Annotated in this window: 52 protein-coding genes and 1 pseudogene (2 of these 53 running past the window's edge); 29 read left to right on the top strand and 24 right to left on the bottom strand. The window is 68.6% G+C overall.

Annotated features, from left to right (window positions below; genetic code table 11):
• Positions 1-740, bottom strand: partial view of a chromosomal replication initiator protein DnaA gene (gene dnaA / locus AC4BAR_RS12475; protein WP_490628188.1) — the 5' portion only. 655 nt of this gene lie to the left of the window's left edge; only the first 740 of its 1,395 coding nucleotides appear in the window; it begins with the start codon at positions 738-740; the stop codon falls past the left edge of the window.
• Positions 741-989: 249 nt separating this feature from the next.
• Between dnaA and rpmH the strand changes: the two genes are divergently transcribed.
• From rpmH to mnmE, 5 genes are all read left to right on the top strand, one after another.
• A complete protein-coding gene (gene rpmH, locus AC4BAR_RS12470) occupies positions 990-1,124 on the top strand; it encodes a 50S ribosomal protein L34 (protein WP_055837473.1) in 135 nt (44 codons plus the stop codon).
• 58 nt (positions 1,125-1,182) lie between these two features.
• Positions 1,183-1,539 carry a ribonuclease P protein component gene (locus tag AC4BAR_RS12465; RefSeq protein ID WP_490628187.1) on the top strand — a complete coding sequence of 119 codons (357 nt, stop codon included), beginning with the start codon at positions 1,183-1,185 and terminating at the stop codon, positions 1,537-1,539.
• Entirely contained in the window at positions 1,536-1,808 is a 273-nt protein-coding gene (gene yidD, locus AC4BAR_RS12460; RefSeq protein ID WP_490628186.1) for a membrane protein insertion efficiency factor YidD, read from the top strand. Before AC4BAR_RS12465 ends, yidD begins: the two co-directional genes overlap by 4 nt.
• Positions 1,805-3,520 (top strand): membrane protein insertase YidC, encoded by a 1,716-nt coding sequence (yidC, locus tag AC4BAR_RS12455; protein WP_490628185.1) that lies wholly within the window; start codon positions 1,805-1,807, stop codon positions 3,518-3,520. The genes yidD and yidC overlap by 4 nt, the downstream gene beginning before the upstream one ends.
• 91 nt (positions 3,521-3,611) lie before the next feature.
• Positions 3,612-5,021 carry a tRNA uridine-5-carboxymethylaminomethyl(34) synthesis GTPase MnmE gene (mnmE, locus tag AC4BAR_RS12450; protein ID WP_490628184.1) on the top strand — a complete coding sequence of 470 codons (1,410 nt, stop codon included), beginning with the start codon at positions 3,612-3,614 and terminating at the stop codon, positions 5,019-5,021.
• Positions 5,022-5,039: 18 nt separating this feature from the next.
• On the opposite strand, the gene AC4BAR_RS12445 is transcribed toward mnmE, so the two are convergent.
• Positions 5,040-5,591: an adenine phosphoribosyltransferase gene (locus AC4BAR_RS12445; protein ID WP_490628183.1), complete on the bottom strand. Its 552-nt coding sequence runs from the start codon at positions 5,589-5,591 to the stop codon at positions 5,040-5,042.
• 67 nt (positions 5,592-5,658) lie between these two features.
• A complete protein-coding gene (locus tag AC4BAR_RS12440; RefSeq protein WP_490628182.1) occupies positions 5,659-7,644 on the bottom strand; it encodes a monovalent cation:proton antiporter family protein in 1,986 nt (661 codons plus the stop codon).
• Between the two features lie 66 nt (positions 7,645-7,710).
• Here AC4BAR_RS12440 and AC4BAR_RS12435 point away from each other — a divergent pair, with 66 nt between their 5' ends.
• From AC4BAR_RS12435 to AC4BAR_RS12420, 4 genes are all read left to right on the top strand, one after another.
• Entirely contained in the window at positions 7,711-8,709 is a 999-nt protein-coding gene (locus AC4BAR_RS12435; protein WP_490628181.1) for a KpsF/GutQ family sugar-phosphate isomerase, read from the top strand.
• Positions 8,710-8,836: 127 nt separating this feature from the next.
• Positions 8,837-9,382, top strand: a complete 546-nt coding sequence (locus AC4BAR_RS12430; RefSeq protein ID WP_490628180.1) for a KdsC family phosphatase — start codon at positions 8,837-8,839, stop codon at positions 9,380-9,382.
• A 74-nt stretch (positions 9,383-9,456) separates the two neighbouring features.
• Entirely contained in the window at positions 9,457-10,035 is a 579-nt protein-coding gene (lptC, locus tag AC4BAR_RS12425) for an LPS export ABC transporter periplasmic protein LptC (protein WP_490628324.1), read from the top strand.
• The gene (locus AC4BAR_RS12420; protein ID WP_490628179.1) at positions 10,032-10,817 is read left to right on the top strand and encodes an SDR family oxidoreductase; all 786 of its coding nucleotides are present in this window, start codon (positions 10,032-10,034) and stop codon (positions 10,815-10,817) included. The genes lptC and AC4BAR_RS12420 overlap by 4 nt, the downstream gene beginning before the upstream one ends.
• A 100-nt stretch (positions 10,818-10,917) precedes the next feature.
• Here the strand turns inward: AC4BAR_RS12420 and rbp are convergent, their stop codons facing one another.
• The 3 genes from rbp to AC4BAR_RS12405 form a co-directional block, all read right to left on the bottom strand.
• The gene (gene rbp, locus AC4BAR_RS12415) at positions 10,918-11,439 is read right to left on the bottom strand and encodes an RNA-binding regulator (RefSeq protein WP_490628178.1); all 522 of its coding nucleotides are present in this window, start codon (positions 11,437-11,439) and stop codon (positions 10,918-10,920) included.
• Between the two features lie 211 nt (positions 11,440-11,650).
• Positions 11,651-11,872 (bottom strand): zf-HC2 domain-containing protein, encoded by a 222-nt coding sequence (locus AC4BAR_RS12410; RefSeq protein ID WP_490628177.1) that lies wholly within the window; start codon positions 11,870-11,872, stop codon positions 11,651-11,653.
• 1 nt (position 11,873) lies between these two features.
• Entirely contained in the window at positions 11,874-12,446 is a 573-nt protein-coding gene (locus AC4BAR_RS12405; RefSeq protein ID WP_490628176.1) for a sigma-70 family RNA polymerase sigma factor, read from the bottom strand.
• 45 nt (positions 12,447-12,491) lie between these two features.
• Between AC4BAR_RS12405 and AC4BAR_RS12400 the strand changes: the two genes are divergently transcribed.
• From AC4BAR_RS12400 to AC4BAR_RS12380, 5 genes are all read left to right on the top strand, one after another.
• Positions 12,492-12,980, top strand: a complete 489-nt coding sequence (locus AC4BAR_RS12400) for a TlpA family protein disulfide reductase (RefSeq protein WP_490628175.1) — start codon at positions 12,492-12,494, stop codon at positions 12,978-12,980.
• 108 nt (positions 12,981-13,088) lie between these two features.
• Positions 13,089-13,361: a BufA1 family periplasmic bufferin-type metallophore gene (locus AC4BAR_RS12395; protein ID WP_490628174.1), complete on the top strand. Its 273-nt coding sequence runs from the start codon at positions 13,089-13,091 to the stop codon at positions 13,359-13,361.
• A 43-nt stretch (positions 13,362-13,404) separates the two neighbouring features.
• Positions 13,405-14,298, top strand: a complete 894-nt coding sequence (locus tag AC4BAR_RS12390) for an MbnB/TglH/ChrH family RiPP precursor modification enzyme (RefSeq protein WP_490628173.1) — start codon at positions 13,405-13,407, stop codon at positions 14,296-14,298.
• On the top strand, positions 14,295-15,110 hold the full coding sequence (locus AC4BAR_RS12385) for an HvfC/BufC family peptide modification chaperone (protein ID WP_490628172.1): 816 nt from the start codon (positions 14,295-14,297) through the stop codon (positions 15,108-15,110). The genes AC4BAR_RS12390 and AC4BAR_RS12385 overlap by 4 nt, the downstream gene beginning before the upstream one ends.
• Positions 15,107-15,601: a DoxX family protein gene (locus AC4BAR_RS12380; protein WP_490628171.1), complete on the top strand. Its 495-nt coding sequence runs from the start codon at positions 15,107-15,109 to the stop codon at positions 15,599-15,601. Before AC4BAR_RS12385 ends, AC4BAR_RS12380 begins: the two co-directional genes overlap by 4 nt.
• Before the next feature lie 10 nt (positions 15,602-15,611).
• On the opposite strand, the gene recX is transcribed toward AC4BAR_RS12380, so the two are convergent.
• Together recX and recA are read right to left on the bottom strand one after the other, a co-directional pair.
• Positions 15,612-16,040, bottom strand: coding sequence for a recombination regulator RecX (gene recX, locus AC4BAR_RS12375; RefSeq protein ID WP_490628170.1), 429 nt, complete (start codon positions 16,038-16,040; stop codon positions 15,612-15,614).
• Positions 16,041-16,125: 85 nt separating this feature from the next.
• Positions 16,126-17,172 (bottom strand): recombinase RecA, encoded by a 1,047-nt coding sequence (gene recA, locus AC4BAR_RS12370; protein ID WP_490628169.1) that lies wholly within the window; start codon positions 17,170-17,172, stop codon positions 16,126-16,128.
• Positions 17,173-17,371: 199 nt separating this feature from the next.
• Between recA and AC4BAR_RS12365 the strand changes: the two genes are divergently transcribed.
• From AC4BAR_RS12365 to AC4BAR_RS12355, 3 genes are read left to right on the top strand one after another with little or no spacing between them, the layout of a single operon-like run.
• Positions 17,372-17,866, top strand: coding sequence for a MarR family winged helix-turn-helix transcriptional regulator (locus tag AC4BAR_RS12365; RefSeq protein WP_490628323.1), 495 nt, complete (start codon positions 17,372-17,374; stop codon positions 17,864-17,866).
• A 28-nt stretch (positions 17,867-17,894) separates the two neighbouring features.
• Entirely contained in the window at positions 17,895-18,569 is a 675-nt protein-coding gene (locus tag AC4BAR_RS12360) for a response regulator (protein WP_490628168.1), read from the top strand.
• Positions 18,566-20,008 carry a sensor histidine kinase gene (locus AC4BAR_RS12355; RefSeq protein WP_490628167.1) on the top strand — a complete coding sequence of 481 codons (1,443 nt, stop codon included), beginning with the start codon at positions 18,566-18,568 and terminating at the stop codon, positions 20,006-20,008. The genes AC4BAR_RS12360 and AC4BAR_RS12355 overlap by 4 nt, the downstream gene beginning before the upstream one ends.
• Before the next feature lie 13 nt (positions 20,009-20,021).
• Here AC4BAR_RS12355 and AC4BAR_RS12350 read toward each other — a convergent pair whose 3' ends face one another.
• Positions 20,022-20,681 (bottom strand): glutathione S-transferase family protein, encoded by a 660-nt coding sequence (locus tag AC4BAR_RS12350; protein WP_490628166.1) that lies wholly within the window; start codon positions 20,679-20,681, stop codon positions 20,022-20,024.
• 178 nt (positions 20,682-20,859) lie between these two features.
• Here AC4BAR_RS12350 and AC4BAR_RS12345 point away from each other — a divergent pair, with 178 nt between their 5' ends.
• On the top strand, positions 20,860-21,558 hold the full coding sequence (locus AC4BAR_RS12345; RefSeq protein ID WP_490628165.1) for a DUF7007 domain-containing protein: 699 nt from the start codon (positions 20,860-20,862) through the stop codon (positions 21,556-21,558).
• Here AC4BAR_RS12345 and AC4BAR_RS12340 read toward each other — a convergent pair whose 3' ends face one another.
• A complete protein-coding gene (locus AC4BAR_RS12340; RefSeq protein WP_490628164.1) occupies positions 21,559-24,486 on the bottom strand; it encodes a DNA topoisomerase III in 2,928 nt (975 codons plus the stop codon).
• A 92-nt stretch (positions 24,487-24,578) separates the two neighbouring features.
• Here AC4BAR_RS12340 and AC4BAR_RS12335 point away from each other — a divergent pair.
• The 3 genes and pseudogenes from AC4BAR_RS12335 to AC4BAR_RS12325 all read left to right on the top strand — a co-directional run.
• Positions 24,579-25,064, top strand: a pseudogene (locus AC4BAR_RS12335) (SET domain-containing protein); the annotation flags it as partial.
• 10 nt (positions 25,065-25,074) lie between these two features.
• Positions 25,075-25,851 (top strand): biotin--[acetyl-CoA-carboxylase] ligase, encoded by a 777-nt coding sequence (locus tag AC4BAR_RS12330; protein WP_490628163.1) that lies wholly within the window; start codon positions 25,075-25,077, stop codon positions 25,849-25,851.
• A gap of 1 nt (position 25,852) precedes the next feature.
• On the top strand, positions 25,853-26,515 hold the full coding sequence (locus tag AC4BAR_RS12325; RefSeq protein ID WP_490628162.1) for an SPOR domain-containing protein: 663 nt from the start codon (positions 25,853-25,855) through the stop codon (positions 26,513-26,515).
• 63 nt (positions 26,516-26,578) lie between these two features.
• Here AC4BAR_RS12325 and gap read toward each other — a convergent pair whose 3' ends face one another.
• On the bottom strand, positions 26,579-27,577 hold the full coding sequence (gene gap / locus AC4BAR_RS12320; protein ID WP_490628161.1) for a type I glyceraldehyde-3-phosphate dehydrogenase: 999 nt from the start codon (positions 27,575-27,577) through the stop codon (positions 26,579-26,581).
• Positions 27,578-27,621: 44 nt separating this feature from the next.
• The gene (gene tkt, locus AC4BAR_RS12315; RefSeq protein WP_490628160.1) at positions 27,622-29,706 is read right to left on the bottom strand and encodes a transketolase; all 2,085 of its coding nucleotides are present in this window, start codon (positions 29,704-29,706) and stop codon (positions 27,622-27,624) included.
• 187 nt (positions 29,707-29,893) lie between these two features.
• Here tkt and AC4BAR_RS12310 point away from each other — a divergent pair, with 187 nt between their 5' ends.
• From AC4BAR_RS12310 to AC4BAR_RS12300, 3 genes are read left to right on the top strand one after another with little or no spacing between them, the layout of a single operon-like run.
• Positions 29,894-30,271 carry an S-adenosylmethionine decarboxylase family protein gene (locus tag AC4BAR_RS12310; RefSeq protein ID WP_490628322.1) on the top strand — a complete coding sequence of 126 codons (378 nt, stop codon included), beginning with the start codon at positions 29,894-29,896 and terminating at the stop codon, positions 30,269-30,271.
• A gap of 53 nt (positions 30,272-30,324) precedes the next feature.
• Positions 30,325-30,990 carry a nucleotidyltransferase family protein gene (locus tag AC4BAR_RS12305; RefSeq protein WP_490628321.1) on the top strand — a complete coding sequence of 222 codons (666 nt, stop codon included), beginning with the start codon at positions 30,325-30,327 and terminating at the stop codon, positions 30,988-30,990.
• The gene (locus AC4BAR_RS12300; protein ID WP_490628159.1) at positions 30,987-32,381 is read left to right on the top strand and encodes an aminopeptidase P N-terminal domain-containing protein; all 1,395 of its coding nucleotides are present in this window, start codon (positions 30,987-30,989) and stop codon (positions 32,379-32,381) included. Before AC4BAR_RS12305 ends, AC4BAR_RS12300 begins: the two co-directional genes overlap by 4 nt.
• Positions 32,382-32,388: 7 nt before the next feature.
• On the opposite strand, the gene AC4BAR_RS12295 is transcribed toward AC4BAR_RS12300, so the two are convergent.
• The 9 genes from AC4BAR_RS12295 to AC4BAR_RS12255 all read right to left on the bottom strand — a co-directional run bounded on the left by AC4BAR_RS12295 (position 32,389) and on the right by AC4BAR_RS12255 (position 46,162).
• A complete protein-coding gene (locus AC4BAR_RS12295; RefSeq protein WP_490628158.1) occupies positions 32,389-36,615 on the bottom strand; it encodes a translocation/assembly module TamB domain-containing protein in 4,227 nt (1,408 codons plus the stop codon).
• Positions 36,616-36,623: 8 nt separating this feature from the next.
• On the bottom strand, positions 36,624-38,471 hold the full coding sequence (locus tag AC4BAR_RS12290) for an autotransporter assembly complex protein TamA (RefSeq protein ID WP_490628157.1): 1,848 nt from the start codon (positions 38,469-38,471) through the stop codon (positions 36,624-36,626).
• Between the two features lie 103 nt (positions 38,472-38,574).
• Positions 38,575-40,161: an FAD-dependent oxidoreductase gene (locus AC4BAR_RS12285; protein WP_490628156.1), complete on the bottom strand. Its 1,587-nt coding sequence runs from the start codon at positions 40,159-40,161 to the stop codon at positions 38,575-38,577.
• A gap of 4 nt (positions 40,162-40,165) precedes the next feature.
• On the bottom strand, positions 40,166-41,737 hold the full coding sequence (locus AC4BAR_RS12280; RefSeq protein ID WP_490628155.1) for a polyamine aminopropyltransferase: 1,572 nt from the start codon (positions 41,735-41,737) through the stop codon (positions 40,166-40,168).
• Between the two features lie 158 nt (positions 41,738-41,895).
• Positions 41,896-42,117: a DUF350 domain-containing protein gene (locus AC4BAR_RS12275; protein WP_490628154.1), complete on the bottom strand. Its 222-nt coding sequence runs from the start codon at positions 42,115-42,117 to the stop codon at positions 41,896-41,898.
• Between the two features lie 36 nt (positions 42,118-42,153).
• A complete protein-coding gene (locus AC4BAR_RS12270) occupies positions 42,154-43,674 on the bottom strand; it encodes a DUF4178 domain-containing protein (RefSeq protein WP_490628153.1) in 1,521 nt (506 codons plus the stop codon).
• A gap of 40 nt (positions 43,675-43,714) precedes the next feature.
• A complete protein-coding gene (locus AC4BAR_RS12265) occupies positions 43,715-44,749 on the bottom strand; it encodes an SPFH domain-containing protein (RefSeq protein ID WP_490628152.1) in 1,035 nt (344 codons plus the stop codon).
• Between the two features lie 86 nt (positions 44,750-44,835).
• The gene (locus AC4BAR_RS12260) at positions 44,836-45,468 is read right to left on the bottom strand and encodes a TIGR04282 family arsenosugar biosynthesis glycosyltransferase (RefSeq protein WP_490628151.1); all 633 of its coding nucleotides are present in this window, start codon (positions 45,466-45,468) and stop codon (positions 44,836-44,838) included.
• Positions 45,455-46,162 carry a TIGR04283 family arsenosugar biosynthesis glycosyltransferase gene (locus tag AC4BAR_RS12255; protein WP_490628150.1) on the bottom strand — a complete coding sequence of 236 codons (708 nt, stop codon included), beginning with the start codon at positions 46,160-46,162 and terminating at the stop codon, positions 45,455-45,457. Before AC4BAR_RS12255 ends, AC4BAR_RS12260 begins: the two co-directional genes overlap by 14 nt.
• Before the next feature lie 34 nt (positions 46,163-46,196).
• On the opposite strand from AC4BAR_RS12255, the gene mtnP reads away from it, so the two are divergent.
• From mtnP to AC4BAR_RS12230, 5 genes are all read left to right on the top strand, one after another.
• Positions 46,197-47,069 carry an S-methyl-5'-thioadenosine phosphorylase gene (gene mtnP, locus AC4BAR_RS12250; RefSeq protein ID WP_490628149.1) on the top strand — a complete coding sequence of 291 codons (873 nt, stop codon included), beginning with the start codon at positions 46,197-46,199 and terminating at the stop codon, positions 47,067-47,069.
• Positions 47,070-47,195: 126 nt separating this feature from the next.
• Positions 47,196-49,499 carry an NADP-dependent malic enzyme gene (locus AC4BAR_RS12245; RefSeq protein ID WP_490628148.1) on the top strand — a complete coding sequence of 768 codons (2,304 nt, stop codon included), beginning with the start codon at positions 47,196-47,198 and terminating at the stop codon, positions 49,497-49,499.
• Between the two features lie 155 nt (positions 49,500-49,654).
• Positions 49,655-50,056: a guanyl-specific ribonuclease gene (locus AC4BAR_RS12240; protein WP_490628147.1), complete on the top strand. Its 402-nt coding sequence runs from the start codon at positions 49,655-49,657 to the stop codon at positions 50,054-50,056.
• A 60-nt stretch (positions 50,057-50,116) separates the two neighbouring features.
• Positions 50,117-50,518: a barstar family protein gene (locus AC4BAR_RS12235; RefSeq protein WP_490628146.1), complete on the top strand. Its 402-nt coding sequence runs from the start codon at positions 50,117-50,119 to the stop codon at positions 50,516-50,518.
• The gene (locus AC4BAR_RS12230; RefSeq protein WP_490628145.1) at positions 50,497-50,706 is read left to right on the top strand and encodes a hypothetical protein; all 210 of its coding nucleotides are present in this window, start codon (positions 50,497-50,499) and stop codon (positions 50,704-50,706) included. Before AC4BAR_RS12235 ends, AC4BAR_RS12230 begins: the two co-directional genes overlap by 22 nt.
• A gap of 140 nt (positions 50,707-50,846) precedes the next feature.
• On the opposite strand, the gene rsmA is transcribed toward AC4BAR_RS12230, so the two are convergent.
• The 3 genes in view from rsmA to AC4BAR_RS12215 are tightly spaced (at most 53 nt apart) and all read right to left on the bottom strand, a layout consistent with a single transcriptional unit that may run on beyond the window.
• Entirely contained in the window at positions 50,847-51,698 is an 852-nt protein-coding gene (gene rsmA, locus AC4BAR_RS12225; RefSeq protein WP_490628144.1) for a 16S rRNA (adenine(1518)-N(6)/adenine(1519)-N(6))-dimethyltransferase RsmA, read from the bottom strand.
• 53 nt (positions 51,699-51,751) lie between these two features.
• Positions 51,752-53,116, bottom strand: a complete 1,365-nt coding sequence (locus AC4BAR_RS12220) for a peptidylprolyl isomerase (protein WP_490628143.1) — start codon at positions 53,114-53,116, stop codon at positions 51,752-51,754.
• A gap of 9 nt (positions 53,117-53,125) precedes the next feature.
• Positions 53,126-55,164: the 3' portion of an LPS-assembly protein LptD gene (locus AC4BAR_RS12215; RefSeq protein WP_490628142.1), read on the bottom strand. Its footprint extends 352 nt past the window's final position; the window shows 2,039 of its 2,391 coding nt (coding positions 353-2,391); its start codon lies off the right edge, out of view; its stop codon occupies positions 53,126-53,128.

Raw genomic sequence — 55,164 nt, 5'->3', positions numbered from 1 at the left:
AACTCTTCCTGGGTGCGTTCCTTGTTGGCGAAGAACTGCACGTCGTCGATCAGCAGCAAATCCAGCGAGTGGTAGCGGTGCTTGAACTCGTCGAAAGTCTTGCGCTGGTAGGCCTTAACCACATCCGACACGAACTGCTCGGCATGGATGTAGAGAACTTTGGCCTGGGGGCGGTCTGCCAGCAGCCGGTTGCCCACCGCGTGCATCAAATGGGTCTTGCCCAGGCCCACACCGCCGTAGATGAACAAAGGGTTGTACAAATGCCCGGGCATGCCCGACACATGCATGGCGGCGGCCCGCGCCATGCGGTTGGCCGTGCCTTCTACCAGGGTGTCAAAGGTCAGGGCGGTGTTGAGGCGGGTTTTGAAACCGGCGTTGGCTGCGTCTTCTGGCGTGGCCAGCCCGGCTGGTTCCACCAGCGCCTGTTCGTCCACCTCGGTGGGAACAATGCGATGCCTGGCCTTCTCTTCACGCGGAGCAAGCGCTAACTCCATGGTGATTTGCTGGCCCGAGAATTTTTCCAGCATGGCGGCGATGCGGCCGGCGTACTGGGCCCGCACCCAGTCGAGCTTGAAGCGGTTGGCCACCAGCACAGTGACTTTGGAAAGGTCTTCCGCCACCTCAGCCACCAGCGGTCGGATCCAGGTGTTGAACTGCTGCTCGGGCAACTCCTGCGCCAGTTGGTCGATGCAGGCCTGCCATAGGCCCTGGCCGGCGTTGTGAAGAATTCCCTCGCTCATAAATCCTGTCTGGCTTTGTGGATAGTTGTCGTTTTTGGCCTGCCGCATTGTAGGTGGCAAACAAGTTATCCACATTCGGGAAACGCCCAGTCCGGCGGCCTGCGGTGGCCACCCCAAAAGCCGATCGCTTGCCCAAGCGGCTGAAAATTTGCGATAATCCGCGGTTGCCCTGATTTGTCGCGCAGTGTGTCCCATGCTTGGGGCTGCGGCCAGACGCAGGTTTCAGGGCCGATCATTTCAGGAAATACCATGAAGCGCACCTACCAACCTTCCAAGATCCGCCGCGCCCGCACCCACGGCTTTTTGGTCCGCATGAAGACCCGTGGTGGCCGTGCCGTGATCAACGCACGCCGCGCCAAGGGCCGCAAGCGCCTGGCCGCCTGAGCATCGCGCTGTTTCAGCGGTGCAGCGGCTGACTACCCGCGCGCAATTCCAAGCCGTGATGGATGGCACGACCGTGGCGCGCACTGCGCACTTCGTCTTGCATCGCAAGGCGCTGACGCCAGACATGCTGGCGTCCCTCTTCGCCGATTTCCGTCCCAACCCGGCTGCGCCGGAGCCTTGGCTCGGAGCCATGCTGCCCAAACGCTGGGCCAAGCGGGCGGTCACGCGCAACACCCTGCGCCGGCAGATCTACACCGTGGCGGCAGAAGCTTCGGCCTCGCTGGGCGACAAGGCCCATGTGGTGCGGCTGCGTCAGGCCTTCAGCCGCGCCGATTTCCCCAGTGCCACCTCTGACGCGCTGAAAGCCGCCGTGCGCACCGAACTCCAGCAGCTGTTTGCCGGGCTCGTGCCATGATGCGCGGCCTGCTGATGGGCTTGGTCAAGGCCTACCGCTTGTGCATCAGCCCCAGCCTGGGGGCCAATTGCCGCTACTTTCCCTCCTGCTCCACTTATGCCTTGCAAGCCCTTGAGCTGCATGGTGCCGGTGCCGGCAGCTACCTGGCCGTGCGGCGCATCCTGCGTTGCCAGCCCTGGTGTGAGGGTGGCCATGACGAGGTGCCCGCTCAGGCGCCGCGTTTGTTTGGTCGCCTGTTTTCCCCTCTTTCTGCAAAGAAACCCTCATGAACGACATCCGCCGCACCATCCTGTGGGTGATTTTTGGCTTCTCCGTGATCCTGCTGTGGGACCAATGGCAGTTGCACAACGGGCACAAGGCCACTTTTTTCCCGACGCCTGAAAAACAGGCTGCTGTGCCCGCCAAGGCGCCTGCCAGTGCGGCCGTGCCGACGGCCACCGCCGCCCTGCCCGGCGCGACCGGCGGCGTGGCGGCTGTGCCGTCCACCGGCAACGACCTCGCTGCGGCCCGCCAGCGCGTCGAGGTGAGCACCGACGTGCTGAAGCTGGCCTTCGACAGCGAAGGCGGTTCGCTGGTGCATGCCGAGATGCTCAAGCATGTGGATTTCAACGATCGCAGCCGCAACGTGGTGCTGTTCGACGAAAGCAAAGAGCGTGTCTACCTGGCCCAGACCGGACTGGTGGCCGGTGCCGCCGGTGGCAGCTTCCCCACCCACAAGACGCCGATGACGGTGGTGCCCGGTGAGCGCACGCTGAAAGACGGCAGCAACGAGCTGGTGGTGCGTTTCGAGTCGGCCGAAGTGGCCGGCGTCAAGCTGGTCAAGACCTACACCTTGCGCCGCGGCACCTACGACATCGCCGTCAAGCACGACATCGTCAACAACGGCGCGGCCGCGGTGGCGCCGCAGCTCTACCTGCAGCTGGTGCGCGACGGCAACAAGCCGCCCGGCGAGTCATCGTTCTATTTCACCTTCACCGGACCGGCGGTCTACACCGATGCGAAGAAATTCCACAAGGTGGACTTTGCCGACATCGAAAAGGGCAAGGCCGAGGTCGACAAGAACAGCAGCAATGGCTACGTGGCCATGGTGCAGCACTACTTTGCCAGTGCCTGGCTGCTGGCCGATGGTGTGGCGCGCGAGATGTTTGTCCGCAAGGTCGACACCAACCTGTACGCCGTGGGCATGATCACGCCGCTGGAGGCCATCGCCCCCGGCACCACCAAGACGGTGGAATCGCGTTTGTTCGCCGGCCCGCAGGAAGAAAAGGTGCTGGAAAAGCTCTACCCAGGGCTGGAACTGGTCAAGGACTACGGCTGGCTGACCATCCTGGCCAAGCCGTTGTATTGGCTGCTGTTCACCCTCAATGGCTTCATCGCCAACTGGGGCTGGTCCATCGTGGCGCTGGTGGTGCTGTTGAAAGCGGCCTTCTACTGGCTCAATGCCAAGGCCTATGCCAGCATGGCCAAGATGAAGGCGGTCACGCCACGCATCACCGAGATGCGCGAGCGGCTGAAGAGCAAGCCGCAGGAAATGCAGCAGGAGATGATGAAGATCTACAAGGAGGAAAAGGTCAACCCCATGGGTGGCTGCTTCCCCATCCTGGTCCAGATCCCGGTTTTCATCGCCTTGTACTGGGTGCTGCTCAGCTCGGTGGACATGCGCAACGCCCCCTGGGTGGGCTGGATCCATGACCTGGCCACGCCCGACCCGTATTTCATCCTGCCGGTGGTGATGACCGCCACCTCGCTGCTGCAGACCTGGCTCAACCCCACGCCGCCGGACCCGATGCAGGCCAAGATGATGTGGATCATGCCGCTGGCCTTCAGCGTGATGTTCTTCTTTTTCCCGGCCGGCCTGGTGCTGTACTGGATCACCAACAACACCTTGTCGATCGCCCAGCAGTACTTCATCAACAAGCGCCTGGGTGTGTTGACCAAGCCGTCCAACCCCTTCGATTTGTTCCGCAACAAATCGTCCTGAACCCGGCGGTGACGCCCTTGCGTTGCCCTGCCAGGCCGCCCGCTTCACCGCGAGCGGCCTTTTTTCTGCAAACTGCCCGAAGATAGTGACCATGTTCGCCCGCCACGACGACCCGATCGCCGCCATCGCCACCGCCCCCGGGCGCGGTGCGGTGGGCATCGTGCGGGTGTCGGGCTGGCAGATCGCACCGCTGGTGCTGGCGCTGTGCGGCCGGCCGCTGAACCCCCGCGAAGCCACTTACTTGCCGTTCCGCGACGCCGCTGGCCAGCCCATCGACCATGGCCTGGCGCTGTTTTTCCCCGGCCCGCATTCCTACACCGGCGAGGACGTGCTGGAGCTGCAGGCCCATGGCGGCCCAGTGGTTCTGCAGCTGCTGCTGGCACGCTGCCTGGAGGCCGCTGCCACGCCGCAGGCCGCCACCGGCCTGCCTTGTTTGCCCCATTTGCGGCTGGCCGAACCGGGCGAATTCACCCGCCGCGCCTACCTGAACGACAAGCTGGACCTGGCCCAGGCCGAGGCGGTGGCCGACCTGATTGACGCCAGCACCGAGGCCGCGGCGCGCAGCGCCAGCCGCTCGCTCTCGGGCGAGTTCTCGGCCGAGGTGCACAGTCTGAAAGACGCGCTGGTGCATTTGCGCATGCTGGTCGAGGCCACGCTGGACTTTCCCGAGGAAGACATCGACTTCTTGCAACAGGCCGACGCCCGCGGCCAGTTGCAGGCGCTGCAAACCCAGCTGACCCGGGTCCAGCAACGCACCCGGCAGGGCGCGCTGCTGCGCGAAGGCATCACCGTGGTGATTGCCGGCCAGCCCAACGCCGGCAAGAGCTCGCTGCTGAACGCGCTGGCCGGGGCCGAGCTGGCCATCGTTACCCCGGTGGCCGGCACCACCCGCGACAAGGTGGCGCAGACCATCCAGATCGACGGCGTGCCGCTGCATGTGATCGACACCGCCGGCCTGCGCGACAGCCACGACGAGGTGGAGCGCATCGGCATTGCCCGTGCCTGGGGCGAAATCGAGCGGGCCGACGCGGTGCTGTTTCTGCACGACCTGACGCGCGCCCCAGACCCGCAGTACCAAGCCGCCGACCAGGCCATCGCCGAGGCGCTGGCCGACAAGCTGCCGGCCCAGGTGCCGGTGGTCGACCTGTGGAACAAATGCGATGCGGCCAGCACGGCCGCGCTGGCGGCGGACGCCCTCCGCCTGTCGGCCAAGACCGGCGACGGCCTGGACGCGCTGCGCCGCCGCCTGCTGGAGATCGCCGGCTGGCAGGCGGCGCCCGAGGGCGTTTACCTGGCCCGCGAACGCCATGTGCAGGCGCTGGCCGCGGTGGCGACCCACCTGGACGGCGCCTCCCAGCGCTTGAACGCGCGGGCCCCGGCATTGGACCTGCTGGCCGAGGAGCTGCGCCTGGCCCAGCAGGCCCTGGGCGCCATCACCGGCGAATTCAGCGCCGACGATTTGCTGGGCGAGATCTTCTCCAGCTTCTGCATCGGCAAGTGAGGCCCATGGTGGCCAGCCTCAGTGGCCGGCGAAATCCACCAGCGTGAACAGCGGCAGGCCGGCCGCCTGCAGCCGGGCCGAGCCGCCCAACTCGGGCAGGTCCACAATGGCCGCGCCCTCCACCACCTGGGCGCCCAGGCGCTCCAGCAAGGCCTTGCCGGCCATCATGGTGCCGCCGGTGGCAATCAGGTCGTCGATCAGCAGCACCCGCTGGCCGGGCTGTACCGCGTCGCTGTGCAATTCCACCGTGGCGCTGCCGTACTCCAGCTCATAGGTTTCCTGCACCGTGGTGAAGGGCAGCTTGCCTTTTTTGCGGATGGGCACAAAACCCAGGCCCAGCTGGTAGGCCACCACCGAGCCGATGATGAAGCCCCGCGCGTCCAGCCCGGCCACCACGTCGGGCCGGTGGCCCGGGGCGCGGTAGCGGTCCACAAAGGCGTCGATCAGCGCACGGAACACAGCCGGGTCTTGCAGCAGCGGTGTGATGTCGCGGAACTGCACGCCGGGGGCGGGCCAGTCGGGCACGGTGCGGATGTGGTGGCGCAGCAGCGCCGCGATGTCTGTGGCCATGGGGGTCAGCGTGGTGGCAAGCGGGACCCCATTGTGCGGCCTGTGGTGGCCTGTTGGTGCCGCCGCCTCAGCCGCGCAGCAGCTTGTCTTCGGCCAGCGCCAGTGCCTCGGCCCGGCCCGACAGCACCAAGGTGTCGCCCGATTGCAGCACCAGCGTGTCGTCGGGCTCCGACGCCTTGCCGCTGTGGCCGCGCAGGCTCACCACCCGCACGCCGGTGGCGTGCAGCGCCAGTTCTTCCAGCCGCTTGCCCACCGAGCGGGCGGTGATGGGCAGCGTGACGGTGGCCAGCCGCTCCTGGTCGCGCTCCAGCGTGGTGTTGTCGTCGGCGCCATGGAAATAGCCACGCAGCAGGTTGTAGCGGGCGTCGCGCTGGTCTTGCACCACCCGGATCACCCGGCGCATGGGCACACCCACCAGCGCCAGCGCGTGGCTGGCCAGCATCAGCGAGCCCTCGATGGCCTCGGGAACGACCTCGGTGGCGCCGGCCTCGCGCAGCTTTTCGAGATCACTGTCGTCCACCGTGCGCACCACCACCGGCACCTTGCCGGCGTGTTCCTGGATGTTGGCGATCACCCGCACCGCCGAGGGCGTGTCGAGGTAGGTCACCACCACCGCGCTGGCGCGGGCCAGGCCGGCCGCCATCAGCGACTGCAGCCGGGCGGCGTCGCCAAACACCACCGAGTCGCCGGCGGCGGCGGCCTGGCGCACCCGGTCGGGGTCGAGGTCCAGCGCCATGTAGGGAATGGCCTCACGCTCCAGCATGCGGGCCAGGTTCTGGCCGCAACGGCCGTAGCCACAGATGATGACGTGGCGGTTGGCGTTGATGGATTTGCGCGCGATGTGGGTCATCTGCAGCGACTCCAGCATCCAGTCGCTGGTGACCAGCTTCATCACGATGCGGTTGCTGTACATGATGATGAAAGGCGTGGCGAGCATGGACAACACCATGCTCGCCAGGATGGGGTTCAGCAAGGCCGGTGGCAGCAAGCCGTTCTGTTGCGACAGCGTCAGCAGCACAAAGCCGAACTCGCCGGCCTGGGCCAGGTACAAGCCGGTGCGCATGGCGGTGCCGGTGGGCGCGCCCAGGCCCTTGGCCAGCACCGCCACCACCACCAGCTTGGCCAGCACCGGCAGCACCAGCAGTGCCAGCACCAGCGGCCAGCGTTCCAGCACCAGGCGCCAGTCCAGCATCATGCCGATGGTGATGAAAAACAGCCCCAGCAGCACGTCGTGGAAGGGCCGGATGTCGGTTTCCACCTGGTGCTTGTATTCGGTCTCTGACACCAGCATGCCGGCGATGAAGGCGCCCAGGGCCAGGCTCAGGCCGGCCAGCTCGGTCAGCCAGGCCAGGCCCAGCGTCACCAGCAGCAGGTTGAGCACAAACAGCTCCTCGCTCTTGCGGCGCGCCACCAGCGTCAACCACCAGCGCATCACTTTCTGGCCCCCCGCCAGCAGCAGGGCAATCAACGCGGCGGCCTTCAGGCCGGCCAGCACCAGCGCCCCGAACAGGTTGTCGCCGTCGGCGCCCAGCGCCGGAATCAGCACCAGCAGCGGCACCACCGCCAAATCCTGGAACAGCAGCACACCCATCACCCGCTTGCCGTGTTCCGACTCCAGCTCGCCGCGTTCGGCCATCAGCTTGACGAGGATGGCGGTGCTGCTCATCGCCATCGCGCCGGAGAGCGCCAGCGCCGTCTGCCAGGGCATGCGCCACAGCGTGGGCGCCATGGCCGCCAGAAACAGCGAGCCGCAGGTGGCGATCACCAGCGTCATCAGCACCTGCATCAACCCCAGGCCGAACACATGGCGCCGCATCGCCCGCAGCTTGTTGAGGTTGAACTCCAGGCCGATGACGAACATCAGAAATACGACGCCAAACTCGGCCAGGTGCTTGATGCCGGCGGTGTTCTCGGCCAGTGCCATCGCGTTCGGGCCAATCACCACACCCACCGCCAGGTAGCCCAGCATGGGCGGCAACCGCATCAGCCGGCAACCCACCACCCCCAGCACCGCCGCGGCCAGGTACAAAAGGGTCAGTTCCAGCGAGGTCATGGGCCTATCCTATCAAGGCCCCTCGCCAGGGCGATGGCAAGAGCCCACCGATAGAATCAGGCCACCATGCCGACGCCCGCCCGCCACCCCCCGTTCGACGCCGCGCAGGCCCTGCGCCTGGCCAGCGACACCTTCGACATCGAGGCTGCGGCGGTGCTGGGCCTGAAGGCCCGCACTGGCGAGGCCTTTGCCCAGGCGGTGCAACAGATGTTGGACTGCCCTGGCCGGGTGGTGGTGATGGGCATGGGCAAAAGCGGCCACATCGGTCGCAAGATCGCCGCCACGCTGGCCTCCACCGGCACGCCGGCGATGTTTGTGCACCCGGCCGAGGCCAGCCATGGCGACCTGGGCATGATCACCCCGGCCGACGTGGTGCTGGCCATCTCCAACAGCGGCGAGAGCGAAGAGCTCACCGCCATCCTGCCGGTGCTCAAGCGCCAGGGCGTGCCGCTGGTGGCCATCACCGGCGGCGCCCAGTCCACGCTGGCCCGCCATGCCGGCCTGGTGCTCGACAGCGGCGTCGACAAAGAGGCCTGCCCACTGAACCTGGCCCCCACCGCCAGCACCACCGCGCAGCTGGCGCTGGGTGACGCGCTGGCCGTGGCCCTGCTGGACGCGCGCGGTTTCCGCGCCGAAGACTTTGCCCGCTCCCATCCCGGCGGCGCGCTGGGCCGCAAGCTGCTGACCCAGGTGGCCGACGTGATGCGCAGCGGCGCCGAGCTGCCCCGGGTGGCGCCCGGGGTCGGCTTGAGCGAGCTGATGCGGGAGATGAGTGCCAAGGGCCTGGGTGCTTCGGCCATCGTCGACGACCATGACCGGCTGCTGGGCATCTTCACCGACGGCGACCTGCGTCGGCAGGTCGAAAAAGGCAGCGATCTGCGCAGCTGCACCGCCCGCGACCTGATGCATGCCAGCCCGCGCACCGTGGCCCCCGAGGCCCTGGCGGTGGACGCGGTGGCGCTGATGGAGGCCCACCGCATCACCTGTGTGCTGGTGGTCGATGCCGACGGTGTGCTGGTGGGCGCGGTCCACATCGGCGACCTGATGCGGGCCAAAGTGATATGACCCCCACGCTCCCCACGCCGTGTGGTTCGCTGGACTGGCCGCCGCCAGAGTCGGCGACTCTTCGGGCTGTCCAAGCTCGCGCAGGCGAGCTTAGAGCCGCAGCCCTCAGCCCCGAGGGGGCGACACCATGACCCCTGCCCTGAACTTTCCCCCCGAACTGTTGTTGCTGGCGCAAGGCGTGCGCGTGGCCTTCTTCGACGTCGACGGTGTGCTCACCGACGGCGGCCTGTACTTCACCGAGGCCGGCGAAACACTCAAGCGCTTCCACACGCTGGACGGCCATGGCCTCAAGCTGCTGCAGCGCGCCGGCATCACGCCGGCGGTGATCACCGGCCGCGATTCCGCGCCCTTGCGCAAGCGCTTGCAGGCCCTGGGCATCACCGAGGTGCATTACGGCACCGAAGACAAGCGGCCGGCGGCCGAGCAGACGCTGGCCAAGCTGGGGCTGGACTGGTCACAGGCGGCCGCCATCGGCGACGACTGGCCAGATTTGCCGGTGATGCGGCGCTGCGCCATCAGCGCGGCCCCGCCGCTGGCCCATGCCGAGGCGCTGGCCGTGGCCAGCTGGGTCACCCGGGCCGCCGGTGGCCAGGGCGCGGCCCGCGAGTTCTGCGATGTGCTGCTGGTGGCTTCGGGCCACTACGCCACGCTGTTGCAGGAGGCCGCCGCGTGACCGTGCTGCCCTCTGCCATCCCGGCCGGTGCCGGCCGCCAGCTGGTGTGGCGGCGCGGCTGGGAAACCCTGTCGATGTATTTGCCCATCCTGTTGATGGGCTTGCTGGCGCTGGGCACCTACTGGCTGGTCAAAAACACGCCCATGCTGACAGCACCCGACGCTGCGCGGCCGGTTCGCCACGAGCCCGACTACACCATGCGCGGCTTTGCGGTGCGCAACTTTGACGCCCATGGGCAGCTGCGCAGCGAGATCTTCGGCCGCGAGGCGCGCCATTACCCGGACACCGACACGCTGGAGATCGACGCGGTGCGCATCCGCTCCTTCAACCTCGACGGCCGCCTGACCACCGCCACCGCGCTGCGGGCCCTGAGCAACGGTGACGGCTCCGAGGTGCAGCTGTTTGGCAACGCCCTGGTGGTGCGCGAGGGGCTGGTGGCTGCCAGCGGCCAGCCCGAGCCGCGCATGGAGTTTCGCAGCGAGTTTTTGCACGCCTTTCTGAACGAAGAGCGGGTCAAGTCCAACAAGCCGGTGGTGGTGCAGCGCGGGCTGGACCAGTTCACCGCCGACGCCATGGAATACAGCAACACCGAGCGCCTGGCCGACATGCAGGGCCGGGTGCGTGGCCTGTTCCAACCCAGGGCGGCCCGGTGAGCGCGCCGCTGGTTTTCATCACCGGCGCGTCCAGCGGCATCGGCCAGGCGCTGGCCTGGCGCTACCACCAGGCGGGCTTTGACCTGGCCCTAGTGGCGCGCCGCGTGTCCGAGATCGAAGCCTGGGCCAGCCAGCACCAGATCAAGCCGGAGCGCTACCAAATTTACAGCGCCGATGTGTCCGACGTGGACCAGATCGTGGCCGCTGGCCAGGCCTGTCTGGCCCGCCAGGGCCTGCCCGACGTGGTGATTGCCAACGCTGGCATCAGCGTGGGCATGGACACCGCGGAGCGGGCCGACCTGGACGTGCTGACCCGCACGCTGGCCACCAACAACATCGGCCTGGCTGCCACCTTCCACCCCTTTGTGGCGGGCATGGTGCAGCGTGGGGGGGGTGCGCTGGTGGGCATCGGCAGCGTGGCCGGCATCCGTGGCCTGCCCGGCCATGGCGCGTACTGTGCCAGCAAGGCCGCGGTGATTGCCTACTGCGAATGCCTGCGCGGCGAGCTGCGGCCCAGCGGTGTCAAGGTGGTGACGCTGTGTCCGGGCTACATCGATACGCCGCTGACGCGGCAAAACCGCTACAGCATGCCATTCCTGATGTCGCCCGAGGCCTTCGCCGACCAGGCTTACCAGGCCATCACCGCCGGTGCCAGCTACCGCGTGATTCCCTGGCAGATGGGCGTGGTGGCCAAGCTGCTGCGGCTGTTGCCCAACGCCTGGTTTGACCGTCTGCTGGCCGGCCGGCCGCGCAAACACCGCCAAACACCGCCTGCACAGTGAGGGTCTGGCCGCGGGGGAAGCCGCGCGGCCATGAAAAAAGCCCCGGGGCTTGCGCTCAGGGGCTTGTTTTGAAACCGGGCCTCAGCCCGGTTCAGGGAGCTCAGTAGCTGCTGCCGCCGCCGCTGTAGCCGCCGCCACTGCGGCCGCCGCTGCCGCCACGGGGGCCAGCGCCGTAGGGGCTGCGGAAACCGCCGTCGCCACCACCGCCACCACCGTAGCCGCCGCCACCGCTGCGGCCACCGCCACCACCGCCGTAACCGCCGCCGCCACCGCTGCGGCCACCGCCGCCACCGTAGCCGCCGCCACCACCACCGCCGTAGCCGCCACCGCCGCCACCGCCGTAGCCGCCGCCACCGCTGCGCGGGGGACGCTCTTCCATCGGACGGGCTTCGTTGACCACCACGCTGCGGCCACCCAGGGATTGACCGTTCATGCCGGTAATGGCTGCTTGGGCTTCTGCGTCAGAGCCCATTTCCACAAAGCCGAAGCCCTTGGAACGACCGGTGTCGCGCTCCATCATGACCTTCGCGCTGGTCACGCTGCCGAATTGGCCGAAAGATTGCTCCAGATCGCTGTCGCGCACCGAGTACGGCAGGTTGCCGACGTACAGTTTTTTGCCCATGAAGGGACTCCTAGTAAACACAAAAACAAAGCGATGGAGTCCCGAAAGCACAACAAACAAAAACCGCTGTGGCGCGAAACTGACCGATCACCGAACTCGCAAGACCCTGATTCCCAGAGACTCGCTCGGCCATTATGCGCCACTTGCGGGAAAAACAAGGTTTATTTCGCCCGTTTGACAAAATTGGCTTCAAAAAAGCACCTGAACGGGCTTATTTGGGTGTGTCGGGGGGCTGAGGCGGCTCGTCGTCGGTGTAGTTGCGCCATTGCCGCATGGCGTTGCGCATGGTCAGCACCTGGCGCTCGAACACCGGGCAGGCCTGGCAGGCGGCCAGGTGAAAGCGCAGCGCGATGCGATCGGCCATGGTCAGGGCGCGGTCTTCACGCGCGATCAACAGGGCTGCCACTTCACGGCAGGTGCGACGCAACAGCATGTCAGGCTTTGTGGGGGGACTGGAACCAGTTGAACTCAAGGCATTCGCGCAAACGAAGGCGGGCGCGGTGCAATTGCACGTACATGTTGGTCGAGGTCAGATTCAATTCCTTACACACTTCCTCGCACGACAACTCCAGCCATTCGCGCATCAGAAACACCCGGCCCATCGCCGGCGGCAGCTTCTCGGTGCAGGCTTCCAGCACCACCATGAACTGGCGCGAACTCAGGTCTTGTTCGGGGTTGCCCCAGGACGCGGGTGGCTGCGCAAAATGGCCGTCGGCGCTGAAGGTCAGCGCGTCGAGTTCTTCGCTGCCGTCGCCTTCGCCGTCGTCATGGCGGTCCAGACTGACCTCGCGCGAGCGCTGCCGCAGCAGGTCAATCACCTTGTGTTTCAGGATGCCCACCAGCCAGGTTTTGAGCTGCGATTTGTTGGCGAACGACTGGGGTTTGCTGAGGGCGGCCAGCAGGGTTTCCGACACCACATCTTCGGCCCAGGTTTCATTGCGCAGTTGCAGACGGGCAAACCGCATCAGGTAGGCGCGATGCTCGGCGAGTTGGCTTTCAATCGGCATGGCAGACACCCTGTAAGAATGCCGAATCGTAGCCGACGATTGTGGATGTTTGCCATTCGGTTTCTCTTCCCCTTGGTGGTCGGTGCCTTGCTGGGCGCGGCGGCGCCCGCGCAAACCCTGCCCGAGCTGCAAGGCGCCACCGTTGAGGGTCGGCCGTTCGTGCTGTCCCAGTTGCGCGGCAAGGTGGTGATGCTGATGTACTGGTCCACCGACTGTGCGGTGTGCCGCGACAAGATGTTCGAGCTGCGGCAAAACCACGAGGGCTGGCGCGGCAAGCCGTTTGAGCTGGTGTTGGTCAGTGTCGACCGGAGCCTGGGCGACCTGCAAACCTACGAAAAAATCCTGGCCCAGCTGGTGCCGGCCCACCAGCGCTTTCCGCAGCTGTGGGCCGGTGACCCGAGCTACCGCGACAACCTGGGCAAGCCGCCGGCGTTGCCGCTCACCTACCTGATCGACAAGACCGGTCGGGTGGTGGGCCGCTACCAGGGGCGCATTCCCGCCGAGGCCTGGGACCAGATTGCCGACTTGTTGTGAGGTCGGGCGTGTAAGAAGCCCCGCAGGCCGCAGACCAAACGCCACCAGCCCGCCCCTCGGCGGCACTGGCCCGGCATCCCGCCAAACCTTTGTTTCAGGAGACCTGTGATGAACCCCTCTGCCATCGTTGCGGCCGCTGCCGCCACCCTGTTGTCCACCCTGGTGGTGGCCACGCCCGCCGCGGCCCAAAGCAAAGAGCGCTGCTACGGTATCACCGTGGCCGGCCAGAACGACTGCGCCAACCTGTCCGGCAGCCACTCCTGTGCCGGCCAGTCCAAGACCAGCGGCGACGCCGCCGAATGGAAATACGTGGCCAAGGGCACCTGCGCCAACCTCAAGGGTCTGAGCGCCGACGAAGCCAAGGCCAAGTTGAAGAGCTGAGCGGCGAGGCCCTGCCCACCCAACGTTGCCCACCGTCCCCGCCATGCATTCCAAGCATTCTCTGGTCGTGCCGGCGGTGGGCATCGGTTGGCGGCAGCCGCACCACGCGGCCTTGCTGGACGGCTGCCCGGCACTTGATTTCATCGAGGTCCATTCGGAGAACTTTTTCGGTGACGGCGGCGCGGCCCTGGCCTTGCTCACCGAGGCCCGTGCCACCTACCCGGTGAGTTTGCACGGTGTGGGCCTGGCGCTGGGTTCGGTGGCCGGTGTGGACCCCTGGCACCTGGACCAGCTGGCCCGGCTGGTGGCGCGCATCGAGCCGGTGCGGGTCAGCGACCATGCCTGCTTTGCCCGGGCCCCGCTCTTGGGCGCCACCGCGCACGCAGCCGACCTGCTGCCGCTGCCTTTTCGCGCCGATGCGCTGGCCGTGATGGGCGACAACGTGTTGCGGGTGCAGGACCGCCTGCGCCGGCCGCTGCTGGTGGAAAACCTCTCGGCCTACCTGGCCTGGGCCTCGTCCGAGATGGACGAGACGACCTTTCTGGTGGCGCTGGCCCGGCGCACCGGCTGCCAGCTGCTGGTCGACGTGAACAACCTTTACGTCAATGCCCTCAATGCCCAGCTGCAAGGCGCACCGGGTGACCCCGAGGCCAGCGTGCGGCGCTGGCTGGACGCCATTCCGCCGGCGGCGGTGGGTGAGTTGCACCTGGCCGGCCACTGCTGCTTGCACGACATCGTCATCGACGACCATGGGCGACGGGTCTCCGAAGCGGTGTGGCGGCTCTACCGGCACGCACTGCGGCGCTTCGGTGCCGTGCCCACATTGGTGGAATGGGACACCGATTTGCCGTCGTTCGAGGTGTTGCTGGGCGAGGCCTTTCAGGCCCGCAGCGAGGCCCTGGACTGTTTGCCTGTGGCCGTCGAGGCGTTGGCATGAGCACGGTGCTGGCGCAGGAGCAGCAGGCGTTGCTGCGAGCCCTGTGGGCGCGTGGGCTGGCCGAGGGCCTGGCCATCCTCGCCCCATGGACCCATGCGGCCGGTGGGCGGCGCGGTTTGCAGTGCTACCGGGCCCACGGCCTGGCCCTGGCCGATCGGGCGCTGGCCGCCGCCTATCCGGTGCTGCGCCAGCTGCTGGGTGATGACAGCTTTGCCGCGCTGGCTGCCGATTTCTGGCAACACCACCCGCCCCGCTGGGGCGACATGACCCAATGGGGTGCGGCGCTGCCCGGCTTTGTGCGGGGCGCGAAGGCGCTGGCCGACACACCTTACCTGGCCGATGCGGCCGAGGTCGAGTGGGCGCTGCACCGCAGCGCCACCGCACCCGACGCCGAGGTGGACCTGGGCTCTTTGGCGCTGCTGGTGGAGGCCGACCCCGCCACACTGCGGTTGCGGCTGGCGCCGACCACCCAATGGTTGGTCAGCCCCTGGCCGGTGGTGAGCCTGCTGCAGGCCCACCGCACCGGCCAGCCGACCCTGGCCGCGGTGGGCCAGCGGCTGCGCGACCACGCCGCTACCGGCGCTCCGGTGACCGAATGCGCACTGGTCTGGCGCCAGGGCTGGCGCCCCCAGTTGCGCGAAGCGCTGCCCGGTGAGCCTGGCTTTCTGGCTGCGGTGCAACGCGGCCACAGCCTGGCCCAGGCACTGCAATCCCATCCCATGCTGGACTTTGCCCAATGGCTGGCCCCGGCGGTGCACGGCGCGCTGCTGGTGGGTGTCCAACGCCTCGATGTTTCAGGAGATTTCCCATGACCAGCCACAGCCCCTCCATGGTGTCCCGACCGACCCGGCCCAGCCCCTCCTGGGTGCGGCGTGTCTGCGATGTTTACCGTCGGGGCGCCACGTTGCTGGACCGTTTGCAGCCCCTGGCCGCGCTGGGCGCGCGGCTGTACGTGGGCCAGGCCTTTTTCCTGTCAGGCCTGACCAAGCTGCGCGACTGGGAAACCACGCTGGCTTTGTTCACCGACGAGTACCACGTGCCTTGGCTGCCGCCCGAGCTGGCCGCGGTGTGCGGCACCGGCGGGGAGCTGGTGTTGCCGGTGCTGCTGGTGTTGGGCCTGGGCGGGCGCCTGGCGGCTCTGGGCCTGTCGGTGGTGAATGGGGTGGCGGTGCTGTCGCTGTCCGAGATCGCGCCGGCCGCGCTGCAGCAACACCAGCTGTGGGGCGCGCTGCTGTTGGGGGTGGCGGTTTATGGGCCGGGGCGCTGGTCGGTTGACGGGCGGTGGGCCCGGCCGCGCCGCTGACAGTCCACGCTCAGTCGTCGTCCAGCCCACGCACGGCGCGCCGGATGGCCTCGCTGCCAAAACCGCGCGCGGCCAGAAAGCGCACCTGGCGGGCCCGCTCGGCGGGGTCGGTGGCCACGCGGCCGAAACGTTTGGCCCACAGCGCCTGGGCGCGCTGCGGCTCGGTGGCGGCCAGTTCGGCCATGGCGCTGGCCACAGCCTCGGTGTCCAGGCCCTTGTGCTGCAGCTCCTGACGGATGCGGCGGCTGCCCTGGCCGGCGGCCCGGCGGTGCAGCACGCTGTCCAGCACCCGCTGCTCGTTGATGAAGCCCTTGGCCTGCAATTCGTCCAGCACCTGGGCCACCTCACCGTCGGTGGTCTGGTGGGGCGTCAGCTTGCGCTCCAGCTCGGCGCGCGAGTGTTCGCGCATCGCCAGCAGGCGCAGGGCCCGCCCTTTCAACGAAGGCGGTGTGGTGGATTTGCCAGTGGGGGTCACTTGGTGATGGAAGGTCAAAAAAAGCGGAGGCCGCGCCTCCGCAGGGTGCTCAGGCCTCCACCGCCATGGCCAGCAGCGGGATGCCCAGCGATTCGCGCACCTTGTTCTCGATCTCGCGCGACAAGGCCTTGTTCTCGCGCAGGAACTCGCGGGCGTTGTCACGGCCCTGGCCGATTTTTTCACCGTTGTAGGCGTACCAGGCGCCCGACTTGTCGACGATGCGGGCCTCCACCGCCATGTCGATGACCTCGCCCTCGCGGCTGATGCCCTCGCCGAACAGGATGTCGAACTCGGCCGTCTTGAACGGCGGCGCGACCTTGTTCTTCACCACCTTGACCTTGGTTTCGTTGCCGATGGCCTCGTCGCCCTTTTTGATGGTGCCGATGCGGCGGATGTCGATGCGCACCGAGGCGTAGAACTTCAGCGCGTTGCCGCCGGTGGTGGTTTCCGGCGAACCGAACATCACGCCGATCTTCATGCGGATCTGGTTGATGAAGATGACCATGCAGTTGGTCTTCTTGATGGTGGCGGTGAGCTTGCGCAGCGCCTGGCTCATCAGCCGCGCCTGCAGGCCGGGCAGCGAGTCGCCCATGTCGCCTTCCAGCTCGGCCTTGGGCGTGAGCGCGGCCACCGAGTCGACCACGATCAAATCCACCGCGCCGGAGCGCACCAGGCTGTCCACAATTTCCAGCGCCTGCTCGCCGGTGTCGGGCTGGCTGATCAGCAGCTCCTGCAGGTTGACGCCCAGCTTTTGCGCGTACTGGATGTCCAGCGCGTGTTCGGCGTCCACAAAGGCGCAGGTGCCGGCCTGCTTTTGCATCTCGGCAATGACCTGCAGCGTCAGCGTGGTTTTGCCCGACGACTCCGGACCGTAGATTTCCACCACCCGGCCACGCGGCAGGCCGCCCACGCCCAAGGCGATGTCCAGCCCCAGTGAGCCGGTGGACACCACCTGGATGTCCTCGATCACCTCGCCCTCGCCCAGGCGCATGATGGTGCCCTTGCCGAACTGCTTCTCGATTTGCGCCAGCGCGGCCTGCAGGGCCTTGGCTTTTTCACTGTTGGCGGCGGGTGTGCCTTTGACCGGTGCGTCCATGAAAATCCCCTTTGAAATCAATGCGTTGGCTGAAAACTGTCCAGTGGTGTTAATCACAGGCTGGATGCTTGAACAGCAGTTTAATGGGCTTGTTGCATCGAAGTAAACGATTAATCGGTCAGTTTGCCTTACCATTTACCAGGTGACTTCCCCCTTTCCTTGGCCCTGCGAAGACCCGCCAGCGGCAGCGTCGCCGGCCATGGCGCCCGACTGGCGCCAGACCCATTTGGGCCGGCTGCTGGGCCATGCGATGCGGCGCTTTGACGAACGGGTGCTGCACCTGATGGCCCACAGCGTGGAGGTGCCACTGGCGCTGTCCAACCTGGCCGCCCGGCACCAGGTCAGCGCAGCCCATGTGCATGTCACCCGCCACCTGGCGCTGGACGGTTCGCGGTTGACCGAACTGGCCCAGCAGGCTGGGATCAGCAAACAGGCCATGGGGGATTTGGTCGACCAGTGCGAGGCCTGGGGCCTGGTGACTCGCGAAGCCAGCCCGCGCGACCGCCGGGCCCGGCTGATCTGCTTCACCGACACCGGCCGGCTGTGGCTGCGGGCTTTCCAGGTGGCGGTGGCGCAGGCCGAGGCCGAGTTCCGCCAGGAGGTGGGCAGGGAGGTGGCCACCGTGGTGGCGCTGGGCCTGGAGGCCTACGCCGGCAGCTACGGCGCCAGTGCCGAGACGCGCGACCTAAAATGAGCCGACAAGACAGAACAAGGAGACGGGCATGCGGATACTGATTGCCGAAGACGACCAGGTGCTCGCCGACGGTTTGCTGCGCAGCCTGCGCACCGGCGGCGCGGCGGTTGACCATGTGCCCGATGGCGCCCAGGCCGACGCGGCGCTGATGACCAACACCGAGTTCGACCTGCTGATCCTTGACCTGGGCCTGCCCCGCTTGCATGGCCTGGAGGTGCTGAAGCGCCTGCGGGCCCGTGGCGCCACACTGCCAGTGCTCATCCTCACCGCCGCCGACGGCGTGGAAGAACGCGTCAAAGGCCTGGACTACGGCGCCGACGACTACATGGCCAAGCCCTTCAGCCTGCAGGAACTCGAAGCCCGCGTGCGGGCCCTGACGCGGCGCGGCATGGGCGGCGCCACCAGCACCATCAAACACGGCCCACTGACCTACGACCAGGCCGGCCGCGTGGCCACCATCGACGGCCGCATGGTCGAGCTGTCGGCCCGCGAGCTGGGCCTGCTGGAGGTGCTGCTGCAGCGCGCCGGCCGCCTGGTCAGCAAGGACCAATTGGTCGAGCGCTTGTGTGAATGGGGCGAAGAGGTCAGCAACAACGCCATCGAGGTCTACATCCACCGGTTGCGCAAAAAGATCGAGAAAGGCCCAATCCGCATCGCCACGGTCCGTGGACTGGGCTACTGCCTGGAGAAGATACCGGGGTGAAGCTCTTCCAGCGCGAGCAGCGCTCCCTGTTCGGCGAGATCCTCGACTGGATGCTCACCCCGCTGCTGCTGCTGTGGCCGGTGAGCCTGGTGCTGACCTGGCTGGTGGCCCAGGGCATTGCCGGCAAGCCATTCGACCGCGCGCTGGAGTACAACGTGCAGGCGCTGGCCCAGCAGGTCTCGCTGCAGAACAAGCAGGTCCGCATCAACCTGTCGCCCACCGCCCGCGACGTGCTGCGTGGCGACGATTCCGACATCGTTTACTACCAGGTGCAGGGCGCGCGGGGCGAATTCCTCAGCGGCGACCGCGACTTCCCCCCGCTCAATGACGACGAACGCGCCCTGCCCGGTGAGGTGCGGCTGCGCGACGGTGTGATGCGCGGCGACGACGTGCGCATTGCCTCCACCTGGGTCAAGCTCAACACGCCGGAAGAGACCCAGGTGCTGGTGCAGGTGGCCGAGACGCTGGAAAAGCGCTCCACGCTGGCCAGCGAGATCATCAAGGGCGTGATGCTGCCGCAGTTCGCCATCCTGCCGCTGGCGGTGTTGCTGGTGTGGCTGGCGTTGGTGCGCGGCATCAAGCCGCTCAGCGAGTTGGAAGAACGCATCCGCGAGCGCAAGCCCGACGACCTGAGCCCGCTCGACGAGCGGGTGGTGCCGCAGGAGGTGGCGCCGCTGGTGATGTCGGTCAACGGCCTGCTCAAACGCCTGCAGGAATCCATCGCCACGCAAAAACGTTTTCTGGCCGACGCCGCCCACCAGCTCAAAACCCCGCTGGCCGGCCTGCGCATGCAGGCCGACCTGGCCCAGCGCCAGGGCGGCAGCGCCGACGAGCTGAAGCAGTCGCTGAAGCAAATCGGCCGCTCCAGCGTGCGGGCCACCCACACCGTCAACCAGCTGCTCGCGCTGGCCCGGGCCGACGGCACGGCCAAGAGCTTTTCCAGCGAGCCTGTGAACCTGGTGGCCCTGACCACCGAGGTGGTGCAGGACTCGGTGCCGCGTGCCTTGGAAAAGCGCATCGACCTGGGCTACGAGGGCGCGCAACGCCGCGACCCCGGCGTGCTGCTCAACGGCAACCCCACGCTGCTCAAGGAGATGGTGCGCAACCTGGTCGACAACGCCATCAACTACACCCCCAGCGAAGGCGAAATCACGGTGCGGGTGTTTGCCGACACCTTTGGCCGGGTGCTGGTGCTGCAGGTGGAAGACTCCGGCCCCGGCATTCCCGAGGCCGAGCGCACCCTGGTGTTGCAGCCGTTTTACCGCGCCCTGGGCACCAACGTCGACGGCTCCGGCCTGGGCCTGGCCATCGTCCACGAGATCGCCCAGCAGCACAGCGCCCACCTGGTGATTGAAGACGCCCAACCCGGTCGCACGCCACCCGGTGCCTTGTTCACCGTCAAGTTCAGCGCCCTGGCCAGCGAGGCCACCGCCGCCTGAGGGCGTGGGCTGCTTACGCGGGCTGGTAGGTGGCCAGCGTGATGCGTTCGCGCGCCATGGCGCTGGCCACCGCCGGCAGCTCGGCCAGCTGTTGCAGGTAGGCGCTCAAGGCCGTGTAGGGGGCCGGGTCAATGCCCGACATGCCACCCCAGCGGAACAGCGTCATCGCGTACGGGTCCAGCGGACCCAGGTGGGCGCCGCCCAGAAAAGCCTCGCCACGGGTGTTCTTGGCCAACACCAGTTCCTCCAGCTTTGCCAGGTGGCCGCGGTAGGCCGCCTGCGCATGGCGCTTCAGGTCGCCGTGGATGGCTGGGTTGTCGGTGAACTTGAAGGGCATGAACATGTGGGCAAAGGTGGGGTGCACCGTGCTGTTCATCCACACCAGCGTCTCCAGCACCCGGGTGCGGGCCCGGGGCTCGCGCGGCAGGAACTGCTGTTCGGGCAGCAGCGTGTCCAGGTGGCACACGATGGCGATGATCTGGGTGATGGTCTGCCCACCCTCCACCAGCACCGGCACCTGGGCCAGCGGGTTGATGGCGCGGAAGGCCTCGCCCAGGTGCTCCTGCTTGTGCAGCTTCACCATGATGGGCTCGTAGGCGGCGCCGCTGGCTTCCAGCAGCACATGGGGCACGAAGGAGCAGGCACCAGGGCCGAAATAGAGTTGGAGCGACATGGGCAGACCTGGGGCGGTGGGTGGGAGCCAAATCCTAACGCGGACCACCGGGCGGCGTGGCTCTGGTCAATCCCGATTGCACGTCGCCCCTTGGGCGATTGTTCCAGCGACCACCCGCGCTGGCTTGGGCCACCATGGGCTTGTACCCGGCCGCCGCCGGCCGGCATGGAGGCAGACCATGAGCACCGCCACCCCCTGGGGCCACGCCTTGCAGACCGACCGTCTGGCCACGGGCATCGTCCGTTACCGCACGCCGTCGCAGGACGGCATCCACCTGACGGCCCGGCGGGTGCTGGACATGCCGGCCGCGCTGCGCCCCGCCGTGCAAGGCCAGCAGACCCGGCATGGTGACGCCTGGCTGAAGGCCGGCGGCGATGCGGCGCTGGTGGTGGTGAGTTTTCCAGCGCTCTTCACGGCCCACGAGGTGGACAGCGCGCGCAAGATGGTCAGAAACCTGCACCCCGACGAATGGACGGCCTGGACCGGCGAGCCCGTCACCGAGGCCCAGAGCGTGGTGCTGCGGGAGCGCCATTTCCAGGCCCTGGCCCGCCAGCGGCCGGTGGCCTGCGCCGTCTGGGGCAGCTGGGCCGCCCATGTGCCCGACGGCATGGTGGGTGTGTTTGCCCGGGTGGGGGGCCGCACCGGCACCGACGTGGCCGGCTCCTGCTGGCTGGTGCCGGTGGCCGAGTACGAGCAGCGGCACCAACAGCCCATGGGAGCCTTAGGCTTTCTGATCGACCCCGAGCGCCACCAGCGGGTGCATGTGACCTTCGGTGCGGCCAAGCAGAAAACCCGCACCGTACAGCAGATGCTGCAGGCGGTGGTACACCTGGCCTGGCAGCCGTCCCGCCCCGCCGGCCTGTCCGGCGCCCGCTGATCAGCCCAGGTGCTTGCCGACGATGCCGGCCAGCTCAAACATCGTCACCTGCGGCTTGCCGAACACCGGCAGCAGCTTGGCGTCGGCGTTGATGGCGCGTTTGTTGGCCGCGTCCTGCAGGCCGTTGGCCTTGATGTAGTCCCACAGCTTCTTGATCACCTGGGCCCGCGCGACCGGCTCGGCGCCAATCACCTCGGCCAGGGCGGCGCTGGGGGTGGATCCGCCCCCGCTGGGCGCTTTGCGTGGTGCCTTGGGTGTGGTGGCCTTGGTCGCTGCCTTTTTTGCCGGGGCTTTTTTGGCCGCGGCCTTCTTGGCGGGTGCCGCGGTTTTGGCAGCGGCAGCAGCGGCCGCCTTCAGCGGCGGCTTGCGCGGCGGGAACTTGGACGGCGCAAACTCGAAGTTCACCTTGCCAGCCTCCTTGTCCCACACCAGGTGGGCCTTGAAGCCGCGGCGCGTGCGCATGGAGACAAACTTGTCCAGCAGGTCGGTCTTGCCCTCGCCCAGCAGCTTGTGCATTTGCTCGCGAACCACCGGCTGCTGCAGGATGATCTGGCCGCTCTTGAAGTCGCAGCTCGGTGTCGGCTGCTTCAGCGTGGGCACCGACTTCTCGCAGACATAGCTCTTGCCATGTTCGTGCACCTCGCTGCCGCACTTGGGGCAGCCGCCCAGCGATTCGTCGGCAAATTCGACCAGCTCGCCGGATTCCTCGGCATTCTTGTCGTCGCCGAAGTCGAACTCCAGCTTGTGGTTCTTGGTTTCCTCGTCGAACTTGATCACCATCTCGGCGGTGAAAGGCCAGCCAGCCTTGGAGCGGAAACCGTCCAGCGGGCCGATTTTTCGGTCGCGCAAGAACTGCTCGACCTCGGCCACCTCGAAGGTGCGGCCGGCCGGTGACTTGCCGAACGAGAAGCCACAGCCTTCCTCCGCACCGCTTTTGCCGGTGCAGGTGTAGCGGCGGTAGTTTTCCTTCACCACACCGCCGCAGGTCGGGCAGGGCGCGGCCAGCGTGGCGTAGTCGCCGGGGATGGTGTCGCGGTCGTATTCCTTGGCCTTTTTCACCATGCGCTCGGTCATCGCGGCGATCTCGGCCATGAAGGACTCGCGACTCAGCTTGCCGTGCTCCATCTGCGCCAGCTTGTACTCCCACTCGCCGGTCAGTTCGGCCTTGGACAGCTCTTCCACACCCAGGCCGCGCAGCAGCGTCATCAGCTGGAAGGCCTTGGCGGTGGGGATCAGCTCGCGGCCTTCGCGCAGCATGTATTTCTCGGCGATCAGCCCTTCGATGATGGACGAACGGGTGGCGGGCGTGCCCAGGCCTTTTTCCTGCATGGCCTCGCGCAGCTCGTCGTCTTCCACCGTCTTGCCGGCGCCTTCCATCGCGCCCAGCAGCGTGGCTTCGGAGTAGCGGGCCGGAGGGCGGGTCTTCAGGCCCTTGGGCTCGGCGGTTTCGGTCTGCACCTTTTCGCCGGGTTTCACCGCCACCAGGGTCTTGTTGTTCTCGTCGCCTTCTTCCAGCACTTCCTTGCCGTAGATGGCCAGCCAGCCTGGCTTCACCAGCACCTTGCCTTCGGTCTTGAAGTTGTAGTCCTGGTTCTGATGGTTGACCGTGCTGACCCGCGTGGTGACTTGGTATTCGGCGCTCGGGAAGAACACCGCCATGAACCGGCGCACCACCAGGTCGTACAGCTTTTGCTCGGCCTCCGACAGGCCGCTGGGTGCCTGCAGCGTGGGGATGATGGCAAAGTGGTCACTGACCTTGGCGTTGTCGAAAATGCGTTTGCTGGGCTTGATGTAGCCGTTGTTCAGCGCGGTCAGCGCGTGCGGCGCCAGATGGCGCATGCCGCTGTCGGCCAGCATCGCAAAGGTGTCTTTCACCACCGGCAGGTAGTCTTCCGGCAGCGCGCGCGAATCGGTCCGTGGGTAGGTCAGCGCCTTGTGGCGCTCGTACAGGCTTTGGGCGATGGACAGCGTGGTCTTGGCCGAGAAGCCGAACTTGCCGTTGGCCTCGCGCTGCAGCGAGGTCAAGTCAAACAGCGCGGCCGAGGCCTGCGTGGTGGGCTTGCTTTCCTCGGTGACGGTGGCCGGTTGGCCGCGGGCGGCGTCGGCAATGGCCTGCGCCTCGGCGGCGCTCCAGACGCGGTCGGCACGCTTCTCGGCGTCGTCGGGGTTCTTCTTCCACTGCGGGTCGAACCATTTGCCCGGGTAGGCACCGGCCTGGGCCGCGAACGATGCGTGGATTTCCCAGTAGTCGCGGCTGATGAACTTGCGGATCTGTTCCTCGCGCTCCACCACCACGCTCAGCGTGGGCGTCTGCACCCGGCCCACGGTGGTGAGAAAGAAGCCACCGTCGCGCGAGTTGAAGGCCGTCATGGCCCGCGTGCCGTTGATGCCCACCAGCCAGTCGGCCTCGGAGCGGCAGCGCGCGGCGTCGGCCAGCGGCAGCATCTGCTGGTCGCTGCGCAGGCTGGTGAAGCCGTCGCGGATGGCCTGTGGCGTCATCGACTGCAGCCACAGCCGCGTCACCGGGTGCTTGGACTTGGCGTACTGCTGGATCAGCCGGAAGATCAGCTCGCCCTCGCGCCCCGCGTCACAGGCGTTGATCATCGCGCCAATGTCCTTGCGCTTGGCCAGTTTGACGATGGCGTTGAGCCGGGTCTTGGTCTTGTCGATGGGCTTCAGATCGAAGTGCGGCGGAATCACCGGCAGGTGGGCAAAGCTCCACTTGCCGCGCTTGACGTCGAACTCCTCAGGCGCCTGGATCTCCACCAGGTGGCCCACCGCGCTGGTGACCACGTAGTGCTCGTTCTCGAAGTGTTCGTCGGCTTTCTCGAACTTGCCCGCCACGGGCGTCAGCGCGCGCACGATGTCCTGGGCCACCGACGGCTTTTCGGCAATCACCAGGGTCTTGGTGAGTACAGCGTTTTTCATCTCATTACAATCCGGTTTCCTCGCGTGCGCAGGCGCACACACGGGCACGCACATGCGCGCCCACACAGCTTCAACATACCAAATTTTTGCCCGTGCCGAAAAAACCCGTGCCAACGTCCCCCTCCTCCGCGGGTGCGCGCCGCATCCAGGTGCGTCGCTCCGGCGTGCATGGCAAGGGGGTGTTTGCGGTGGTGGACCTGGCCGAGGGCGAGACCCTGGTCGAGTACCGCGGGGAGGTGGTGACCTGGGACGAAGCCCAAGACCGCCACCCCCATGACCCGGCCAACCCCAATCACACCTTCTTTTTCCATGTGGACGAAGACCGGGTGATCGACGGCGGTGTCGACGGCAACAGCGCCCGCTGGATCAACCACAGCTGTGACCCCAACTGCGAGGCCGACGAGCGCAAGGGCCGCATCTTCATCCAGGCCATCCGCAACATCGCCGCCGGCGAAGAGCTGTTCTACGACTACGGCCTGATGATCGAAGAGCGTTACACCAAGAAGCTCAAGGCCGAATACCCCTGCTGGTGCGGCGCGGCCAGCTGCCGTGGCACCTTGCTGGCGCCCAAGCGCGGCCGCCGTTGACATGAGCACCTGGCCGGCCGAAGCGATCTGGGAGGCCGTGGCCCCGCTGCTGCCCGGCTTCACCGTCGAAATCCTGCCGGAGCTGGACTCCACCAACACCGAGCTGATGCGCCGCGCCCGCGCCGGCCAGCTGGCGCCCACGCTGCTGGTGGCCGAGCGCCAACTGGCCGGCCGCGGCCGGCTGGGTCGCCACTGGACCAGCCAGCCCGGCGCCTCGCTGACCTTCTCGCTGGGCCTGCCGCTGGCGCCGGCCGACTGGTCTGGCCTGTCGCTGGCGGTGGGCATCAGCGTGGCGGCCAGCCTGAACCCTGCCATCCGCCTCAAATGGCCCAACGACCTGTGGCTGGACGACCGCAAGCTGGGCGGCATCCTGATCGAAACCACCGCCGTCGAAGGCCAGCGCTTTGTGGTCATCGGGGTCGGCCTGAATGTGTGGGCGCCCGAGGCCCAGGGCCTGGCCACACCACCGGCCTGGCTGCAGGAGCTGGACCCCGGCCTCAGCGGCCCCGCCGCTCTGGGCCTGCTGGCCGCGCCGCTGGTGCGGGCGGTGCAGCGCTTCGAGGCGGAGGGCTTTGCCCCGATGCGCGCCGCCTTCGAGGCCCGCGACGCGCTGGCCGGCCGCCCGGTGCGGGTGGGCCCGCCCGAGGCGCCGGCCGACAGCGCCGAGTGGGTGGAGGGCCAGGCCTGTGGCGTCAACGCGTCCGGCGCGCTGCTGGTGCAGACGGCGGTGTGCCTGAAAGAGATCACCAGCGCCGACGTCAGCGTGCGGCGCACCTGACATGGGCCGGCGACTCGTGCTGCTGCTGGTGCTGGCCAATGCCGGTTACTGGGGCTGGTCGCAGGGCTGGCTGAGCGGTCTTGGCCTGGGCCCCGCGCGGCCCAACGAGCCCGAACGGGTGGCCCACCAGCTGCGTCCCGAGGCGGTGCAGCTGACCGTGCCCGGCCCGGCCAACCCAACCGCCAGCGGCGCGGCCACTGCCGCATCCACCCCTTTGGCGCCCACCTGTTTGCAGGCCGGTCCGCTGGACAGCGCGCAGGCCGAGGCGGTGCGCAAGGCCTTGGCGGCCTTGCCCAGCGAGGCCTGGCGGCTGATGCCCATGGCCGAGCCGGCGCGCTGGATGGTCTTCATGGGCAAGTACGACGACGACGAGACCCTGGCCCGCAAAAAGGAAGAACTGGCCCGCATCAACGTGAGCTTCGACCCCGCCGTGGGCCCGGCCTGGGCGCGCGGCCTGTCGCTGGGGCGTTTTGGCAGCGAAGCCAACGCCCAGGCGGCGCTCAAGCAGCTGGAGAGCCGTGGTGTCAAGACCGCGCGGGTGGTGCAGGAGCGCCCGGAGGGCCGGGCCGAGCTGCTGCGCCTGCCGGTGGTGGACGAGGCCTTGCGCCAGCGGCTGGCCACGCTCCGGCCCGCGTTGCCCAAACCCCTGCAGCCCTGCGGCTGACCGTTGCCGCCCGGCCATGAAAAAAGCGCCCCGCGGGGCGCTTTTTGCTGGAAGCCGGGTGACTTACTTGGCCACCACGCGCACCATTTCCAGGGTCTTGTTCGAGTAGCCCCACTCGTTGTCGTACCAGGACACGACCTTGACAAAGGTCTTGTCCAGCGCGATGCCGGCGTCGGCGTCGAACACGCTGGTGCAGGGCTCGCCACGGAAGTCGCTGGCCACCACCTTGTCTTCGGTGTAGCCCAGCACACCCTTCAGCGCGCCCTGGCTCTGGGCTTTCATTTCAGCGCAGATCTCGGCGTAGCTGGCTTCGCTGTTCAGCTCCACCGTCAGGTCGACCACCGACACGTCGGAGGTGGGCACGCGGAAGCTCATGCCGGTCAGCTTCTTGTTCAGCTCGGGAATCACCACGCCCACGGCCTTGGCCGCGCCGGTGGAGCTGGGGATGATGTTTTCCAGAATGCCACGGCCGCCGCGCCAGTCTTTGTTGCTCGGGCCGTCCACGGTTTTTTGCGTGGCGGTGGCGGCGTGCACCGTGGTCATCAGGCCGCGCTTGATGCCCCATTTGTCGTTCAACACCTTGGCCACCGGGGCCAGGCAGTTGGTGGTGCAGGAGGCGTTGGAGATGATGGCCTGGCCGGCGTAGGTCTTGTCGTTGACGCCGTAGACAAACATCGGGGTGTCGTCCTTGGACGGGGCGGACATCACCACCTTCTGCGCGCCGGCAGTGATGTGCTTCTCGCCGCTGGCCTTGTCGAGGAACAGGCCGGTGGCTTCCACCACCACCTGGGCACCGACCTCGTTCCACTTCAGGTTGGCCGGGTCACGCTCTTGCGTCAGGCGGATCTTCTTGCCGTTGACGATCAGGGTGTTGCCCTCGACCGAAACCTCGCCCTTGAAGCGGCCGTGCACGCTGTCGTACTTGAGCATGTAGGCCAGGTAGTCGGGCTCCAGCAGGTCGTTGATGCCCACGACCTCGATGTCGTTGAAGTTTTGCACCGCTGCGCGGAACACCATGCGCCCGATGCGCCCGAAGCCGTTGATGCCGATTTTGATGGTCATGGTCTGCTTTCTTCCAAAGTAAAAAACGAAACGGGGGCGGGCGCTCAGCGCGCCTTCTTCAGGGCGGCCAACACGGTGTCGGCGACGTTCTTGGGCGTGAAGCCGAAATGCTCGAACAGCACCGGGGCCGGTGCGCTTTCGCCATAGGTGTCCAGGCCCACCACCGCGGCGCAGCCGTATTTCCACCAGCCGTCGGTGCTGCCCATTTCCACCGCGATGCGCGGCAGGCCGGCGGGCAGCACGGCCTTTTTGTAGGCCAGCGACTGCTTGTCGAAAGCGGTGGTGCTGGGCATGGAGACCACCCGCACCGGCACCTTGCGCTCGGCCAGCAGGGCCTGGGCCTTCAGCGCCAGCTGCACCTCGGAGCCAGTGGCGATGATGACGGCCTGGGCCTTGCCGCGCAGACCCAGGTCGGACGGCTCGGACAACACATAGGCGCCCTTGCGGATGTCGCTCAGGTCGCGTTTGGGTGCGTAGGGCAGGTTCTGGCGCGACAGCAGCAGTGCGGTGGGCTTGCTGGTGTTTTGCAGCGCCACGGCCCAGGCAATCACCGTCTCGGCGGTGTCGGCCGGGCGCCAGACGTCCAGGTTGGGAATCAGGCGCAGGCTGGCGGCATGCTCCACGCTCTGGTGGGTCGGGCCGTCTTCGCCCAGGCCGATGGAGTCGTGGGTGAAGACATGAATGACCCGCTGCTTCATCAGCGCGGCCATGCGGATGGCGTTGCGGCTGTAGTCGCTGAAGGTCAGGAAGGTGCCGCCATAGGGGATGAAGCCGCCGTGCAGCGCCACGCCGTTCATGATGGCGGCCATGCCGAACTCACGCACGCCGTAGTTGATGTGGCGGCCGCCCACGCCCTGCTCGTTCAGCACCACCTCGCCGGCCATGTCGAAACGCAGCGCCGGTGTGGCCTTGGTGTTGGTCAGGTTGGAGCCGGTCAGGTCGGCGCTGCCGCCCAGCAGCTCGGGCAGCGCGGCGGTGAAGTCTTCCAGCGCCAGCTGCGAGGCCTTGCGCGAGGCCACGGTCTCGGCCTTGGTGTGGGCGGCCACGGCGGCGTCCAGCACCACCTGGTCGAAGTTGGCCGGCAGCTCGCCCTTCATGCGGCGCACAAACTCGGCGGCCAGTGCCGGGTGGGCGGCCTGGTAGGCGGCGAAGCGCTCGTTCCATTGGCCTTCGGCGGCGGCACCGGCGGCCTTGCCGTCCCACGCGGCATAGACCTCGGCTGGGATCTCGAAGGGCGCGTGGGGCCAGCCCAGCGCGGCGCGGGTCAGGCCGATTTCTTCGGCGCCCAGCGGCTCGCCATGGGCCTTGGCGGTGTCGGCCCGGTTGGGGCTGCCCTTGCCGATGTGGGTCTTGCAGACGATCAGCGTCGGGCCGTTGTGGCTTTGCTTGGCCTCGGCGATGGCCTTGGACACCGCGGCGACGTTGTGGCCGTCGATCGGGCCGATGACGTTCCAGCCGTAGGCGGCAAAACGCAGCGGCGTGTTGTCGATGAACCAGGGCTGAACCTTGCCGTCGATGGAGATGCCGTTGTCGTCGTACAGCGCCACCAGCTTGTTGAGCTTCCAGGCGCCGGCCAGCGCGCAGGCCTCGTGGCTGATGCCTTCCATCAGACAGCCGTCGCCCAGGAAGGTGTAGGTGTGGTGGTCAACCACCGCATGGCCGTCGCGGTTGAATTCCTTGGCCAGCAGCTTCTCGGCCAGCGCCATGCCCACCGCGTTGGTGATGCCCTGGCCCAGCGGGCCGGTGGTGGTTTCCACGCCCGGCGTGACACCCACCTCGGGGTGGCCGGCGGTCTTGCTGTGCAGCTGGCGGAAGTTGCGCAGCTCATTCATCGGCAGGGCGTAGCCGCTCAGGTGCAGCAGCGCGTAAATCAGCATCGAGCCATGGCCGTTGCTCAGCACAAAGCGGTCGCGGTTGGCCCAGTGCGGGTTGGCCGGGTTGTGCTGCAGGTGCTGGCCCCACAACGCCACGGCGATGTCGGCCATGCCCATGGGTGCGCCCGGGTGGCCCGAGTTGGCCTGCTGCACCGCGTCCATCGCCAGCGCGCGGATGGCGTTGGCCATGTCGGCGCTGGTCTGCGGGTTCGGCGCCTTGGCCAAGGTGTCGGGGGTTGCCTGAGAGATGGCCATGGCGGCTCCGGATAAGGGGGTGACGGAAGGGGGAGGGGGAGGCGGGAAACGCAGAATTTTAACCGGCCCACCCAGGCCCCGGCGGCCGGCGGGCCGCGCCGGGCTTCAGCATTCGTGCACGCTGGCTTCAGCCCGGGTGAAGCATGGCCCGGATGGCGGGCGCCGGCAAATGCTCTACAGTTTGCCCATGCATGGCCTGCACCTGACCGCCGACCTCTACAACTGCCGCTGTGAAGCGGCCTGGCTGCTGGACGCCCAGCGCCTGGGTGACCGCTGCGACCTGGCGGTGCAGCAGGCCGGTCTGCAAGGCGTGGGCCGGCTGTTCCACAGCTTCCCGGCCACCGAGCGCGGGCCCGGCGGCGTGACCGCCACCGTGCTGCTGGCCGAATCGCATTTGTGTGTGCACACCTGGCCCGAGCAGCGGGCCGTGACGCTGGACGTCTACGTCTGCAACTTCGGTGGCGACCACACGGCCAAGGCCCACCGGCTGATGGAGGCTTTGGTGGCCTTGTTCGCGCCCGAGTGGACCGAGCGGCGTTCGCTGGAACGCGGGGAGGCGCCGTGAGCCTGCCCACCCCCCCCTCGGCCTTGATCCTGGCCGCCGGCCGTGGCGAACGCATGCGGCCGCTGACCGACCAGACCCCCAAGCCGCTGCTCACGGTGCGGGGCAAGCCGCTGATCGTCTGGCACATCGAGGCCCTGGCCCGCGCCGGCGTGACCGACATCGTCATCAACACCGCCTGGCTGGAAGACCAGTTCCCCGCTGCCCTGGGCGACGGCAGCCGCTGGGGTGTGCGCCTGCGTTACTCGCACGAGGGCCGCGACTTTGGTGGCGCGCTGGAAACCGCTGGCGGCATCGCGCGTGCGCTGCCGCTGCTGGGCCCGGTGTTCTGGCTGGTGGCCGGCGACATCCACATGCCCACCAGCGTGTTCTCCGGGGCGGCCGCGGCCGACTTCGCGGCGTCCGACCAGCTGGCCCACCTGTGGCTGGTGCCCAACCCGCCGCACAACCCGCGTGGCGACTTCGGTCTGGCGGCCAACGGCCTGGCGCTGAACCGCGCCGAGGTGCAGCACACCTATTCCACCATTGGCCTGTTCCGCCAGACGCTGTTTGCGCCACCTTATTGCGCCATCCCGCCTGGCAACCCGGCCGGCGTCAAAGCCCCGCTGGCGCCGGTGTTGCGCGCGGCGATGGACAATCAACACATCACCGCCACGCTGTTCACCGGGGCCTGGACCGACGTCGGCACCCCGGAGCGTCTGGCCCAACTGAACTTGCCATGAACGCATCTGTTTACGCCCAGCGCCGCGCCGCGGTGGCCGCCCACCTGGCCCGCGACCCCCAGGGCCCCGGCGTGGCCATCGTCCCCACCGCGCCGGAGCGGCCGCGCAACCGCGACAGCGACTTCCTGTACCGGCACGACAGCTATTTCCACTACCTGACCGGCTTCAGCGAGCCGCACGCCTGGCTGGTCATCACCAGCGAAGGCCACAGCACGCTGTTCTGCCAGCCCAAGGACCTGGAGCGCGAAATCTGGGACGGCTTCCGCCTCGGCCCCGAGGCCGCGCCGGCGGCCCTGGGCGTGGACGCCGCGCTGTCGGTGGCCCAGCTCGACGCGCAACTGCCCAAGCTGCTGGAAAACCGCGCCACCGTCTGGTACCCGTTTGCCACCCACAAGGGCCTGGAGTCGCAGGTCGACGGCTGGCTGCAGGCGGTGCGGGCCCGGGTGCGTTTTGGCGCGCTGTGCCCCGAGCAGCAGCGCGACCTCTGCGGCCTGCTGGACGAGATGCGGCTGTTCAAGGACGCCCACGAGCAGGCCACCATGCGGCGCGCCGCGCAGATCAGCGCCGAGGCCCACATCCGCGCGATGCGTTTGAGCGCCCGCATGCTGCGTGCCGGCGAGGACGTGCGCGAGTACCACCTCGACGCCGAGCTGCTGCACGAGTTCCGCCGCCAGGGCTCGCAGTACCCGGCCTACAGCTCCATCGTTGCCGCCGGTGCCAACGCCTGTGTGCTGCATTACCGGGCCGACACCGCACCGGTGCGCGACGGCGAGCTGGTGCTGATCGACGCCGGCTGCGAACTGGACGGCTACGCGTCGGACATCACCCGCACCTTCCCGGCCAACGGCAAGTTCACGGGCCCGCAGCGCGCGCTGTACGACATCGTGCGGGCCAGCCAAGAGGCGGCGGTGGCCGCCACCCGGCCCGGCGCCCGTTTCACCGACCCGCACGAGGCGGCGGTCAAGGTGCTGGTGCAAGGCATGCTGGACGTGGGCCTGCTCGACCGCGCCCAGGTCGGCGGGGTGGACGACGTGATCGCCAACCGCAGTTACTTCCAGTTCTACATGCACCGCACCAGCCACTGGCTGGGCATGGACGTGCACGACTGCGGCAGCTATGTCGAGCCGGGTGAGGTGGGCGGCAGCGAACGCAAAGACCCGCTGAGTGGCGAGACCATCCTCAACCGGCCCAGCCGGGTGCTGCGGCCTGGCATGGTGCTGACGCTGGAGCCCGGCCTCTACGTGCGGCCGGCGCCCGGTGTGCCGGAGCAGTTCCACCACATCGGCATCCGCATCGAGGACGACGCCATCGTCAACGACGGCGGCTGTGAGCTGATCAGCCGCGGCGTGCCGGTGGACGCCGACGCCATCGAGGCCTTGATGCGCGACTGAGGGTCGGCTATTTCCAGCGCCAGGTGTAGATCGCGTCCACCGCGTTGTCGGCGCCGGCCTGGCCGCGCAGCGTGAAGCGCTGGGCGATGCGGTAGATCAGCTGGAAGCTGCCGGCGGTGCTGTTCACCCCGCGCTCATAGCCCAGGTAGAGCCGCTCGGAGAGCTGCTTGCCCAGCGTCACAAAGGTCTCGCGCACCTCGCCATCGGTTTGCCGCAGCGACACCTCGTCCAGCCCGATGGCCTTGGTGAGCCGGGTCACCACACCCTCTTCCTCGCCGGCAAACAACGCCAGCGCGGCGCGCTGCAGCAAGGCGGTGTCGGTGCGGCCCAGGCCGCTGCTGGCCCGGCCCAGCACCAGCCACGAGAGCTTGTCGACCTCGGCCAACTCGGGCTCGGAGAACAGCCGCACCCGCGGGTTCAGCGCGCTGCCGCTGACCACCACGCCAACCCGGATGTCGGTCTGCGGCCGGGTGGCCTCGATGTCCAGCCGCGGGTTGTCGGGCGGGCCGCTGAAGGCCAGCGCGCCGCGGTCGATGCGCAGCTTCTGGCCGTAGGCGGCGTAGTTGCCGCCTACGGTGCGCACCTGGCCCAGCACCGCCAGCCGGCCGCCCGGAGAAGTCAGTTTCAGGTCGCCCTGCAGCCGGGTGTCCAGGCCCCGGCCCTTGAGCCGCAGCTGCTCGCCCAAGCCCACCGTCAGGTTGAGCACAAAGGCACGCGCGGCGGCCGAGGGCGGCGGCGGGGGCTTGGGCGCGTTGGGCGCCCCGACCCCGGGCGGGCGCACCACCACCACGTCGCTGGACAAACTGGGCGCGTCGGCCCGGCTGATGTCGACCAGGCCCTCGTCCACCACCAGCCGGCCGTCCAGCGCCAGCTGCTTGGGCGCCAGCCGCAGCTGGGCGGTGCCGCTGGTCAGCACCCGCAGGTCGACCCGGCCCAGGGCCTGGAAGCGGTCGGCCACCAGGTCCAGTGTGGCGCTGGGCTGGGCCCCCAGCGTGGCCTGGCCGCTCAGGCGCAGCGTGCCCGGGCCGGCCTTGGCGCTGAAGCGCTCCAGCACCGCGCGCTCGCCGGTCATGGACAGGGCCAGCTCGCCGTCTGTGATGTTGACGCCTTGCAGCACATGGCGGGCGGTCAGGCCCTGGCCGCGCAGCTGGCCGGTGATTTCGGGCGCGCCCAGCTTGCCGGCGATGCTGGCGCTGGACTGCAGCATGCCGCCCAGCCGCCAGCCGGCCGGCACCCAGCTGGCCCAGGCGGCGAGGTTGGCCACCCGCAGCTCCATGACGCCTTGCACCGGGGTGTCGGCGCCGGGCCACAGCGCGTCGGGCGCGGTGCGGGCCACCACCGCGCCGGCGGCCACGCCCAGGGTCTGGCCAGCCAGACCCTGGCTGAAGTTCCACACCCCGCCGCTGGCGTTCAGGCCCAGCCGCAGGTCGCTCAGGCCCAGGGCCTGGGTGCCGTCGTCGTCGGTGATGCTGAGGTCGCCGCCCTGGCGTTCCAGCACGATGTCGGCGCTGGGGCTGGGCTGGCTTTGCAGGTCCAGCTTGCCCTTCACTTGGAGGTCGCCGCCCCAACCAAAGCCGGGTTGCCATTGGGCCAGCAGCGGCGCCACCGCCAGCGGGTCCAGCGTGGCCTGCAGCGCGTACTGGCGCAGCGGGCGTTCGCCGGCCAGCGCCAGCTGGCCTTCGGCGCGGGTCCAGCGCAGCGCCGAGGCGGTGTCGCCCCAGCGCAGTGCCACCTGGCCGGGCTGCAGCGCCAGGGCCAGCGCGTCGGCCGAGCCCTGCAGGCTCAGCGTCAGGTCGCGGGCCGACACCCAGGGCGGGGCCGCGCCGGTCGCGCCCAGCGTCAACCGGCTGAGCTGGCCACGCCAGGCGCTGGTGGGCCCGCCCTGTGGCACCAGGGCCAGCGCGGGCAGGCCATGGGCCAGGCCGCCCTGCAGCTGCAGCACCAGGCTGGCGGCCGGGCCGGGCTGGCCGGTGGCGCCGAGGTCCACCCGCCGCCCCTGGGCCTGCACGGCCAGCTGGTGGGCGCGGCCGCTGCCACGCAGCGTGGCGTCGGCGCTGTCCAGCGTGGCGCCGGGCCAGCCCAGCTGGCGGGCCTTCAGGTCCAGCGTGGCGGGGGCGTCGACCGCCGTGCCCAGCTGCCAAGACAGGTCGGCCTCGCGCAGCGAATGGCCCCCCCATTGCAGGCCCCGCACGGCAAGCTGACCTTGGCTGGTGAGGGTGGGCCACCGGCCTTGGAACGCGGCCTGGCCGGTGACCTGGCCGGCCGGTGCCCGGCCGGCCGTCACCAGGCCCAGCGAGGCCAACAAGGTGCTGACCGGCGCCAGCTGCTGCAGCGCCGGGGCCTGCAGCGTCAGGCGGGCGTGGTCGCTGCCCTGGGCGCTGGCGCTGGCGTCGGCGTCCAGGCTCAGCCGGTTGTCGCCCAGCGCCAGCGCACCGGTGGCGCGGCCGCCGCCGGCCTGAGCCAGCAGGTCGAGCTGGCCGGTCAATGGCAGGCCGGCCAGCCGGCTGCGCTCCAGCTGCAGCTGGGCTTTGCCGGTCAGGCCGCCCAGCAGGGCCCGCCAGGCGGCGGTGAGGTCGGCGCCCCTGGCCAGGGCGGTGGGGGCGGGGGTGGCTTGCCATTGCAGGTCGGCGCTGGCCTGGCCGCTGAGGCGGGTGGGGGCGGGCCGGGTTGTGGCGGCGGCCGCCCCCGGCCACCACAGCCAGGGGTCGAAATCGGCCAGCTGGCCCTGGGCCTGCAGCCGCCAGGGCGCGGCGCCATCGGGGCGTTGCACCTGGCCAGTGAGGGTGGCCCGGGCCGCACCGGCCGTCAGGGCCAGCCGGCTCACCTTCAGTGCCAGCGCGCCGCGCGGGCTGCGCTCGCCTTCGGCGTCCAGCCCCAGGGCGGCCTCCAGGCCGGTGCCGGCGGTGCGGCCGCGCAGCGCGCTGTGCAGCCGCAGCGTTTGCGCGGCGCTGGCGTCCAGGCCTTGGCCAGACAGCGTCAGCGGCCCGTCCAGCCGCAGTGCCGGCGCCCGGGCGTCCAGCAGCGCGGGCAGCACGCCGTCGAGCTGCGCCCGCAGGGCCCAGCCCTGGGCGGTGTTTTCACCGGCCAGCTGCAGCTGGCCGGCGGCCTGGCTGGCCGTGCCCAGGTCGGCCAGCAGCCGGGTGAGTGTGGCCAGCGCCGGCCGGTCGGGGCTGGCCTGGGCGCTCAGTTGCAGCCGGCGCAGCGGCAGCCGGTTCTCGCCCCAGCGGCCGGCGCTGGCATTGGCCAGGTCCAGCGTCAGCTCGGCCGGCTGGCTGAGGCCGTGGCTGACCAGACGGACCGTGCCACTGAGCGCGGTGCGCGGCGCCTGCAGCGCCAGCAGCGACAGGTCCCAGCGCGCCAGTTGCGCCTCCAGCGTGGCCAGCGGCCAGGCGGCAAAAGGCTGCAGCTGGGCCTGGGCTTGCAGCAAGGCGCTGGCCGAGGCCGGGCCGCTGCCGGGCGTGGTGGCCAGCGACGCCTCCAGGCGGGGGCTGGCCAGTGGGCCGTTGAGTTGCAGCTGGCCTTGCAGTGTGGGCGGGCCGGGCTGGCCGGAGGGCAGGGGCAGGGCGGTCAGCGCGAGCCGGATGTCCAGCATCATTTCGCCGTCGGTGGCCACCTGGGCGCTGCCGCTGAGCTGCTGCGGGCCGCGGGTCACGCGGGTCAGCGTGAGGTGGTGCTGGGCGCCGCCGTTCTGGCCCAGCGCCAGGCCGGCCTGCAGGTCTTGCAGCGGGGTGTCGCCCAGCGCGGCCAGCCGCAACTCGCCCACCTGCAGCCGGGGGATGTCCACGGTGAGCGGTAGCCGCAGGTGGCGCGGGGCCGTCAGCGGCGCGGCGGGGCTGGGTTGGGCGTCTGGCGTGGTGGTCTGCACCGCGCTGTCCACCGTCAGGCTGTCGGCGCGCAGGGCCAGCCAGGCGCCGGGGGCGCTGGACCCGGTCAGGGCCAGGCCTTGCCAGCGCAGGCCGTTCAGGCGCAGCCGCCCGCCGGCCCAGGCCACGTCGATGGCATCGGCCGTGAAGTCGCCCAGCAGCGCCCCCTGCGGCCGGGTGACGCTGAGGCCGGGCAGGTGGTCCAGCCACCACACCGTGCCCTCGGCCGAGCGCAGGCTGCCGTGCAGGCCCACCAGCGCCCCCCCCGCCGCCAGCAGCAGCGCCAGCACGCCGCCGGCCAGCCCCCAGGGCCAGCGGCGCTTGCGGGCGGGGGCTGTGGTGGCTGTGGGGGCGGGATCTTGCGGCGGCATGGTCCGGCTCAGAAGGTGATGCCCACGCCGAAATGCAGGCGGAAGGCGCGCAGTTCCTGGCCGTAGGCGAGGTCCAGCCGCAGCGGGCCGACCGGGCTGCGCAGGCGCAGGCCCACGCCGTAGCCGAAGGCCGGGGACAGCTCGGCCCAGCGGGTGGCGGCGGCACCGGCGTCGACGAACACCGCGCCCTGCAGCGTGGGCAGGCTGTCCAGCAGCGGCCGGGTGGCTTCCAGGCTGCCGGTCATCAGCACCCGGCCGCTGGCCACGGCCCCGTTGACCAGCGGGCCCAGCGAGCGATAGGCATAGCCGCGCACCGACTCGTCGCCGCCGGCGCGGAACAGCAGCGTGTCGGGCACCCCCACATTGGGCTTGGACACCACCTGGGCCGCCTCCAGCCGGGCGCTGCCCAGCCATTGGCTGCCCAGTGGGCGGTAGTGGGTGTAGCGGGCCAGCGCGCGGCCGAAGGGCCCGCTCAGGGCGACGTCGGACGCGGCGTAGCCGGCGCCCAGCTCCACATGCCAGGCATGGCCTTCGGTGGGCAGCAGCGCGCTGTCGAGCCGACGCCAGGTGACGTGCACGTTGCCGGTGAGTGAACGGTCGAGCCGGTCGCCGGCGGCGCTGAGGGTTTTGGCGGCCACGCCCTCGGCGAAGACCTGGCGGTCGATGCGCTCGCTCTCGAAACTGCGGCCGGCGCGCAGGTTGCCCGAACGCACCTGCGCACCGTCGAGCTGCTCGCGCTGCAGCTTGCCGGAGACGAAGTAGCGGTTGGCACCCGCCATCGGGTGGGTGGTCAGCGCCGCTTCCAGCGACTGCAGGTCGCGCCCCAGGGCCAGCTTGCTGCGGGCGATCAGGTCGGTGCCGAAAAAGGAGCGGTCCATGAAGCGGCGGTTCAGGTGCTCGACCGAGACCCGCTGGCCGGTGGCGTCGCTGTAGCCCAGGCCCAGGTCGGTCTGGTTCTTGGGCAGTTCCTTGAGCCGCACCGTGACCGGGCTGGCCTCGGCCTGGGCCGGGTCGGTGGAGACCTCGACCGCCGCGCTCTCGAACAGATTGGCGCGCTGCAGCCGCTCCTGGAAATCCAGCACCAGCTTGTCGCTGTAAGGCGTGCCGGCGCGGAAGGTGGCGAGGTTGTCCACCGCCGCCCGCTGGTAGCGCTGCAGGCCTTCCACAGCCACCGGCCCGAAGCGGAACAGCGGACCGCTGTCCAGCGCCAGCGCCAGGGTGGCGGCGTCTTTGGCGGCGTCGACCCGCGCCTCGGTGCGCGACCAGGCGGCGGCCGGGTAGCCGTTGGCGCGGGCCTGGGCCAGGCTGGCGCTTTTGGCGTCGGTCCAGGCGCCCTGGCGGAAGGCGCTGCCGGGGGCCAGCTTCCAGTCGCGCTGCAGCTTCAGCACCAGGCCGTCGGCGCTGGCGTCACCGGCGGCGCGGGCCTGCTGCAGCGGGCCTGACACCGCCCACTGCACGCTGGCCACGCCGGTGCGCGGGCCGGGCAGCACCGTGACGGTGACCCGCGGCAAGGCGTTCTGGTCGCCGCCGTCGCGGGCCACCGTAACCAGGGCGTTGAAATAGCCCTCGGTTTCCAGCAGCGCGCGGGCCTGGGCCGGCGCGGTCTGCACCAGGCGGTTCAGGTCGCTGGGGGTGATGCGGTCGTCGCCCGACAAGGCCTGGAAGCGGGCCAGGTCCAGGTGGCGCACCAGCAGCGCGCGCAAAGGCCCTGGCGCGTCGACCTCGACCGCGTAGGCCACGCCGGCGGACGCTTCGGTCCCCGCGGTGGGGGTGGTTTGCGGGGCGGGCGACAGCAGCGCACCGAGGCTGGCGCAGCCACCCAGTCCACTGGCCAGCACCATCAGCAAAGGGGGCACGGCGGTCTGGCGCCACCGCCAGGCCCGCTGTGAACACACACGGTTCATCAAATCATCTTAGCGGCCCGCGAAAGCCTGCTCGGGGTGAGGCCTTGTCGACCACTCAGGCCCGTCCGCCAGCGGCCTGGCCGGCCCGGTGGCCCAGCGTGAAGGCCTCTTCAAACACCGAGTAGGCCGCCAGGTCGCTGTGGGCAAACAGCAGCCGGCCGCCGGGCGCGGGCTGGCGCAGTGCCAACAGCGCCGGGTGGCTGCGCAGGCCGGGCCGGGGAATGGCCATGGCGTGGCCGTAGCGGCTGATGTCCATGCGCGTGGCCTTGGCCGCCAGGTCGGGGTGGGGGCCGGCCAGCTCGGCCAGGATCTGGTCGCGCCAGGCGGTCCAGGGGCGCTCCAGCAACTGCCGGCGACCGTCGGCCAGGTCGCCCAGCGCGCGGTAGCAGGTCAGCACGGTGGCGCCGGGCACCGGCAACAGGCTTTGGTGCATCGCGTCCACATAACCCAGGCCGGCCGCGCCATAGACCACGTTGTCCCAGCTGGGCGGCGCACCGGGCCGGTCGTGCAACGCGGCGTCCAGGTGCAGGTTGGCCACCAGCCAGGGCGCGTGGGTGATGGCGGCCGCGGCCTGCCACAGCGCCGGTGGCGCGGGGCGGACCACCCGGGCCGCCACAAAGGCCGGCAAGGCCACCACGCAGCGCTCGGCCTGCCAGCGTTCCAGCGCCTGGTTGGCGGTGTTGAAGGCGTCCACCGTCACGCCGTGTTTGCCCGGCGTGATGGCCACCACCAGCCGGCCGGTGACCAGCCGCTCGACCAGTGGCGCGGCCAGCCGCTGGGTCAGCCAGCCGTTGCCCTCGGGCCAGGTCAGCAGGCCGCCGTCGCCCTGCGGTTCCTGGCCGGGCGCCTGGAAGCCGTGGCGGCTGGCGAAGTAGTGCAGGCCGGCCCAGGCCGACACCTGGGCGATGCCGGCGCCGTAGTCGTCGCGGCAGCAGTAGCCGAGGTACCAGCGCAAATGGCCATCGCTGAGGCCTTGCTGGTTGAGCCAGGCTTCGAAGGTCACGCCGTCCAGCGCCGCCTGCAGCGGGGCCAGCGGCCGGTTGGGCACCGGCATGGCGAAGGGGCTGGCTTTCTGCAGGGCCGCCACCGCGTCGGCGAAGCGCCGGTACTGGGCCAGCGTGTCCGGCCCCACGCCGCGCATAGGCAGCAGGCCTTCCTGCCATTGCCAGCCGTCGGGGCCGGGCATGAACAGCCGCTCCTGCGGGCTGTGGCACAGATGGCGTTCGTCGTAGACCCAGCGGCCGGCCACACGGCGGCGCAGGCCCAGCTCTTCCAGCAGGTCTTGCACCTCGGCGGCCTGGTCGCCGGGCACGGGCAGGTAGTGCGCGCCCAGCGGGCAGGCGATGCCAGCCACCGCCCCGCCCCGGCTGTTGCCGCCGGCGCTGTCTTCCAGTTCCAGCAGCGCCAGGTCGTCCACGCCCTGTTGCCGCAAGGCGCGGGCGGCGGCCAGGCCGGCCACGCCGCCGCCGGCCACCACCACCTGCACCCGGCGGGTGACCGAGGGCGCGGGCCAGGTGCGGGTTTCGCGCAACCGGTGGCCGCGCTCAACGGCGGAGCCGGTGAAGCCGCCGTCGATGGCGCGCGGTGGCGCACAGCCGGCCAATGTGGCCGCGCCAAGGGCCAGCAGTGCGCGGCGTTTCATGCGTTCAGTGGCCGACCCGGCCCCATTCCTGTTCGTAGGTGGTCACCAGCACCTGGTTGGACAGGCGCTGGATGTCGGTGGCCACCTCGCCCATGTCCTGCGGAAAGTCGAACAGCAGCGGCAGGCTGTGTGGGTTGAGGAAACGCAGGCCCTCGGGCAACTGCTGCGGCAGGTGGTAGGGCCGGCGGCTGGCGATGACAAAGCCCCATTCGCCGAAGCTGGGCACATGAGCGTGGTAGGGCGCGACCGACAAGCCCACCGAGGCGATGGTGTGGACCACCGTCCAGAAGCTCTTGCGCGCCACCAGCGGCGAGGTGGTCTGCACCACCGCGTAGCCGCCAGCGGCCAGCCGCCGCTCCAGCAGCGCGTAGAAGGCGTTGGTGTAGAGCTTGCCGATGGAGAAATTGGTGGGGTCGGGGAAGTCGACCACGATCACATCGAACTGCTGCTCGGTGCGCTGCAGCCAGCCGAAAGCGTCTTCGTTGACGATGCTGAGCTTGGGCGACAGCAGCGACCGGCCGTTGAGTGCGGTGAGCGCCGGCTGGGTGGCAAACAGCTGCGTCATGGCCGGGTCCAGCTCGACCAGTGTGATGTGTTCGACGCCGGGGTATTTGAGGATTTCGCGCACCGCCATGCCGTCGCCACCGCCCAGCACCGCCACCCGGCGCGGTGCGCCGCCGCCGGCGGCGTAGGCCGCCATGGCCGGGTGCACCAGGGCCTCGTGGTAGCGGTACTCGTCGCGCTCGGCGAACTGCAGGTTGCCGTTGAGGAAGAGCCGGTAACCGTTGTGGCCGCCCAGGCCGTTGTGGGTGACGACGATGCGCTGGTAGGGTGTGGTGGCGCTGATGACCACCCGGTCCTGGTAGAACTTGTCCTCGGTCCAGCGGGTGAAGTGGTCGGCACCGGCAAAGCCGGCGGCCAGCAGCGCCAGCGTCAGCCCGCAGGCCAGCGCATGGCTGCGAAAGCGCCGCAGCTCATGGCGGAACAGCCACAGCGCCCACACCGCCACCGCGGCGTTCATCAGCCCGAAAAGCAGGCCGGTGCGCACCAGGCCCAGCTGCGGCACTAGCGCCAGTGGAAACGCCACCGACACCGCCAGCGCCCCCAGGTAGTCGAAGGTCAGCACCTGCGACACCAGCTCTTTCAGCGCCACGTTGCGCTTGAGGATGCGCATCACCAGCGGAATCTCCAGCCCCACCAGCATGCCCACCAGCAGCACCAGCAGGTACAACAAAAAACGGAAAGCGCCGGGCAGGTGGGCATTGGCCAGAAACAGCAGCGCCGGCATGGCCCCGCCCACCAGCGCCACCAGCAGCTCGATGCGCAAGAAATGCGCGGGCAGCTGGCGATCAAAAAACCGCGACAGCCAGGAGCCAATGCCCATGGCGAACAGATAGCTGCCGATGACGGTGGAGAACTGCAGCACCGAGTCGCCCAGCACATAGGACGCCAGCGCCCCCGCGGTCAGCTCGTACACCAGCCCGCAGGCCGCCACCACGAAGACGCTGGCCAGCAGCGCGACTTCGATGGGGCGGGGGGAAGGCGTGGAGAGGGGTTCGGAGAGCGGCGCCGACATGGAGCGATTGTGAGGCGGGCGGGTGAGCCGGCGTGAAGTGAAGCGTCGCGAGCGGGTGCAGGGCAAGGCGCGGGTGGCAGGCCACCGCAACGACCTTCAGGGTCGTGAGGATGGACTGAACGGGACCCGCAACGCCGCCCTGCGCCCGCGCAGCAGCTTCAGCCGTGGATGGCGGCGGCGACGATGATGGAAATGCCCAGACACATCGCCGCCACCACCATGCCCAGCGCCTTGTTCTGCTTTTCGACGATCTCGGCCCACAGGTCGTAAGGGGTGAGCTTGTCGATGACGACGAAGCTCAGCCAGAACACCACCACGCCCAGCAAGGCGTAGAGCAGCGAGCCAAAGAGGGCGCTCGATTTCAGCCATTCAAAACCCATGACGTTCTCCTTCAAAAATGGGGGCAGAAGCGGACTTCATTTGTGGCCACCGCCGCCCGAAAAACCGCCGTAAGAGCCGCCGGAACTGCGGTAGCTGGAGCCCGAGCTGCTGCAGTTTTCCACGTTGGGGTCGCATTGGTCGCAGCGCGCCAACAGCACCGCCATCAGCAGCAACAGCACAAAAATGACGATCACACCGCGCAGCGTGACCGGGGCGTTGAAGCTGGTGGGCGCGGCGTCCAGCCGTTGCAGCAGGCCGGGGCTGGGCAGGCCGAAGGCCTTGGCCACGGTCTGGCTGTCCAGCTGGTTGCCGATGGACCAGGTGACCTCGTTGGCCGACTGCTCCATGTTCAGCAGCGTGGGGCCCTTGGCGTAGTCGCGGTTGCGGGTGGTTTGGCCGCGCTGCACCTGCCAGTAGAACTCGCCGGCCACGTAGGAAGTTTCGGCCTGGTAGCTGTATTTCAGCGGGTAGCGGGTGCCCAGGTAGGTGGCCATCTTGCCGCCGCTGTCCAGCGTGGGCGCGCCGGTGGTGGGTTTGACCAGGCTCCAGCCCTCCTCGGAATCGACCAGGAAACAAAAGCCCTTTTTCTGGTTGAACAGCAGGTACTCGCTCCAGCCGAAATGCTCGTCGGCGTCGTCCGGGTCGTGGCCCATGCGGTGCTGGAAACCCACCACCTGCCAGGCCACGCCTTGCAGCGGGCCGGTGCTGCCCAAGGCGATCAGCGGCTGCACCGGCTCGTCCTGCAAAGCGTGCTGCAGCGCCGCGCCGGTGCCCTGGCTCAGGTCGATCAGGCTGTTGCAAGAGCCGCAGGTGATGCTCTTGCTGGTGGCCAGTTTGACCTGGACGCTGGCGCCGCAGTTCGGGCAGGCGAAGGCCTGGCCCTTGTCTTCCTTGGCCGATTCGTCGCGCAGGCCCTTCAAGGCCAGCTCGTCGAGCTGCACCGAGCGGCCGCGCGACACGCTGGGCACACCACCGGCCAGCGTGGGGCCGTAGTCCAGGCTCAGCACCTCGCCGTCCGCGCTGCGCAGCTCCACCACCGCGAAGGGCTGGCCCAGCGCCGGCAGCCGGGGCAGCTCGCCCTGGGCGGCCATCAGCGAGGCCTGGGTGTGGGCGGCCACGGTGTAGGCCTGGTCGGCAATGCGGACGGTGGCGCCGACCCGGAAGGCCTCGGCCGCCGGCAGCGCCTGGCTGACCGCCACCGGCGTGGCCATGACAAAAGCGCCGTTGTCCTCGCTCAGCGTGGCCTGCTCGCCGTTGTCCAGGGCGGCGATCCATTCGCTCCAGCTGCCTTCGCCGTAGTGGTACTGCAGCCGGCCGATCAGCGTGAAGCCCCGGCCGTTCCATTGGCCGGAGGCGTAGAGCTGCAAGGGGCTGAAGTCGTTGAAGACCTCGGCCATCTTGCCGATGCGGGCCAGCGTGTCGCCGTCGCGCACCACGGTGCTCTGGCAGTAGCCGCAGACCGCGTGGGTGGACTGCGCGCTGCGAAACAGCACCGGTGCGCCGCAGCCCGGGCAGGCGGCGCGGTAGGCGCGTTGCGAACTCTCCTCGGTGGCCATTGCGGCGCTGTTGTTCTTCTTCTGGGGGACGTGAAAGGTCTTAGACCAGCTTCTTCAGCAACTCTGCCTTTTTGCTGTCGAATTCTTCGGCCGTCAGGATGCCCTTGGCCTTGAGCTCGGCCAGCTTTTCCAGCGTGGCCATGACCTCGTCGGGCCGGATGCTGGCCGGTGCGGCGGCGGCCGCCGGGGCCGTGCCGCCGCTCAGGCCCTGCTGGAGGTTTTGCGCCAGCACCTGGCCCAGCGCCACGCCGGCGCCCAGGCCCATCGCGTCACCGGCCACGCCGCCACCCTGGCCCGCGCCCTCGGCGAACTTGGGGATGGCCTGGGCCGTTTGGTACTGCATGAACTTGCCCATGTCCTGGCCTACCATGCCCATGCCGATTTTCTGGTCGAGGATTTTCTGCAGCTCTTCGGGCAGCGAGACGTTCTGCACCGTCATACCGTCGAGCTGCAGGCCGATCTTGGCGAACTCGGGCGCCAGCTGGGTGCTCAGCGCCTGGGCAAACTGCAGCTGGTTGGCCGCCAGGTCGAGGAAGGGAATGCCGCTGGCGGCGATGGCGTTGCTGATGTTCTGCAGCACCAGGCCACGCAGCTGGCCGTCCAGGTCGGCCACGGTGTAGGCCTCGCGGGTGCCGGAGATCTCGGTGTGGAACAGCTTGGGGTCGGCCACCCGGAAGCTGTAGTTGCCAAAGGCCCGCAGCCGCACCGCGCCGAAGTCCTTGTCGCGCACGGTGATGGGCTGGGGTGTGCCCCATTTCTGGTCGACCTGCTGGCGGGTGCTGAAGAAATACACATCGCTTTTGAACGGCGACTCGAACAGCTTGTCCCAGTTCTTCAAATAGGTCAGCACCGGCAGCGTCTGCGTGGTCAGCTTGTGGGTGCCGGGGCCGAACACATCGGCCAGCTTGCCTTCGTTGACAAACACCGCCAGCTGCGACTCGCGCACGGTCAGCGAGGCGCCGTTCTGGATTTCCATGTCGGCCATGGGGAAGCGCCAGGCCAGCGTGCCGTCGCTGTCCTCGGTCCACTGGATGATGTCGATGAACTGTTTCTTGATGAAATCCATCAGGCCCATGGCGTGCTCCCGTCGGTGAAGGTGGTGGGCGGATGATAGCGGCGCTGCACCGCGCTTACCATGACAGCGCAGGGTGTGGGGACGGCTCAGGCCTCGTCGTCCAGCGCGGCCAGCCGGGCCAGGTCGTCGGGCCGGTCCAGGTCCCACAGCGTCGCCGGTTCCCAGGCCGGCAGACCCAGCGCCGCCAGCCGGTCCCGGGTCTGCGCCATCACCCGGTCGGTGCCCCAGTCGACCCCGGCAAACAAGGCCGGCTGCGGTTGGGTCAGGCCGATCAACACATAGCCGCCGTCTTCGGCGGGTACCACCACCGCCGGTTGGCCGTCGCGCAGTGCCCGGGCCGCGGTCTGCAGCAGGGCCGGCGTGAGGGCCGGGCAGTCGGTGCCCAGCAGCAGCACCGGCATACCGGGTGCGGCCTGTGCATGGGCCTCGAAGGCCGCCGCCATGCGCTGGCCGATGTCGCCCTCGGCTTGCGGCCGGCAGACCAGGCCCCGGGTGCCGGTCAGGGCGCGGAAGAAGTGATGCTGCGTGTCGGGCGCACACCAGAGCGTGACCGGGCCGATGGCCGCGGCCTGGGCGGTGCGCAATGTGCGCAAGGTGAGCCGGCGCTGCAGCCGGGCCGCACCGGCCGCGCCCAGCGCCGGAATCAGCCGGGTCTTGGCCAGGCCGGCCACCGGCGCCTTGGCCAGCACGGCCACCGCCACCGGCTCAGTCGTGTTCATGTGCATCGGGCGCTGGGCGATACCCGTAGCGCAGTGCCAGCCGGGCCGGGTCGGCACCAAAGAAATAGGCCGCGCGCAGCCGCCACATCAGCCAGATGGTGGGCCACACGCCGTGTTGTTCCCAGCGCCGGGCCGAGGTGGTCACCGTGGCCCGCAAACAGGCGGGCCGACCCTGGGCGCGCAATGCGCGCGACAGCGCGATGTCTTCCATCAGCGCAATCGGTGGGAAGCCGCCCACCGCGTCGAAGGCCTGGCGGCGCACAAACACCGCCTGGTCGCCAGTAGCGATGCCGGTCAGCCGCGAGCGCCAATTCATCATGCCGGCCACCAGCCGCAACAGCGGGCGTGGGCTGTCCATGCGCACATCGAAGCGGCCCCACAGCGCGCCGTCGGCCAGCGCCGCGGCGATCAGCCGGTCGGCATGGTCGGGCAGCCGGGTGTCGGCGTGCAAAAACAGCAGCACCGGCGCGCTGGCCACGGCGGCGCCGGCGTTCATCTGGCTGGCCCGGCCGCGCGGCGCGTTCAGCGCCAGATCGGCCAGCGGCCGCGCCAGGTCCAGTGTGCCGTCGCTGCTGCCGCCGTCTACCAGCACCAGCTCGGCGTCGCGGTCGCGCAGAGGCTGGAGCGCCGCCAGCAGCGCCGGCAGCTGCGCGGCCTCGTTCAGCACTGGCACAACGATGGACAGGGCGGGCATACTGGCCAGTGTAGACAGGACCACAGGAGCAGGCATGGACGGGATTCGCATCGGGGTGATGGGTGGCAGCGGGCTGTACGCCATGGACGGGCTGACCGACTTGCAGGAGCGGCTGCTGGACACGCCCTTCGGCCGGCCATCGGACGCCATCGTCACCGGCCGGCTGGACGGCGTGCCGGTGGCCTTTCTGGCCCGCCACGGCCGCAGCCACAGCCTGCTGCCCAGCGAGATTCCGTTCCGCGCCAACATCCATGCGATGAAGCAGCTGGGCGTGCGTTACCTGGTGTCGGTGTCGGCGGTGGGCTCGCTCAAGGAAGACATCGCGCCGCTGGATCTGGTGCTGCCCGACCAGTTCATTGACCGCACCCAGCGCCGCGAGGGGACGTTCTTTGGCGACGGCGCGGTGGCCCATGTGTCGCTGGCCGACCCGGTGTGTGGTGCGCTCAGCGGCCTGCTGGCCGAGGCCTTCGCCCAGGCCGCGCTGGACGGCGTGACGCTGCACCGCGGCGGCAGCTATGTCTGCATCGAGGGCCCGGCGTTCTCCACCCGCGCCGAGTCGCAGTGGTTTCGCAGCATGGGGGCCTCGGTGATCGGCATGACCAATTTGCCCGAGGCGCGGCTGGCCCGCGAGGCCGAGATGGCCTACGCCACGCTGGCACTGGTGACCGATTACGACGGCTGGCACCCGCAGCAGGCCTGTGTGACGGCCGAGCTGGCCATCGCCAATTTGCGGCGCAATGCCGAGCGCGCCCAGCAGGTGCTGCGCCAGGCCGTGGCCTTGCTGGCGACGCGCTGGCCGGCCTCGGCCGCACACGACGCGCTGCGGGCCGCGTTGGTCACGCCGCCGGCGGCGATGCCGCAGGCCACCCGGGCCCGGCTGGCCGCGCTGGTGGACCGCTACGCCTGAGCCCGTGACACAAGGCCTCGCCCCTGTTGGGGGTGAGGTCTACAATTCACCACCTTTCCCCAAGGCGGGCGTCGGGTCAAGGCCGGGCACCGCCGCAGATGACGGATGCCACTGAGCGACCAGCCTATGACCGACGACAAGCGCGCCAAGAAACTTGAAGAGCTGCGCTGTGCGGCCCTTGAGTACCACGAGTTCCCCACCCCCGGCAAGATTGCCATCAGCGCCACCAAGCAGCTGGTCAACCAGCATGACCTGGCGCTGGCCTACTCGCCCGGCGTGGCCGCGCCCTGCGAAGAAATCGTCAAAGACCCCACCAACGCCTTCAAGTACACCAGCCGTGGCAACCTGGTGGCGGTGATCACCAATGGCACCGCGGTGCTGGGCCTGGGCGACATCGGTCCGCTGGCCGCCAAGCCCGTGATGGAAGGCAAGGGCGTGCTGTTCAAGAAGTTCGCCGGCATCGACGTCTTCGACATCGAGATCAACGAGAAACACGACCTCGACAAGCTGGTCGACATCATTGCCTCGCTGGAGCCCACCTTCGGCGGCATCAACCTCGAAGACATCAAGGCGCCCGACTGTTTCTACGTCGAGCGCCAGCTGCGCGACCGCATGAAGATCCCGGTTTTCCACGACGACCAGCATGGCACGGCCATCGTGGTGGGTGCGGCCATCCTGAACGGCCTGAAGGTGGTGGGCAAGGACCCGAAAAAGGTCAAGCTGGTGACCTCGGGCGCCGGTGCCGCCGCGCTGGCCTGTCTGGGCCTGCTGGTCAAGCTGGGCATCCCACGCGAGAACATCTATGTGACGGATCTGGCCGGCGTGGTCTATGAAGGCCGGACCGAGCTGATGGACGCCGACAAGATCCAGTTCGCGCAGAAAACCGACGCCCGCACGCTGCGCGAGGTGATGGTGGGCGCCGACATCTTCCTGGGCTTGTCGGCCGGCGGTGTGCTCAAGGCCGACATGGTGGCCAGCATGGCGGCCCAGCCGCTGATCTTTGCGCTGGCCAACCCCACGCCGGAAATCCTGCCCGAAGAGGTCAAGGCGGTGCGCGACGACGCCGTCATGGCCACCGGCCGCACCGACTACCCCAACCAGGTCAACAACGTCCTGTGTTTCCCCTACATCTTCCGCGGCGCGCTGGACGCAGGCGCCTCCACCATCACGGTGGAGATGGAGATCGCCGCGGTGCACGCCATTGCCGAGCTGGCCCAGGCCGAGCAGAGCGAGGTGGTGGCCGCCGCCTACGTGGGCGAGCAGCTGGCCTTTGGCCCCGAGTACCTGATCCCCAAGCCGTTTGACCCGCGGCTGATGATCAAGATTGCGCCGGCCGTGGCCCAGGCCGCTGCCGACAGCGGCGTGGCCCTGCGACCCATCGCCGACATGGACGCCTACCGCGAGCGCCTGCAGAGCTTTGTCTACGCCTCCGGCACGACGATGAAGCCGATCTACCTGGCAGCCAAGAAGGCCGAGAAAAAGCGGGTCTGCTACGCCGAGGGCGAGGAAGAGCGGGTGCTGCGGGCCTGCCAGATCGTGGTCGACGAGGGCCTGGCCCGGCCCATCCTGATCGGCCGGCCGCTGGTGATCGCCGAGCGGGTGCGCAAGTTCGGCCTGCGGCTGCGCGAGGGCGTGGACTACGACATCGTCAACGTCGAGCAGGACCACCGCTACCGCGACTTCTGGCAGACCTACCACCAGATGACCGAGCGCAAGGGCATCACCGTGCAAATGGCCAAGATCGAGATGCGGCGCCGGCTGACGCTGATCTCGGCCATGATGCTGCACAAAGGCGAGGCCGACGGCGTGATCTGCGGCACCTGGGGCACCACCGCGATGCATTTGCATTACGTCGACCAGGTGATCGGCAAGCGCGCTGGCGTCAACACCTACGCCTGCATGAACGGGCTGCTGCTGCCGAATCGCCAGGTCTTTCTGGTCGACACCCATGTCAATTACGACCCGACCGCCGAGCAACTGGCCGAGATCACCCTCATGGCGGCCGAGGAAATGGTGCGTTTCGGCCTGAAACCCAAGGCCGCCCTGCTCAGCCACTCCAACTTTGGCAGCAGCAACCAGCCCAGCGCGCTGAAGATGCGCCACACGCTGGAGCTGCTGCGCAGCACCGCGCCCTGGCTGGAGGTGGACGGCGAAATGCATGGCGATGTGGCGCTGGACGCCGCCGCCCGCAGCGCGGTGATGCCGCGCAGCACGCTGTCGGGCGAGGCCAATCTGTTGGTCATGCCCAACATCGACGCGGCCAACATCGCCTACAACCTGCTGAAGACCGCGGCCGGTGGCAACATCGCCATCGGGCCGGTGCTGCTGGGGGCGGCCCAGCCCGTGCATATCCTCACAGCCAGCACCACCGTGCGCCGGATCGTCAACATGACCGCACTGACAGTGGCCGACGCCAACGCCGCCCGGTAATGCCAATTTAGACAGCAAGCACTAACTTTGGTGCTTGCTGGTGGTACCCCCTCCCTGCCTCATTCTTAGGCAGGCGCTTGCTTTTTCCCGACATTTCCGTCACACTCTCGTCTTGAATTTTCGGGTAAACCCGGGGGTTCCGAAAGGCATGGTTGATGGTGCGGGTCGCGGCAAAAAAAATCTACAAGTTGGGACTCGCCTGGGCACTGTGTGGTGCTGCTCTGCTGGGCACCGCGGCCATCCAGGCCCGCAGCGAGTTGCCCTCCGGCGCGCCGCTCGCTGTTTCGGAGCTGCCTCGGCAAGGCCAGGAAACCTACCGCTTGATTCGTCAGGGCGGCCCCTTTCCCCATGAGAAAGACGGCACGGTGTTCGGCAACCGCGAGCGCCATCTGCCCACCAACGTTCGGGGTTATTACCGTGAGTACACGGTGGCCTCCCCGGGTGTGAGGCACCGTGGGACACGCCGGATTGTGTGCGGCGGCCCGGTTCGGACGCCGGACATTTGTTATTACACCAGCGACCATTACGCGAGTTTTCGCCCGATCGTCGGTCAGTGACCCATTGCAGTCGGCCCACAGGCCGAAGAAGAATTTTTGAACTTAGAAAGAGAAGCGACGATGGATTTGACACTTCGTGGCATCCGACCCAACATCGTGCAATCGATCCGCGCGTTTCGGGTGCAGGACCTGCAGGATGCCGCCAGCCACCTGGGACAGCATTTCCTGTACGCCAATCTGTCCAGCGCCCAGTCCAAACAGGACGTGCTGGACCTGATTGCCGGACAGTTCACCTTCCCGACCAACGTCGGCAAGAACTTTGACGCGCTGTACGACTGCATGACCGATCCGCTGCACAAATCGGGCCCACAGCCCGGCTTTGTGGTGGTGCTGGAGCAGATTCCGGCCAACGCCAAGTTCGACAAGGAAGCGCGCGAGCAACTGCTCGACATTTTCCGCGACGCCTCCGACTACTGGGGAGACCGGAAGATACCGTTCAGGTGCTTCTATTCTTTTCTGTAGCCCGTTCTGCACAAGCCAGCCAAGCAGAACGGGCGATTCAGGCTACCACCACCGATGCTGTTGCCAGCACCGAACCCACCACCGAAGCCGGTGAAAAAATGCCCACCGACAAGCTGGTGGACATCTCCCCGCTGGCGCTGCGCATGAGCAGCCCTTTCAACGCTGGGTATTGGCTCGCCGCCGCCTAGGGCGTGGCCCCCACGGGTGCTCACTGCGTGTAGCACCCTGCCCCCCAGGGGGCCGCGTTTTTCCTAGGGGCGGCCCGGCGGAAAAACCAGCGGCTCTGTCGGACGCTCATTGAAAAAAAGCCCGCTTCTTGCGGGCTTTTTTATGTCTGCATCGCTTGGGCGAGGGCCAGGTACTCGTGCACCGGCACCTCCTCGGCCCGGCGCTGCAGGTCGAACGGGCCGGCAAACTGTTTCTCTTCCAGCCAGCGGCCCAGCGAATGGCGCAGCAGCTTGCGGCGCTGGCTGAAGGCCACCTGCACCAGCGCGCTCAAGCCGGCCAGGTCCACCGCCGCCGGGTTGGCATGCGGCACCATGCGCACCACCGCACTGTCGACCCGCGGCGGCGGGTCGAAGGATTCCGGCGGCACAAACAGCACGTCTTCCATCGCATAACGCCACTGCAGCATCACGCTCAGGCGCCCATAGGCGGCGGTGGCCGGGCGGGCCACCATGCGGTCGATGACCTCTTTTTGCAGCATGAAGTGCTGGTCTTCAATCACCGCCACATGGTCCAGCAAATGGAACAGGATGGGCGTGGAGATGTTGTAGGGCAGGTTGCCCACGACGCGGAGACTGGCTCCCACGCTCGGCACGGTGTGTCCCCGCTGCCCCCCGAGGGGGCCTGGTTCGCCTTGGGGCGGCCCGGCGGCGAACCAGGCCCCTGCGCCGGTGGTTTGGGCCAGTGCGGTGAAGTCCACCTTCAGCACATCGGACTCGACCACCGTCAGCTGCGGGTGCTCACGCAGTCGTTTGGCGAGGTCGCGGTCCAGCTCGATCACAGTCAGGTGGCCCAGGCGTTCCACCAGCGGCTGGGTCAGCGCGGCCAGGCCGGGCCCGATCTCCACCATGGCCTGGCCGGGTTGCGGCGCGATGGCCGACACAATGCCGTCGATGATGCCGCCGTCGCACAGGAAATGCTGGCCGAAGCGCTTGCGCGCGATGTGTTTGCTCATGGCCTGGTCACGCCCACCGGTGCGTCATGCCGCATCGGACGGATGTCGTTTACTCACTGCGGGGACTCGCGGTACTCGACATAGGCCCGGCCGCGCACTTCCTGCGCCCAGGTGACAAAGGCTTCTTCGGCCTTGCGCTCGCGCAGCACGTTGCGCGCCACCTCGCGCTGCTGGGTGCTGCTGAGCTTGGCGTCACGGCGCTCCAAAACCTGGATCAGGTGCACGCCAAAACGCGAGGTGACAGGGGCAGAGACATCGCCCAGGCCCAGGCCGTTCATCGCCTCTTCGAATTCCGGCACGAACTGGCCGGGGTTGGTCCAGCCCAGGTCGCCGCCGTTGTTGGCCGAACCGTCCTGCGAGAACTCGCGCGCCATGGCGGCGAAATCGGCCTTGCCGTCGCGCACCCGCTGGCGAATCAACGCCAGCCGTTCGCGGGCCTGGGCCTCGCTCAGCTTGGCGCCGGTGCGCAGCAGGATGTGGCGTGCATGGGTTTGGCGGACGCTGCCAGGGATGGCGCTGTTGAGCCGCTTTTCCACCACCTTCAGGATGTGGAAACCGGCACCGCTGCGCAGCGGCGCGGTGATGCCACCGGCGCCCAGGGTGCGGGTGGCCTCGACGAACAGCGCGGGGTAGCGCTCGGTCGATCGCAGGCCCAGCTGGCCGCCGTTGGCGCGGTCGGGCGAGGCCGAGTACTCGTTGGCCAGGGCGCCGAAGTCCTCGCCCTTGCGGGCTCGCTCAAAGGCCGCCTGGGCGCGCGCCCGCAGCGTGCTCACCTGGGCTTCGGAGGCGTTTTCCGGCACCGCAATCAGGATCTGCGCCAGGTTGATTTCACTGGCTTCAATGGCCCCCGGGGCCTGCTGTTCGCGCAGAAACTGCTCGACGTCGGTGTCGCTGACCTTGGTGCGGTTGTCCACCTCGCGCTCGCGCAAGCGGTTCAGCAGCAACTGGTCACGCAGGTCGTTGCGGAACTGGGCCCAGGCGATGCCATCGGCTTCCACCCGGCGCCGCAGCACCTCGACGGTGAGCTGGTTTTGCTGGGCCACGGTGCTGGCGGCCTGGTCGATCATGCTGTCGTCGACCTTGACGCCGGTCTCGCGGGCCAGTTGCAGCTGGGCGCGTTCGTTGATCAACTGCTCCAGCATCCGGGCGGCCAGCTGGGCCCGCGGCGGCATGGCGGCGTTTTGCAGGCTCAGCTGCTGCTCGGTGCGCAGCACCCGGACCTGCAGCTCGTTATTGGTGATGGGCTCGGAGTTGACCACCGCCACGATGAAATCGGCCTGCAACGGGCCGCTCTGGGCGATGCGCTGCACCGGCGCGGGGGCGATGCGGCCCGAGGGGCGCAGCGACTGGGCGCCGGCACCGGCGGACAGGGCCAGCACCAGGGAGGCCAACACAAGGCGGGAGGGGGTGAAGGTCATGGTGCGTGCTCAGTCATAACGGGTGAAACGGCTCGGCGAGGTGGTTTGCTCGCGCAGGTACTGGTAGCGGGGGATGTTGTCCTTCAGCGTCTTCAGCGGGTTGGAGCCCAGGCGCGAGAAGCCCACGAACTCCAGCTGGAACAGCAGGCGCTGGTTGGCCGAGGTGCCGCTGCGCTGCAGCCGCTCGGCCACGATGCGGCCGATCCAGCAGCCGGCATCGTATTCCAGGCCGACGATGGAGTCGACCAGCTTGCGGTCTTGCAGGCTGTAGTTGAGGCGGCCCACGCCGTACCAGCGGCCCTCGCCCAGGCCGCGTCCAGCGCCCAGGTCACGGCCCTTGTCGCCCCACAAATCGTTCAGTGGCCACTGGAAGCCGACGTCGATCTGTTCGCTCTGCGGGAACAGCGAGCTCGACGCCCGCTGCAGCCGGTAGGCCGCGCTCACCACCCGGTAGTTGCTGGGGCTGTAGCGGCCCCCCAGTGTGGAGCGGATGGAGCGGCCGGTGGCCGGGTTGAACTGCACCGTGCCTTCGGCCGACCAGCGCGGATCGAAACTCAGGCCGGCGCCGACCAGCAGGTCGCTGATTTTGTCGAGCTGCGGTGAGCCGCCGGGCAGGGTGACGTTCTGGTCCTTGAAACGCAGGCGCTGGGCCACCCCCAGCCGCGCCGCCTCGGCGCCGGTGCGCGGGTCCAGCAAACGGCTGCTGACACCCAGCGTCAGCAGGTTGTTGTCGGCAATGCGGTCGTTGCCACCGAAAGCGTTCTCGGTGTAGATGGTGGCGAAGTTGAAGTCGTTGGCCGCCGAGTCGTAGTTGGGCAGAAAGCTCTGGTCGCGGAACGGCGTGTAGCTGTAGAAGGCGCGCGGCTCCAGCGTCTGCGTGAAGGCCCGGCCAAAGAAGCTGGCCTGGCGTTCCAGCACCAGGCCGGTGTCCAGGCTCAGCGTGGGCAGGGCCCGGGTGGCGGAACGGGCGCCGTTGGTCAGCGGGGTGTCGAACTGGTAGCCGGTGTAGTGCAGCTGGACCTTGGGGATCACAAAGGTGCCCGGCGTGACCCAGGGCCGGCTGAGCTGGGTGATCGCGTAGGTGCGGTTGCCGTTGGCCTGGTTGGTCAGCACCTGGTCCGACACGAAGCGGGTGAAGTCGCCTTCGAACGAGAAGTCCAGCCCGCCACCGAGGTCGCCGCGCTGGTAGCGGGTGTTGAGCTGGGGCAGCCGGTCGTAGGGTGGCGTGATGGGCGCGGTGACGTCCTGCAGCGTCTGCCATTTGAGCGTGCGCACGCTGTTGGCGAAGTTGCCCACCGCCCAGCTGGCGCTGGCGTCGGCCGCCAGCAGGCGCTGGGTCAGCGAGCCGGTGGCGCGCGGGAAGTCGCGCCAGTAGTTGTCGTCGCTGACCCGGTTGATGTTCAGGTTGATGCCCAGTGGCCCCAGGCCAGGCAGCCCGGTGTCCAGGCCGCCCACATGCTGGTAGCTCAGGCCCCAGCGTGCGCGGTCGCGCAAGGCATCGTTGGGCATGAAGTCGCCGCGCAGCGTGCCGTTGTAGTCGCGCTCCAGGTAGCGGAACTCGGCGCCCAGGTCCAGGCCGCGTCGGCTCAGCAGCTCGGGGTAAATGGTGGCGTCGCGGTTGGGCGCGATGTTCCAGTAGTAGGGCACCACCAGGTCCAGGCCGCTGAGGTTGTCCAGCGCGATGGTGGGCGGCAGAAAGCCCGACTTGCGCTGGTCACTGAGTGGGAAACTGACCGACGGCAGCGGCAGAATGGGCACGCCCTGGAAGCGCAGCACCGCGCCCTCGGCCTGGCCCACGTCGGCCTCCTGGTCGAAACTGATGCTGGTGGCCCGGAGAATCCAGGCCGGCATCCAGTCGGGGCCGGGCTCGCGCTTGCAGGTGGTCAGGCTGGCGTTGCGCACAACGCTGCGCTTGTCATCGATGAAGTCGATGCGATCGGCCTCGCCATAGCTCTGGTTTTTCAGGAACTGGTAGCGCGGCCGCAGGAAGAAGCCCTCGAAGGTTTCCACCTTCAGCTCCATCGCCTCGCCTTCGTAGATGTTGCCGG

Source organism: Rhodoferax sp. SPJ4 (assembly GCF_058216275.1).
This window is presented reverse-complemented; position numbering and strand designations above follow the sequence as displayed.

Coding starts and splice junctions, on each gene's coding strand:
- rpmH (WP_055837473.1), top strand. CDS start 990: ATGAAGCGCACCTACCAACCTTCCAAGATCCGCCGCGCCCGCACCCAC.
- AC4BAR_RS12465 (WP_490628187.1), top strand. CDS start 1,183: ATGGATGGCACGACCGTGGCGCGCACTGCGCACTTCGTCTTGCATCGC.
- yidD (WP_490628186.1), top strand. CDS start 1,536: ATGATGCGCGGCCTGCTGATGGGCTTGGTCAAGGCCTACCGCTTGTGC.
- yidC (WP_490628185.1), top strand. CDS start 1,805: ATGAACGACATCCGCCGCACCATCCTGTGGGTGATTTTTGGCTTCTCC.
- mnmE (WP_490628184.1), top strand. CDS start 3,612: ATGTTCGCCCGCCACGACGACCCGATCGCCGCCATCGCCACCGCCCCC.
- AC4BAR_RS12445 (WP_490628183.1), bottom strand. CDS start 5,591: ATGGCCACAGACATCGCGGCGCTGCTGCGCCACCACATCCGCACCGTG.
- AC4BAR_RS12440 (WP_490628182.1), bottom strand. CDS start 7,644: ATGACCTCGCTGGAACTGACCCTTTTGTACCTGGCCGCGGCGGTGCTG.
- AC4BAR_RS12435 (WP_490628181.1), top strand. CDS start 7,711: ATGCCGACGCCCGCCCGCCACCCCCCGTTCGACGCCGCGCAGGCCCTG.
- AC4BAR_RS12430 (WP_490628180.1), top strand. CDS start 8,837: ATGACCCCTGCCCTGAACTTTCCCCCCGAACTGTTGTTGCTGGCGCAA.
- lptC (WP_490628324.1), top strand. CDS start 9,457: ATGTATTTGCCCATCCTGTTGATGGGCTTGCTGGCGCTGGGCACCTAC.
- rbp (WP_490628178.1), bottom strand. CDS start 11,439: ATGGGCAAAAAACTGTACGTCGGCAACCTGCCGTACTCGGTGCGCGAC.
- AC4BAR_RS12410 (WP_490628177.1), bottom strand. CDS start 11,872: ATGCTGTTGCGTCGCACCTGCCGTGAAGTGGCAGCCCTGTTGATCGCG.
- AC4BAR_RS12405 (WP_490628176.1), bottom strand. CDS start 12,446: ATGCCGATTGAAAGCCAACTCGCCGAGCATCGCGCCTACCTGATGCGG.
- AC4BAR_RS12400 (WP_490628175.1), top strand. CDS start 12,492: ATGTTTGCCATTCGGTTTCTCTTCCCCTTGGTGGTCGGTGCCTTGCTG.
- AC4BAR_RS12395 (WP_490628174.1), top strand. CDS start 13,089: ATGAACCCCTCTGCCATCGTTGCGGCCGCTGCCGCCACCCTGTTGTCC.
- AC4BAR_RS12390 (WP_490628173.1), top strand. CDS start 13,405: ATGCATTCCAAGCATTCTCTGGTCGTGCCGGCGGTGGGCATCGGTTGG.
- AC4BAR_RS12385 (WP_490628172.1), top strand. CDS start 14,295: ATGAGCACGGTGCTGGCGCAGGAGCAGCAGGCGTTGCTGCGAGCCCTG.
- AC4BAR_RS12380 (WP_490628171.1), top strand. CDS start 15,107: ATGACCAGCCACAGCCCCTCCATGGTGTCCCGACCGACCCGGCCCAGC.
- recA (WP_490628169.1), bottom strand. CDS start 17,172: ATGGACGCACCGGTCAAAGGCACACCCGCCGCCAACAGTGAAAAAGCC.
- AC4BAR_RS12365 (WP_490628323.1), top strand. CDS start 17,372: ATGGCGCCCGACTGGCGCCAGACCCATTTGGGCCGGCTGCTGGGCCAT.
- AC4BAR_RS12360 (WP_490628168.1), top strand. CDS start 17,895: ATGCGGATACTGATTGCCGAAGACGACCAGGTGCTCGCCGACGGTTTG.
- AC4BAR_RS12350 (WP_490628166.1), bottom strand. CDS start 20,681: ATGTCGCTCCAACTCTATTTCGGCCCTGGTGCCTGCTCCTTCGTGCCC.
- AC4BAR_RS12345 (WP_490628165.1), top strand. CDS start 20,860: ATGAGCACCGCCACCCCCTGGGGCCACGCCTTGCAGACCGACCGTCTG.
- AC4BAR_RS12340 (WP_490628164.1), bottom strand. CDS start 24,486: ATGAAAAACGCTGTACTCACCAAGACCCTGGTGATTGCCGAAAAGCCG.
- AC4BAR_RS12330 (WP_490628163.1), top strand. CDS start 25,075: ATGAGCACCTGGCCGGCCGAAGCGATCTGGGAGGCCGTGGCCCCGCTG.
- AC4BAR_RS12325 (WP_490628162.1), top strand. CDS start 25,853: ATGGGCCGGCGACTCGTGCTGCTGCTGGTGCTGGCCAATGCCGGTTAC.
- gap (WP_490628161.1), bottom strand. CDS start 27,577: ATGACCATCAAAATCGGCATCAACGGCTTCGGGCGCATCGGGCGCATG.
- tkt (WP_490628160.1), bottom strand. CDS start 29,706: ATGGCCATCTCTCAGGCAACCCCCGACACCTTGGCCAAGGCGCCGAAC.
- AC4BAR_RS12310 (WP_490628322.1), top strand. CDS start 29,894: ATGCATGGCCTGCACCTGACCGCCGACCTCTACAACTGCCGCTGTGAA.
- AC4BAR_RS12305 (WP_490628321.1), top strand. CDS start 30,325: ATGCGGCCGCTGACCGACCAGACCCCCAAGCCGCTGCTCACGGTGCGG.
- AC4BAR_RS12300 (WP_490628159.1), top strand. CDS start 30,987: ATGAACGCATCTGTTTACGCCCAGCGCCGCGCCGCGGTGGCCGCCCAC.
- AC4BAR_RS12295 (WP_490628158.1), bottom strand. CDS start 36,615: ATGCCGCCGCAAGATCCCGCCCCCACAGCCACCACAGCCCCCGCCCGC.
- AC4BAR_RS12285 (WP_490628156.1), bottom strand. CDS start 40,161: ATGAAACGCCGCGCACTGCTGGCCCTTGGCGCGGCCACATTGGCCGGC.
- AC4BAR_RS12280 (WP_490628155.1), bottom strand. CDS start 41,737: ATGTCGGCGCCGCTCTCCGAACCCCTCTCCACGCCTTCCCCCCGCCCC.
- AC4BAR_RS12275 (WP_490628154.1), bottom strand. CDS start 42,117: ATGGGTTTTGAATGGCTGAAATCGAGCGCCCTCTTTGGCTCGCTGCTC.
- AC4BAR_RS12270 (WP_490628153.1), bottom strand. CDS start 43,674: ATGGCCACCGAGGAGAGTTCGCAACGCGCCTACCGCGCCGCCTGCCCG.
- AC4BAR_RS12265 (WP_490628152.1), bottom strand. CDS start 44,749: ATGGGCCTGATGGATTTCATCAAGAAACAGTTCATCGACATCATCCAG.
- AC4BAR_RS12260 (WP_490628151.1), bottom strand. CDS start 45,468: ATGAACACGACTGAGCCGGTGGCGGTGGCCGTGCTGGCCAAGGCGCCG.
- AC4BAR_RS12255 (WP_490628150.1), bottom strand. CDS start 46,162: ATGCCCGCCCTGTCCATCGTTGTGCCAGTGCTGAACGAGGCCGCGCAG.
- mtnP (WP_490628149.1), top strand. CDS start 46,197: ATGGACGGGATTCGCATCGGGGTGATGGGTGGCAGCGGGCTGTACGCC.
- AC4BAR_RS12245 (WP_490628148.1), top strand. CDS start 47,196: ATGACCGACGACAAGCGCGCCAAGAAACTTGAAGAGCTGCGCTGTGCG.
- AC4BAR_RS12240 (WP_490628147.1), top strand. CDS start 49,655: ATGGTGCGGGTCGCGGCAAAAAAAATCTACAAGTTGGGACTCGCCTGG.
- AC4BAR_RS12235 (WP_490628146.1), top strand. CDS start 50,117: ATGGATTTGACACTTCGTGGCATCCGACCCAACATCGTGCAATCGATC.
- rsmA (WP_490628144.1), bottom strand. CDS start 51,698: ATGAGCAAACACATCGCGCGCAAGCGCTTCGGCCAGCATTTCCTGTGC.
- AC4BAR_RS12220 (WP_490628143.1), bottom strand. CDS start 53,116: ATGACCTTCACCCCCTCCCGCCTTGTGTTGGCCTCCCTGGTGCTGGCC.